Genomic DNA, 49,578 nt, shown 5'->3' with positions numbered 1-49,578 from the left:
CATACAAGTCCTTTAAATAACAATGCAATTTCAACAAATGGTATTAGCAATTCTATTAATTATAATGATCCGAATAGCGAACGATTATCCAACTATTTTAGAGCTGATTTTTCATCAACATACAAATTTAAATTAAATGAAAAAATAAATGGAATGGCTGGTATATCAGTACTAAACTTTCTTAACAGTGAGAACATTTTAAATACCTATTATAAGATAAATTCTCAAAATAATATTGATGCTACAAATAATATTTCTATTGGAATAACCCCAAACTTCACTTTTAGAGTTTACTTTTAATTTTATTTACAAATATTACAAAGCGTATTTATTATATATTGCTTTTCTTATTGGACAAGTACATATATCTGAATAACCAAAAGTCATTTTATAACCACAATAATCTTTTGATGTATAATTTACAAAGTGAACTTTATCATTTACACAGTTCAGTACTTTACAGCAATTAGTTCCTTCGTTTTTTAAACAACTAAAATCTTTTTTGCACCTTGTCGTTTCTCGTTGAATTTCATTTTCAATTTCCATAGTAAATATAATTTGTTGATGGACAGCAATTTTTCCAACTCAAATATAATGAATTTTAACTAAGGTAGTGTAAAATTTTAAAATTTAACAGTAGTGACTCCACCAGGATTCGAACCTGAATCTAAAGTTTAGGAAACTTTTATTCTATCCCTTGAACTATGGAGCCTTCATTAAAAAAGAGAGTCTTTTTGAGACTCCCTTTTTTACTACTAACTAAAAAAATCAAAAACTCATTACTTATAGATAAGCAATGAATAAGTACGCAAATTTAGGTTGAATTTTCATTAAATTTAATGACAAATATCATTAAAATGGAAAATAAACAGGATCTTTTAGTAAGAATCTATATCAAATAATATTAAAAATACACAAACTCTATTATGTAATAATTATTACTCAAACTGCTTATGTTCGGAGTTCTAATAAAATTAAAATATTTGAATCTGGTTGAAATGATTATATTTCTAAACTAATTTTTAAAAATAATCTACTTGGAATAATTAAAATAGAAGAGGTTGTCAAATAGCATTTATGTTTAGATCAAAAACTTTATCTTCGTTCTTTAAAAAGCAAAAAAAATGTCAATACTAAGTTTTGGAGAATACATTGAAGATAGAAATTACAAAGTTTTAGATGAAAGACAGTTAAGAGCTAGTGCAGGTATTATGTTATTGCTTGGTATTTTAGCTTCTATTAATGGATTCATTTTAAATAAATACACTATAATCCCTTACATTTCAGGATTTCTTTTATTAAACTTTATTATTGGAATATTTATCAATCCAAAATATGCCCCAACAATGCTCTTAGCTAAATTAATTGTTTATAAACAATCTCCATTGCCAATTGGAGCAATTCAAAAGAAGTTTGCTTGGAGTTTGGGCTTAGTTTTATCAACTGTTATCTTTTCACTTTCTCTTTTCTTAATTAACGATGCTACTTTTTTTGATCCAGTGTGTTTATTATGCATAATTTGTTTGGTACTATTGTATTTAGAGTCTGCTTTTGGTATTTGCGTTGGTTGCAAATTATACGATTTAGCCATAAATTTAAATTTACTAAAGAAACCTACAGAAAAACCAAATTGTATGGGAGATGCTTGTGAGGTTTAAACTATTTTTTAATTAAAAAAGTGATAATTGTTTCTCCTTTTCTTTAACCTATATCAATAGCTGTATCTTTTATATGAAAGTTACAAACGTTACAAAGTAATTGCTAAAAAACTCAATTAGAATGAGAAATATCAGTTATTACTTGTATAGTAATGTCTAAATTTACAAGTATTTAAAAATAACAACAACAACTCTTATTTATATTAATTATAATAGTTTTAGCGTAAAATATGTTCAGAATTATAGACAAAGAATTTCTTTCAGAAAATGTGGCAAGATTAGTTATTGAAGCCCCATATATTGCCAAAAGTCGTAAAGCAGGTAATTTCATCATATTAAGAATTGATGAAAATGGGGAGAGAATCCCACTAACAATCTCAGATGCTGATATTGAAAAAGGCACAATCACCTTAATTGTTCAACGAGTTGGTGTTTCATCTCATAAACTTTGTACAATGAATGCTGGTGATTCTATTTTAGATGTTGTAGGCCCACTTGGTGAAGCTACACATATTTCTAATATAGGAACGGTTTTATGTGCTGGAGGAGGCGTTGGTGTAGCTCCTCTTTTTCCTATTGTACAAGCAATGAAATTAGCAGGTAACAGAGTTATAACTGTTATTGCAGCTAGAAACAAAGACCTTATTATTCTTGAAGATAAAATGAGAGAATACTCTGACGAACTTATTATTATGACGGATGATGGCTCAAAAGGAACAAAAGGTTTAGTAACTCAAGGAATGGAAGAAGTAATTCTAAGAGAAAAAGTTAACGAAGCAATTGTTATTGGCCCAGCTATCATGATGAAATATGCTGCTTTAACTACAAAAAAATACAATATCCCAACACTTGCAAGTTTAAATACAATTATGGTTGATGGAACTGGAATGTGTGGTGCTTGTAGAGTTTCAGTAGGTGGAAAAACAGAATTTGTTTGTGTAAACGGGCCTGAATTTGATGCTCATAAAGTTGATTTTGATGAAATGTTAAATAGGTTAAATTCTTATAAAAAGAAAGAATCTGAGGGCTATAGTGACTATTTAAAATCATTAGAAATAGTAACAAATTAATTTCAGTATAAACATTTAGTATATTTAACCTATTCAAAAAATGGAGTCAGAATTAGATAAAGAATTTTATAAAAATGAACGTAAAGCTGATTGGCGAGATAAATTACGTAAAGAAATTAAAAGTAAGGATCGTACAGATATTACAAGAGTTGTAATGCCAGAAGCAGATCCAAATGTAAGAAACAAAAGCAATATTGAAGTAAACGCAGGTATAAGTTTAGAAATGGCTATAAAAGAAGCTAGTCGCTGCTTAGATTGTGTTGCTCCAACCTGCATTATTGGCTGCCCAGTTGGAACCAACATTCCTAAATTTGTGAAATATCTTGAATTAGGTGACGTACTTGGTGCCGCAAAAGTTCTAAAAGAAAACAACTCATTACCTGCCATTTGTGGTAGAGTTTGTCCACAAGAAATTCAATGCGAGGCTCAATGTGTATATGTAAAAAAATTAACTAAAGAAGGTTCTGCAATAGGTTATCTTGAACGTTTTGCAGCGGATTATGAACGTGAACATGGAGATGGAAGCATTCCTACTTTAGCAGAACCAAATGGAATAAAAATGGCTGTTATAGGCTCTGGACCTGCAGGATTAACTGTTGCAGGTGAATTAGCGAAATTTGGATATGATGTCACTGTTTTTGAAGCATTACATGACCTTGGAGGAGTTTTAAAATATGGAATTCCTGAATTCCGCCTCCCAAAATCTATTGTTGATTTTGAAATAAACAACATCAAAAAAATGGGGGTAAAATTCGTTACCAACTTCATTGTTGGAAAAACAGCAACCATTGACGATTTAAAAAATGAAGGTTATGAAGCTTTTTTCATAGCAAGTGGTGCTGGATTACCTAATTTTATGAATATTCCTGGTGAAAATTTTAGTGGAGTTCAAAGCGCAAACGAATTTCTTACTCGAGTAAATTTAATGGGTGGGGCTAATGATAAATTTGACACTCCAGTTCATACTGGTAAAAATGTAGTAATTGTAGGTGGTGGAAATACAGCTATGGACTCTGTAAGAACTGCAAAGCGAATGGGTGCCGAAAGAGCTATTATTGTTTATAGACGTTCAAAAGAAGAAATGCCAGCCAGAGCTGAAGAAATAAAACATGCCATTGAAGAAGGAATCGAATTTATCAACCTTACCTCTCCAATTGAATATTTTGCCGATGAAAATGGAATGGTAAATAAAATGAGAGTTCAAAAAATGGAATTAGGTGAACCTGATGCATCAGGCAGAAGACGACCTATAGTAATTGAAGGCTCTGAATATGACATTGATGTTGATAGTGTAGTAATTGCAGTTGGTGTTTCTCCTAATCCAATAATTCAACGTAGTATGCCAGAACTTGAAGTAACCAAATGGAATACAATTAAAGTTGATGAGAACATGATGACTTCAATTCCAGGACTTTTTGCTGGAGGAGATATTGTAAGAGGTGGGGCAACAGTTATTCTAGCAATGGGAGATGGAAGAAAAGCGGGTCAAGGAATGCATCGTTACATTCAAGCAAATGCTTTAGCGAAAGTATAAAATAAATATAGCATATATTAAAAAACAAACCCTGCTAATTTTTTAAATTAGCAGGGTTTGTTTTTTCTTAAAATTAAGAATATAAAATGAAAATTTATTTAATTATGAGTTTCCAAATAGCTTAATAATTTCATCTTTAGTAAAAAATGTACTTGTGCTAAGTTTTTTACTTAATAAACTACGCTGCCTAATCATCAACATCTTTTCCCCATTTACCTTTTTAAAATCAAATTTTACTATAGTGTCTTTGCTTGTTTGAACAATAACTTGATGATCATTATGATAATCAAAACCATCCATAACAATTTGGTACATCGTATCTATATTAGGAAAATCAAATGAATTTACATCATTACTGTTTTTTGAATTTAAATCAGAATAAGTAAAAGAAAATAATTTATCTATTTTTAAAAGTTTTATTGAATAATTTCCATTTTTTACAATTCCAATTTCTTGGCCAAAAGATGAAGCAGAAATTAAAAAGAAAAAAACAAGGGTTTTAAATTGCATATAAGCGTATTGTTTAACTAAATAAAGGGTTGATCTTATCTATTTACAAAACAACAGTTTAAAATTCAAATACCCTACTAAAAACGAGGAAATTTTTAAATTAGTTATTATAAGTTTTGAATTAGGTCCATAACAAAAAAATCCTCGGTAAAACCGAGGATTTTTTATATAAATAATTTTGAAAATTAGTCTGCAAGTATAATTACTTTGTTTTCCTTCATTTCAATAGTTCCACTTTTAATTGGTAACGTAAACTCACCTTTAATATTCGTAAACTTTTCTTCAAATTGTTCTTCAATAACAATATTAACCCCTTTAAACTTAACAGTTCCATTTACTAATAATGATACTATTGGTGCGTGGTTATTTAACATTTGAAATTCACCATTAACTCCTGGTACAGAAACTAAATCTACTTCTGAGTGTAATAAAGTTGCTTCTGGCGTTACTATTTCTAAAATCATCATTAATTAATTTTTAGTGATTCGTTTTTGTTGTTAACATTTATTGAAATCAACTTTAAACTTAAAACTTTTTTATGCCTCCGATAACATTTTCTCTCCAGCATCAATTGCATCTTGAATTGATCCTCTTAAGTTAAATGCAGCTTCTGGATATTTATCTAACTCACCATCTAAAATCATATTAAATCCTTTGATTGTATCTTTAATATCAACCAATACACCTGGTATTCCTGTAAATTGTTCAGCTACATGAAATGGTTGAGATAAGAAACGTTGAACTCTACGGGCTCTATGAACCGCAATTTTATCTTCTTCAGATAATTCTTCCATTCCTAAAATAGCGATAATATCTTGTAATTCTTTATATCGTTGCAATAACTCTTTTACACGTTGTGCACAATCATAATGCTCTTTCCCTAAAATAGCAGCCGTTAAAATTCTTGAAGTAGAATCTAAAGGGTCTACTGCTGGGTAAATACCCAACTCTGAAATTTTACGAGATAATACTGTTGTTGCATCTAAATGCGCAAATGTAGTTGCCGGTGCTGGATCTGTTAAATCATCTGCAGGCACATAAACTGCTTGTACTGATGTAATTGAACCATTTTTAGTTGAAGTAATACGCTCTTGCATTGCTCCCATTTCTGTTGCTAAAGTTGGCTGATAACCAACGGCTGATGGCATACGCCCTAATAACGCTGACACCTCCGAACCTGCTTGTGTAAAACGGAAAATATTATCAACAAAGAATAATACATCTTTCCCTTGTCCTTCACCTGCACCATCACGGAAATATTCAGCAATTGTTAAACCTGATAAAGCAACACGAGCACGTGCTCCCGGTGGCTCATTCATTTGTCCGAAAACAAACGTAGCTTTAGATTCTCTCATTCCTGCTTTATCAACTTTAGATAAATCCCATCCTCCTTCTTCCATAGAATGCATAAAGTCATCACCATATTTAATAATCCCTGATTCTAACATTTCTCTTAAAAGGTCATTTCCTTCACGGGTTCTTTCTCCTACACCAGCAAATACTGATAAACCTCCGTGACCTTTTGCTATATTATTAATCAATTCCATCAACAATACTGTTTTACCTACTCCAGCACCACCAAATAACCCAATTTTACCACCTTTTGCGTATGGCTCGATTAAGTCAATTACTTTAATACCTGTAAATAAAACTTCTGTTGAAGTTGATAAATCTTCAAATTTTGGTGCTTGTCTATGAATTGGTAAACCATCTTTCCCTTCTTTAGGTAAATTTCCCAATCCATCAATGGCATCTCCAATTACATTAAATAAACGTCCATAAATATCCTTTCCAATTGGCATTTGAATAGCACTACCTGTAGCAACAACTTCGGTCCCTCTACTTAAACCATCAGTTGAATCCATAGAGATTGTTCTAACAGTATCTTCACCAATATGAGATTGAACTTCTAATACTAACAATGAACCATCCTTCTTTGTGATTTCTAATGAATCATATAATTTTGGAAGTTCAGCGCCAGATTCAAACTCAACGTCAATAACTGGACCAATAATTTGTGCAACTTTACCTGTAACTTTTGCCATTACTTTAACTATTTATTTTTTAGATATTTAACCTTTTAGGGCTCTCCTCAATTTTAAAGGTGCAAAGATAGTTTTTTGATTTTATTTTTAAAAAATATTATGCCTTTTTTTAAAAAAAGAAACGCCCTAAACTTTTAGGGCGTTTTACTTTATAAACTATTATTGCTTATTATGGATTAATTGTCCAAGATACAAAGTATTGTGAACCTATTTTACCTACACCAGGTGCACTGTAATATTCTTTTCCACCTAGATTAGCTGCTCCAATTTTAAATGTTGATTTAAAAGATGGTACAGAGTAATTAATTTGAGCATCTATTACTGTACGAGCATCAACAACGGCATCAACAAATGTTGATTCCCAGAAATATTCATCACTCCATCTTACATTTACATTAAAACCTAAGTTTTCAACAAGTGCTGTATTTCCAAATGAAAATTTAACTTTATGCTCAGGAGTATTAAACCCAGCTTCATAATCTGGATCTGTAGTTTGGTCAAAGTCAAACTTAGCCAAAGTATAGTTCAATCCAAAATCATAATTCCCAAACATTTTAGTAGTTAACCCAATAGTACCTCCATAAGAAGTAATATCTGCGGTTGAATTAGTATAAAGTTGAAAAGGTTGGTAATCTCCACTAGCAAGTGCAATTAAAATTGCTGGTGTTGGTCCCCCTAATTGTGCAGGTAAAGGAATTACATCAGAAAAATCAAATTCTCCATATAATGGAGTAACTACTGTTTTATTCCCAATAAAATCTTGATACTCATTATAATAAAAACTCATATCTAAGGCTAATTTACCAAATCCCGCTCTATAACCTATTTCATAGGCTGTTACTTTTTCAGGCTTCACATAATCAAAATTTGCTCTTTCAAGTAAAAGTGGATTTGGAGCGCCAAGAGCTACACTTTCCCCAAATTTTTCTAAAGAAGATAATGTATATGAATTTTCATAGGCATCTCTTCCTGTCACTTGCATTGAACTTGGATAACCTAAATATTGAGCAGTTCCACTAGTTGAAACAGAAGCAGTATATCTATCTAAGTTATCAGGTGCAGAACCAACCAAAATAGCTCTACCTGCATCTAAACCAATATATTGATCTTGGGTAGTTGGATTTCTAAATCCTGTTTGGAATGATGCTCTTAAGTTACGTGTTTTCCCTTCTCCTAAAGAGTAAGAAACTGTAACTCTTGGCGAGTAATTTCCATCAAAATTTTTGGCTTTATCATAACGTAAAGATCCTGTAAACTTTAATCTATCATTTACAAATTTCTTTTGCAATTGCATATAAGCACCATACTCATTATAATCTATTGGGCCATCATAATCTGTAAAAATAGTACCGTTAGAATTTAATGAATATTGTCTCCAAGAACCACCCAATTGAATATCAGCAATATCTGTAATATCTCTTAAATTATAGTTAGCATCTGCATGGTAAATTTTTGTTTCATCTTGAAATTTAGCTCCAGTATTTAAATCTGGATCAGAAATTACTTTATTAAAGGCAGTAGTAAATTCTGCTGTACCAGGAACTAAAGCGCCTGTTTGAGCGTATGCTCTTGCCTGTTGTTGAATAACATTAGGGTCTGGTGTACCACCAGCCATTACAGTCCCAACATATGTTTGAACATAAGCTCCTGCATATTCTGTAAACCATTGTTCATCTGATTTCCAACTTCTATTTAAGTTAATTGCAGCAAAACGACTATCATAAGAATCTCCTGCATCTTCATCTGTAATATAACCTCTTACAAAGAAATTATCTCCTGAAACTTCTAATTTATGTTGTTGCATAAAGAAGTTTTTAATAGCATATCTGTTTGCTCCTTGATAAATTGTATTTCCTTGTCCAAATTTAGCGTTATAACTAACTTCAATATCGTTTGCAAATGGTTTGTAGTTTAAAGAAACATCTACTTTTGCACTTTTGGCAACATAATCCATTAAGTCAATTTCATTATAACCCGTTCTTGAAACAGTTGAAGACCCCATAGTTGATGCTATAAATTCAGGAACTCCATTATCAAGAGCTATTTGTTCTAAATCTAATGTCGTTGAAACTTCGTCACCATAAACGTTTAATCCATCATAATCACTATCTGCTCTTGTAGCTCCTGGATTGGCATAATCTTCATAATCTGTAGCATACCATTCAGTTCCTTTTAAATAAGAAAAAGAAGCTTTTGCAGCAAATTTATCATTAAATTTATGTGCCATTCTAATTCCAACATCTGTAAAACTATTGTCTCCTGCAGCTATTTGTGATGTAAGACCTGTTTTTAAATACACACTAACTCCTTCAGAAGTAAACGGATTTTTACTTGTCATAAATAAAATACCGTTAAAAGCATTTGCACCATATAGTGCAGAAGAAGCTCCTGGAAGTAACTCAACAGTATTCACATCAAGTTCAGACATTCCTAATAAGTTACCTAAATTAAAGTTAAGTGCTGGTGAAGAATTATCCATACCATCAACCAATTGCATAAATCTTGAATTTGCAAACGTTGCAAAACCTCTAGTGTTAATAGATTTAAATGTTAAACTATTAGAATTAACATCAACTCCTTTTAAGTTTTCTAATCCATCATAAAAACTTGGAGAAGAAGTACTTTTAATTGCTCTAATATCCATTCTCTCAATAGTAACAGGAGATTCCAAAACACGTTCTGGCGTTCTTGAAGCTGACACAACAACTTCATCTAATAATGTTTCTGCCTCCGCTAGCTCAACATTTACAATTTGATTGTTTTGAGTAATTTCAACTGTTGTAGAAGAAAATCCAATAAGAGAAACCTCTATTTTAAATGGAAGTTCGTGTTTTACTGCAAAAGAAAAATTTCCGTCAAAATCACTTGTCGTACCCAAAGATTTACCTACAACTTGTATGTTCGCACCAGGAATTGGTTGCTCCGTCTTTGCTTCTGTAACTGTCCCAGAAATGGTGGTTTGTGCCATCATAACTGTACCTACAAAAAGCGTAAAAACTACATTTAATAATTTTTTCATAATGTCCTTATATAGTATTGATTAATTAAAGCGCAAAATACAAATTATTTCTAATTATCTTAAAAATTGAGGAGAAAAAGAAGGTTATAGCTCATTAATCACTCTTTTATTTTCAAAATATGATAAAAATCAGCCGTTTATACTGTTTAAAATCCTATTAAAAATAATTTTCCTTTGTAATTTTCTTCTACTACTCATCAAATATTTTCTTGTTTCTAATGCAGAAAGATTAAATCATAGCAGCTATCTATAAATTTTAAACTTTTTTTTTCAAAATAAAACCAATTTTATTTTATTACATTTGCTACCTACTTAAAACTAACTATTATGATAAAAATGATTCATTCTTATTGGGCATACATTGTATTATTAATTCTAATTATTTCGGTTGTAAATGCAATCACTGGCTTAAGCTCTAAAAAAGAATTTAAAGCCAAAGATTTACGAATCTCATTATTTGCTTTAATAGCTTCCCATATCCAACTAATAATTGGATTAATTGCTTTTTATACTTCTAATTTTTATAGTACTATGCGTAGTATTGGAATGGGTGAAGTCATGAGAAACAATGAATTAAGAAAAGTTTTGATTGAACACCCACTTATGATTATTATTGCTATTGCTTTAATTACAATAGGGTTTTCTAAACATAAAAAGAAAACAACAGATAGTGCGAAATTTAAAACCATCACCATTTTCTATGGAATTTCATTACTTATAATTCTTGGAATGATTCCTTGGAGTTTATGGTTTAATAATTAAAAAATAACACAATCCTAAGCTTTATAGCTTGGGATTTTCTTTTCATAAATATGAAAACAGTTTTATCATATATATTATCTTCTATATTCTACCTTCTTTACGGTATCCTTTTACTAATTTTTCATGGCTTACAATGGTTAGGCTTTAACATTGGAAACTATAAAGGACATAAAATAGCTGTAGATTTTATGAATTGTACGCTTACATACCTTCTTTATATATTAGGTACACGAATTAAATTTATAAGCAAACATCCTATTCCAAAAAATGTACCTTTGATTATTGTAGCTAACCACCAAAGTATGCATGATATTTGTCCTCTTTCATGTTTTTTAAAGAAGCATCACCCTAAATTTGTTTCTAAAATTGAATTAGGAAAAGGAATCCCCGCTGTATCTTATAATTTAACTCACGGTGGATCCGTTTTAATTGATAGAAAAGATCCTAGACAATCTTTAACTGCCATTAAAGAGTTTGGGAAATATATTGAAAAAAATAACTATGCAGCAGTTATTTTCCCCGAAGGAACCAGAAGTAAAGATGGAGTTCCTAAACGTTTTTCAGAAAATGGATTAAAAATGCTTACCAAATTTGTGCCGTCTGCATATGTTATACCTGTAACTATTAATAATTGTTGGAAACTAAATAAAAAAGGAATGTTTCCATTTGAACTAGGCGTAAACATAACTTTTGAACTCCATGAAGCTATAAAAGCTGATTCCATGGAATTTGTTAAACTTTTTGAAAAAGTAGAAACTTCTATTAAAAATTCCATAGTTTAGCCACCTACTAAACTAAATCAAAAACATGTCAATAAATAATATCCGGTTAGAGGTGATGCTAACCTTAGAAAAAAGTATAGATACTTTTGTAGACAAATTTTTAATAGCACCTGAAAAAATTTGGCAACCAACCGATTTTCTTCCTAATTCTCAAAGCGAAAATTTTATAGAAGAAGTGAAAGAAATAAGAGAATTATCTAAAGATTTAGACAATGACTTTTGGACTGTTTTAGTTGGTGATACTATTACAGAAGAAGCGCTTCCAACCTATGAATCTTGGCTATTAGATATTGATGGGATTTCAAAACCCAGAAACGAAGAAAAAGATAATGGTTGGGCAAAATGGATACGTGCATGGACAGGTGAAGAAAATAGACATGGAGATGTATTAAACAAATATTTATACCTGTCGGGCAGAGTAAATATGCGTGAAGTTGAAATTACTACACAACATTTAATTGCTGACGGAATGGATATTGGAACTGCTCGCGATCCTTATAAAAACTTCGTTTATACTAGTTTTCAAGAATTAGCAACATACATCTCACATAATAATGTTGCAAAAATTGCACGAAAAAACGGGCATAAATTATTAGCTAAAATGTCTAAAATTATTGCTGGAGATGAAATGCGCCATCATTTAGCATATACTGAATTTGTGAAACAAATTTTTAAATATGATCCAAGTGAAATGATGTTGGCTTTTCAATATATGATGAAACATAAAATTGTGATGCCTGCTATGCACTTAAGACATTCTGGAGAAGAAAAAGGGAGTTTATTTGATCAATTTTCAATAGTGGCCCAACGAGCAGGTGTATATACAGGCTTTGATTATGTTGATATTATTAAAAAACTAAATGCTATTTGGGAAATTGATAAAATTACAGGCTTAACTTCAGAAGCTGAAAAAGCAAGAGATTATTTAATGAAATTACCAGACAGAATGTATCGTATTACTGAACGCATTGTTGTTCCTAATACAAAATATGAATTTAAATGGTTGAATCCAATCATCTTATAATTTAAAAACAAATGTCATGTTGAGCTTCATTCTTCTCTATTTGAGATGTTGAATCAAGTTTAGCATGACGTCTTTTTTATTTAATTTCAAACGTATCTTTATCGCTCAAAAAATTGAACTTATTTCTAACTTCAGCTATGTGCTTTTTGTTTAAAGTGACAATTGCTCTGTCTTCAATATTTGTTTTAATGTGTGTTAATTTTTTACCTAAACCATCATAAGCTACCGAATGACCACTGTATTCATGATTGTTTTCGTCAACACCTACTCTATTTACTCCTACTGTATAACTCAAATTTTCAATAGCACGTGCTTTTAACAAAGCATCCCAAGCTGCAATTCTTGGTTTTGGCCAGTTTGCAACATATAACAATACATCATAATCTTCAACATTTCTTGCCCAAACTGGAAAACGTAAATCATAACAAACAAGTGGGCAAATTTTCCATCCTTTATAATTCACTATTATTTTTTCTTTTCCAGAAGTGTACACTTTATCTTCACCTGCCAAGGTAAATAAATGCCGTTTATCGTATGTGTTTATCTCACCTGAAGGATGCACAAATAAGAAGCGGTTATAATAATTTCCTTCTTCTAAAATAATAATACTTCCCGCAATTGCAATGTTATCTTCTGAAGCAATTTTCTGCATCCACTCGACAGTTTCACCTTTCATAGTTTCAGCAATTGTTTTAGGAAGCAAACTGAAACCCGTTGTAAACATTTCGGGTAAGACAATTAAATCAACATTTTCCTTAATTGCATTTATTTTTTTCGCAAATTGAATTCTGTTTTGTTCAGCGTTATGCCAAACTAAATTGGCCTGAACCAATACTATTTTAAGTTGTGATTGCATGTGATAAAATTACACTATTTCAGTGAATGATTTAAAATTTAATTTGTAATTTAATTTTTCAAAAATCAAACTAACATAAGAAATAAAATTTATGAAAATAGATTTATCTTTTGAAAAATGTACCCTTAAAAACTTAGTAAAACTTGTTGAAATATCAAAATCAACTTTTATTAATGCTTTTGAAAAAGATAACAATCCTGAGGATTTTAACAATTATATAAATTCCGCTTTAAGCAAAGGAGCTATTAAAGTTGAACTAATAAACCCAAATTCAACATTTTACTTTGCTTATTTTAAAAATGAACTTATTGGTTATTTTAAATTGAATGAAAAAGAAGCTCAAACAGAACAATACAGTCAAGAAACAATTGAACTTGAACGCATTTATGTATTAAACCAATTTCAAGGTCAGCAATTAGGAAAACATATTTTATTAGAAATAATTAACATTGCAAAAGCGAAACAAGTTTCATTTTTATGGCTTGGAGTTTGGGAAAAAAATACAGCTGCAATACGATTTTATAAACGTTATGGTTTTAAAAAATTTGATACTCATTTTTACTATATTGGAACCGACAAACAAACAGACTGGTTAATGAAACTAGATTTTGTTTAAGATTTCTGCAGCTCTTTCTAATGTTTCTTCAGTTTTAGCAAAACAAAAACGCAACACTTTTGTATCATAGTTTTCGTTATTAAACACTGAAATTGGGATGCCTGCTATTTTTTGTTCTTTTGTTAATCTTATAGCAAAAGCGTAATCACTTTCCTTAGTAATATTTTTAAAATTAAGCAATTGAAAATAGGTTCCTTTAGATGGTAAAAACTCAAAACGTGAATCTTTTATTAAATTTAAAAACAAATCTCTTTTTTGTTGGTAAAAACTACCCAATACTAAATAGTTTGAAGGCGTTTTTAAATATTCAGCCAGTGCCACTTGCGTTGGATGATTTACACTAAACACATTAAACTGGTGCACTTTTCTAAATTCGGCCATTAATTCTTTTGGTGCAATACAATATCCCATTTTCCAACCTGTATTGTGGAATGTTTTGCCAAAGGAAGCTATTATAAAAGTCCTTTCAGCCAATGCGGGAAATAATGCAGCAGATTGGTGTTTTTCCCCATCAAAAATAATATGTTCATATACTTCATCACTTAACAACATAATATTGGTATTTCTCAGTAAATCTTCTAACTTCAACATATCTTTTTTAGACAATATTCTTCCTGATGGATTATGAGGTGTATTAATGATAATCATCTTTGTTTTATCAGTAATTAAACATTTTATTGCTTCCCAATCAATTTTAAAATCTTCTGGATTTAACTGAACTGAAATTGTTTTACCTCCAAAAAGTTCAATAGTGGGTTCATAACAATCATATGCTGGCTTAAAAATTATAACCTCATCATCTTTTGAAACCGTTGCTGCAATCACCGTGAAAATTGCCTGAGTTGCTCCAGCAGTAACGGTAATTTCCGAATCAGGATTATAGCAAACATCATATAAAAGCTCCATTTTTTCAGCAATAGCTTTTCGTAAATCAAAAATCCCAGGCATTGGTGCATATTGATTATTTCCCGATAACATTGCTTTGTTTACCAATTCAATCAATTTTTTATCACTTTCAAAATTTGGAAAACCTTGAGATAAATTAAGGGCATTATGCTCTGTTGCCAATCCGCTCATAATAGCAAATATTGAAGTTGGTACGTTGGGTAATTTAGACTGAAAATGAGAATTATATGTTGACATTTAATTTGAATTTTAGATTTTAAATTTACTAAATCTTCTTTTCAAATAAACAAAAAAACCTGTTTCATTTCTGAAACAGGTTTTAATATATTGAATTTAAAACTAATAGTTATTAAATAATACTCGCTTTTAAATATTCACGGTTCATACGTGCGATATTCTCTAATGAAATTCCTTTAGGGCATTCCACTTCACATGCACCTGTATTTGTACAGTTTCCAAAACCTTCTAAATCCATTTGAGCAACCATGTTTTTTACACGGTCTTTAGCTTCTATTTTACCTTGTGGCAACAAAGCAAATTGCGAAACTTTTGCTGCAACAAATAACATGGCGCTAGAGTTTTTACAACTAGCAACGCAGGCTCCACAACCAATACAAGCAGCAGCATCCATAGATAAATCTGCATTTAATTTAGAAATAGGAATTGCATTTGCGTCTTGCGTATTTCCAGAAGTATTTACTGAAATATAACCTCCTGCTTGTTGAATACGTTCAAAAGCCATACGGTCTACTACTAAATCTTTAATTACTGGAAAAGCTTTTGCTCTCCATGGTTCAATATAAATAGTATCACCATCTTTAAAAGTACGCATGTGCAATTGACACGTTGTAATTCCACGATCTGGACCGTGAGGTTCTCCATTTATATGCAATGAACACATTCCACAAATACCTTCTCTACAATCGTGATCAAATGCAATAGGCACTTCATCTTTAGCTACCAAACTTTCATTTAAAACATCCATCATTTCTAAAAATGACATATGCTCTGAAATATCGGTAACTTTATATTCGACCATTTGACCTTTGTCTTGTGGTCCTTTTTGTCTCCAAATTTTTAACGTTAAATTCATAATGTCTTTCTTATTTGTATGAACGAGTTTTTAATTCGATATCTTTAAATTCTAATTCTTCTTTATGTAAAATTGCTTCACTTGGTTTTCCTGTGTATTCCCAAGCTGCAACGTAAGCAAAATTTTTGTCATCACGTTTTGCTTCACCATCTTCTGTGACGTGTTCTTCACGGAAATGACCTCCACAAGATTCTTCACGCTCTAAAGCATCTTTTGCAAACAATTCTCCTAATTCTAAGAAATCAGCTACTCTACCTGCTTTTTCTAATTCAGGGTTCATTTCATTTAAACCTCCAGGAACTTTAACGTTTTTCCAGAAATCTTCACGAATATCTTGAATTTCTTTAATTGCTTCTTTTAGATGTTTTTCATTACGAGCCATTCCTACTTTATTCCACATAACTAAACCTAGTTTTTTATGAAAATAATCTACAGAATGTGTTCCTTCATTCTTAATAAAGAACTCTAATTTATCTTTAATTTCTTTTTCAGCTGCATCAAATTCTGGTGAATCCGTTGGAATTTTACCTGTTCTAATATCATTCGCTAAATAATCACCAATAGTATAAGGTAATACAAAATAACCATCTGCTAACCCTTGCATAAGAGCAGAAGCTCCTAATCTGTTTGCACCGTGGTCAGAGAAGTTTGCTTCACCAATACAGTACAAACCAGGAACGGTTGTCATTAAGTTATAATCTACCCAAACGCCACCCATTGTATAGTGAGTTGCAGGATAAATCATCATTGGTGTTTTGTATGGATTTTCAGCTATAATTTTCTCATACATTTGAAATAAGTTACCGTATTTTTCTTCAATAACAGCTTCACCTAACTTTATAATTTCTTCTTCAGAAATATTAGTTAAACCTTTTACTTTAGCTTGAATACTTCCATAACGATGTATTGCAGATGCAAAATCTAAATACACAGCTTCACCTGTAGCATTTACACCGTAACCAGCATCACAACGTTCTTTTGCTGCTCTAGATGCAACATCACGTGGTACTAAGTTACCATAAGCAGGGTAACGTCTTTCTAAATAGTAATCTCTATTTTCTTCAGCAATTGCAGTAGGCTTTAACTTTCCTTCTTGAATTGCTTTTGCATCTTCTATTTTTGCAGGAACCCAAATTCTACCGTCATTACGTAATGATTCAGACATTAACGTTAATTTAGATTGGTAATCTCCTGAACGCGGAATACACGTTGGATGAATTTGTGTCATACAAGGATTTGCAAAGAAAGCTCCTTTTTTATGAACTTTCCAAGCAGCAGTTGCATTAGATCCCATTGCGTTAGTTGATAAGAAATATACATTTCCATAACCTCCTGTTGCAATAACTACGGCGTGAGCTGAATGACGCTCAATTTTACCAGTAATTAAATCACGTGCAATAATACCTCTTGCTTTTCCATCAATTTTTACAACATCTAACATTTCGTGACGATTGAACATTTCAATCTTTCCACGAGCAATTTGACGGTTCATTGCTGAATAACATCCTAATAATAATTGTTGTCCTGTTTGTCCTTTAGCGTAAAAAGTTCTTGAAACTAATACCCCACCAAATGAACGATTATCAAGTAATCCACCGTAATCACGTGCAAAAGGTACTCCTTGTGCAACACATTGATCAATAATAGCTCCTGATACTTCTGCTAAACGATAAACATTTGCTTCACGAGAACGGTAATCTCCTCCTTTTACAGTATCATAAAATAAACGATAGTTAGAATCACCATCATTTTGATAATTTTTTGATGCATTGATACCTCCCTGTGCTGCAATTGAATGAGCTCTACGTGGAGAATCTTGATAAGCAAAAGCTTTTACGTTATATCCTAATTCTGCTAACGAAGCCGCTGCAGAGCCACCTGCTAAACCAGTTCCTATAACAATAATATCTATATTACGTTTATTTGCTGGGTTAACAAGTTCTACATTTTCTTTATAAGTTGTCCATTTATCTTTTATTGGACCTACTGGTACTTTTGAATTTAAAGTCGTCATATGTTTAAGATTAATGGTTAAAATGGTGATACAATGCGATAATGATAAATCCTAAAGGAATTACTATTGAATAGAAAGTTCCAAAATTTTTCACACATTTTGTGTATTTATTGTTAAAGCCCATTGATTGAAATGCTGATTGGAAACCATGTGCCAAATGCAAGCCTAACAAAACAAAAGCAACAACGTAAGCTCCTACTCTAATAGGGTTTGAAAACTTGTGTTGTAGTTCTTCAAAATAACGAAATCCCTCTTCTCCTGGTAACACACCTGACATATCTCCTAAGATATATTTTGTGTTAATTTCTGGAATCCAAAAATCGATAAAGTGTAAAACAATAAATGCTAATATAACAGCTCCACTTACCACCATGTTTCTTGACATCCAAGAAGCACTGGCAGCACCATTAAATTTAGCATATTTAACATTTCTTGCTCTTTTATTCCTTAGTTCTAAAACAAATCCCATTACAAAATGAAATACAACACCAAATATTAATACAGGTTGCATAGCAAACTGAATTAAAGGATTTGTACCCATAAAGTGAGACATTTCGTTAAAAACGTCTTCACTAAATAATGAAGTTAAGTTAACCGCTAAATGAATAATTAAGAAAATGATAAGGAAAAGTGCTGACAAAGCCATAGCTACTTTCCTTGCAATTGATGAAGATAAAACGCTCATTTTTTATTATTTTTTTAAAGGAACAAATATAACTATTTCATTTTTTGAAATAAAGATAAATTTCTATTTAAACTCTATTTAGAATGATTATAAAAAGATATTACTTTTTATTTGATAAATTAGCTACAACTTTTTAAAAAAAATCATATTACTAATGAAAAAAACGTTCTTATTGATACTCCTTATTCCTTTTTTAGGATTTTCTCAACAATTGGATTTAGAAAAATTAAAAAACCTCAAACCTAGATCCATTGGACCAGCAGGTATGAGTGGCAGAGTTACAGCAATTGATGTTGTTACAAACCAACCTGAAATTATATATGTAGGAACTGCTTCTGGAGGTTTATGGAAATCGGAAAGTGGTGGTATTGACTGGAAACCCATTTTTGATAAATACGGGCCAATGTCTATTGGAGCAGTTGCTATTCAACAAAGCAATCCTGATGTTATTTGGGCTGGAACTGGAGAAGGAAATCCTAGAAATAGTTTGACGAGTGGTTATGGCTTGTATAAAAGTTTAGATGCAGGTAACACATGGAAACTTGTTGGTTTAGAAAAAACACGAAATATTCACAAAATTATTATAGATAAAGACAATCCTAATACTGTATATGTTGGCGCTATTGGTTCTCCTTGGGGAGCACATCCTGAACGTGGCGTTTTTAAAACCACCGATGACGGAAAAACTTGGACAAAATCTTTATTTGTAAATAATAATACTGGATGTGCTGACTTAGTGGTGGACCCTACAAATCCAAACAAGCTAATTGCAGCCATGTGGGAACATGAAAGAAAACCATGGATATTTAAATCTGGAGGTGAAGGTTCTGGATTATACATTACTTATGATAGTGGTGAAAATTGGAAAAAGTTAACTGATAAAGATGGTTTACCAGAAGGAAATTTAGGAAGAATTGGTTTAGCAATTGCTCCTAGCAATCCGAAATTTATTTACGCCTTGGTTGAAGCAAAAAAGAATGCGCTTTATAAATCAGAAGATGGTGGTTTTAAATGGGAAATGGTAAATGATAAATCGAGTGGTAGAGGTCCAGATGGTATTGGAAACAGACCTTTTTATTATTCTGATATTGCTGTTGATCCCATAAATGAAAATAGAATTTATTCTGTATTTACCTATGTGAATGTTAGTGAAGATGGTGGAAAATCGTTCAAGCAGTTAATGCCTGCATATGGAACTTCCGTTGGCGTGCATCCAGATCATCATGCTTGGTGGATACATCCTACCAATCCAAATTTTATGATTGATGGAAATGATGGAGGTTTAAATATTACGCGTGATCGTGGTAAAACTTGGCGTTTTGTAGAAAATTTACCGATTGCACAATTTTATCATATTAATGTTGATATGGATTTTCCATACAATATTTATGGAGGATTGCAAGATAACGGCTCATGGGCTGGCCCTGCTTACGTACTAAAAGACCAAGGAATTAGAAATTCTTATTGGCAAGAATTAATGTTTGGAGATGGTTTTGATGTGGTTCCTGATCCAAAAGATTCGCGTTTTGGCTATGCCATGTCTCAACAGGGAAATGTAGGAAGATATGATCGTAAAACAGGAAATGCTAAAGGAATTAGACCAACCCATCCAAATCCCGATGTTAAACTTCGTTTCAATTGGAATTCAGCCATTGCAATAAATCCTACTGATAATGAAACTATTTATTTTGGAAGTCAATTTGTTCACAAATCAACAAATAAAGGTTTTACATGGGAACTAATTTCTCCTGATTTAACCACAAACAACAAAGAGAAGCAAAAACAACATGAAAGTGGTGGTATTACTATGGATGCAACTGGCGCAGAAAACCATTGCTCAATTTTAGCAATAGAACCAAGTATTTTTGATGAAAATATACTTTGGGTAGGTACTGATGATGGAAACATTCAATTAACCCTTGATGGTGGAAAAAGTTGGGAAAATGTAAGCCCAAACATTAAAGGATTGCCTAAAGAAGCTTGGATTACTCAAATACGGGCTTCAAAATTTAATAAAAGTGAAGCTTATGTTGTGGTGAATAATTACCGTCAATTTGATTTTAAACCTTACTTGTTTAGAACTCGTGATTTTGGGAAAACTTGGGAGAGTTTATTAGATGAAAAAGATGAAACTTTTGGTTATACACTTTCTTTAATTCAAGATTTGGAAGAACCTAAATTATTATTTCTTGGAACTGAACATGGTTTGAATATTAGTATTGATGAAGGTATCACTTGGACAAAATGGACGAATAACTTTCCAACGGTTTCAACCATGGATTTAGCGATTCATCCGCGAGAACATGATTTAATTATTGGAACTTTCGGTAGAGCTATTTATGTTTTAGATGATATTAGACCTTTAAGAGCTATGGCAAAAGAAGGTAAACAAATAGTGGATAAATCATTGTATTTATTTACACCTCCTTCTGCATATATTACTCAAACCCAACAACCTTCAGGAACCAGATTTGGTGCAAATGCCATTTTTAATGGTGAAAACAAAAACTCAGGAGCTATGATTACTTATAGTATAAATAAACCTGAAATTAAAAAATCAGAAAACCCTTCAGAAAAAAATAAGAGAAAAACTGAAAAAGACTCAATAACAGCAGTGAAATCTGAAAAACCAATAGTGAAATTTGATTCAATCTTCTTTGAAGTTTATAATACTAAAAATGAATTGATTAGAAGCCTTAAAAATGAAGCACCAAAAGAAAATGGAGTTCATAGAATGTATTGGAGGATGGATGAAAAAGGGCAAAGAGGTCCCTCAAGAAAAATTGTGAAGGAGGATGCTAATGAACCAAGTGGTGTTACAGTTTTACCTGGAATTTACAATTTTAAAATTCATTTTGGGAATGAAACGGTTAGTGAAACCATTAAAGTTGAATACGATCCTAGAGTAGAAATGCCATTTGAAGTTTTAAAAAGCAACTATGATTTATTAAAACAACTTGAAAATAAATTAGGAATTGCAGGTGAGGCCACACAACGTTTATTAAAATCAATAGAGATTGTTAAAGATTATAAAAATCGTATTAAAGATAAAACGGGCATTAAAAACCAAAAAGATTTACTTAAAAATCAAGATGCAACTTTAAAAAGTATTCATAGTTTATTAGATGAAATGCTGGGGAAAGAAGATAAACGACAAGGTATTACCGCAACAGAATTTCCAAGTACCGTTTCATATTTGTTTTTAGCAAGAAGACATGTAAGTTCTTTACTTCAAAATCCTGGTGAAACTGAAATTACGTTAGTTAAAAATGCAGATGAAAAAGTAAGTGCAGTAATTTCTAAAATTAATTTGTTTTATGAAACTGATTGGGTTAATTACCAAAAATTAGTTGAGCCATTAGATTTATCACCTTTTAAGAAAATAGAAAAACTTAAATACGAATAATATACTAGTAAGTATTGAAATTCGTCATTCAAAAATTAATCAGAATAGCGAATTTCAATACTTTAAAAATTACTTAATACTAAATGTCTGTTCTGAACTATCTTTAGCTCCAGAAATTTTTATAGTATAGTTTCCTTTTGGTAAATAGTATTTGTTATTTTTTGCTTCTTTTATTGAAATCTCCTTTTTAGAAAAATAGGTGTTTACCATTTTTTCATTTACAGAAACATCATAATCGAAATAATTGTACCCTTTAATAGCGTTTACAATAAAACTCTTCAATTTAGTTTTATCTTCCGCTAAAACTTCAACGGTATATTCTCCTTCATTTAGAACGTAATAAGAAATTTTTACACTTGGTATAGTTGGTTTTAACCATTTACTCCAAGAACTTCCCCATCGTGAAGAAAAATGAATAGAAGGAATTTTAAAAACAGTAATTTCCTCATTTTTTATTTTATTATACTGTTGTAGTGCCGCAATATTAGTTTTATATATGGATCTTCCGTGGGTTCCAATTACCAAATCTTTAGCTTCTTTTTGAATTACTAAATCGTGTACGGCAACTTTTGGTATTCCGTTTGAAAACACTTCCCAAGTTTCTCCTCTATTAAAAGTTACATACACTTCATTATCAGTTCCAATAAATAAAATATTTTCATCTGTAGGATCTTCTATTACCACATTAATTGCAAAATTTGGTAAATTATTATTGATGTTTTTCCAAGTTTTCCCCATATTCTCACTTACAAAAATATAAGGTTTGAAATCGTCTGTTCTATATCCATTCAGGGTAACATAAACTCTTTCTTTTTCGTGTTGTGAAGCAATTACTCTAGATACCCAAAGTTCTTGTGGTAAATTATCTGAAATACGATTCCAACTTCCTCCTGCATTTGAAGTTACATTTACATAACCGTCATCACTTCCAACATATATAAGACCAAATTGTAATGAACTTTCAGAAATGCTAGTTAAGGTTCCAAAAGGAACATTTCCTTTTTTGCCACCAGTTGTTAAATCATCTGAAATCACTTCAAAAGTTTCACCTTTATCCATAGAGCGTAACAATTTATTAGCGCCCATATATAAAATATCTTGATTGTGTGATGATAACAAAATAGGCGTTTGCCAATTATAGCGATAAGGCGAATCTCCTAATTCATGGGTTGGATGAATATCAATACGTTCATCCGTTTTTAAATTTATACGGTAATAATATCCAAACTGAGAACCAGAATATACAATATTATGATCTCTACTATCTATTTGAACTTGCATTCCATCTCCACCGCCAATCATTTTATATGGGTAATCTCCATTACTTTCCCATTTTTTTGAAGCTTTATAATTACTTGGCCCATACCAAACACCATTATCTTGTAAACCACCATAAATATTATATGGTTTTTGGTTATCTACATTTACAGAATAGAACTGACCTACCGAAGCGCTATTGTTTTTAATCCAATTTTCACCATCATCATAAGAAATATTAAGTCCACCATCATTACCATTTATGATATGACCTTCTAATTTTGAATCCACCCAAATAGCTTGATGGTCTGAATGCACATTTTCTTTATTAATTGAAGTAAATGTTTTACCACTATCATCAGATTTTAATAAAGGAACACCTCCAATATAAATTTTGTTTTCGTTTGATTCATTTACAGCTATAATTCCAAAATAATAACCATATGAACTATAAACACCATCTAAATAATCTTGATGTGTTTTCTTCCAAGTTTTACCACCATCTTCAGATTTATACACTTCTGCTCCAATAACTTCAGAATTTAACAATACAAAATTTGCATCTTCTAAATATGTTACTAAATCACTTGGTATAATTTTACCTTTATGAACAGAAGATTTTACACTCTCGGCAGTATATTTTTCGTCAAAATTATTCTCTTTTAAAAATAAATTCAAATTTTCATCCTCTAACTTCAAAAAGTCAGCTTGACTCATATTTCTGAAATCATCTTTTGTGAGTCCTATTTCTTTTTTCTTTTCCTTTTCTGGACGCATAAACTGGTTGTCCAATAAAGCATACACAATATCCTCATTATAAGTTGCCAACCCTATTCTTCCAATTCCGCTACCTGTTGGAAATCCGTTTTCTTCTGAAGTAATTTTAGTCCAACTTTCGCCTGCATCAACACTTTTATAAATTGCTGAATTTTCACCATCTCCATCAAAATTCCATGCTTTTCTATCGCGTTCCCACGAGGCTGCGTATAATACATTTGAATTTGTTGGTGACGCACTGATATCAATTACGCCAGTATTTTCATTAATAAACAATACATTGTTCCATGTTTTACCACCATCTTTAGTTTTAAAAATTCCACGCTCCATATTTGGCGTGTATAAATGTCCTATCACACCAACTACAACCTCCCCTGGATTGTTTTTATTGATGACAATTCTTCCAATATGGTGGGAATCTTCCAAGCCAACATTTTGCCATGTTTGACCTTTGTCTATACTTTTTAGAATTCCGATTCCTGCATAAGAAGATCTAGAAGAATTACTTTCACCTGTTCCAATCCAAATAGTTTCATTATTCCAATCAACTGCAATGTCGCCTATATTTTGAGTTGGAGCATTTTCAGTAACTGAAATAAATGACGTTCCATTATTATTTGTATACCACAATCCTCCAGACGCATAAGCGGCATAAAATTCAATTGGATTCTTTGGGTTTACGTCAACATCTACAACTCTTCCACTCATAATTGAAGGGCCGACATTTGTAAAAGGCACATTTTTAACAATTGAATTTTGCGCATTTATTCCTATAGCAAGAAATAAAAAACTAAAAAAGAAGAACTGGTTTTTCATTATAAAAGTTTGAGTTTAGTTGAATTAAATGAGGCTGTTTAAAAAGTAAAAAAAATTAGAATTGTAAAACTGAGCCTGTCGAAGTTAACTTTAATTCTCAATTAGTTAAAATATTTCGACAAGCTCAATATGACATAAAATTCAATTTATTAAACAACCTCATTTAATTATCTCAAATTTATTATAATAAAATAAGCTTAGCTATAAATAACTATATAAATTTTTCTTAATTTAGTTAGATTCTAAAAAAGTTTGAAGTTTATTCTTAATAATTAAACTGGTGGAGCACCAAGAAGGGTGTTTTAAAATAATATTTAATATTTTTAATTTTAGGCCTAAATAATATTTGCTCAAACAAATTTAAATTTTTAGCTGACATTACTATTAAATCAATATTACTTTTTTTAATAAAATTCTCAATTGATAATTCAAAATTTTCATTAATTTCATTATGAAAACTATGAGGTAGATCAAGAAAATAGTCATGTATAGCTTCCTTATTCCACTGTTGTTCTTTATCTAACTCAGCACTATTTTTTGCCATATAAACAAAACGTGTTGAACATTGATAGTAACTTATTACGTAAGTAAGGTTTTGTAATAATTTTCCCTCGCTGAAGTTTGTATAATCAGTTGGAAAAGCAATTTCTTTCATACCATTAAAACGAGCTTCAAATGGCACCACTAAAATAGACGATTTTAATTTTGTGATGATGTCTTCAGCTATTGGACTTATATTATTTTGTTTCCCATTAGACAACATTCCGTTAGTTCCTATAACAACTAAATTTATTTTTTTTTCAATAATTTGAGCCCTAGCAGCATCTATAATATTAGTTTCCGCTATAATTGGAAAAAATTTATGATTTCCTTTTAACGGGAAGTTATTAATTTTGTCTTTTAATTTAGCAAATTCTTTTTTCGAGTCTTTTTCGTTTTTATTTTTTACGAGTAGTAATTGATTACTTGATTGATCTTCAAATTCATTTTCATAGGAATTTACTCCATTCAATAAGTAAAAATTGCAGTTTCTATTTTCAGAAAGTGCAAGTACATACGTTATTGAATTCCAAGAGTTCTCTGAAAAATCAGTTAAGATTAATATATTTTTCATTACAATCATTATTCATACAAAATTAAACAAAGGCGTTTTAAGAATAAATGATATAAGTCAGTGATTTTTCGTGAAATTAGATCTTGTTTTATTATGAATTTCGCAATATTTTAATTTATGGCTTCTAATTTTTCAAGGTCAAGAATTCGTATGTTTCTCCCTTCAATTTCAAGAATTCCATGCTTTTTAAAATCGGTTAACGTTCTAATCAAACTTTCGGTTGCGATACCTGCAACACCCGCCAAATCACGACGTGATATATTAATATTGTCAGTTGGTTTATGACTCATCATTTTAGCAAATTTTAAGATAGTTTGAGCTGTTTTTCTACGCATGGATCCGTAAGCCATCTGTAATAACTGTTCTTTAACTTCTGTTAAATTTTCATTTATAAGCTGAAATATTTCTAAAGATAGTTTGTGGTTGTTTTCTAATATTTGTTGTAAAATATTTTTAGGAACTTGTAAAATTTCAGAAGTTTCCATTGCTGAAATAGACTCATAATAATGTGAATTATCAATAATGGCAGATAGGCCAATAAAATCATCTCCTTTATGAATATTAAGAATCAATTCCTTTCCAAACTCATCAATTTTATAACTTTTAACACTTCCTTTGTAAACTAAATATATATGATTAGAATATTCTCCTTCTTTATAAATAATTTCACCCTTTTTGTAGTTTTTTGACAAACCAAAATCACAAAAATAATTTTTAAGATCTTCAATATTCTCTATATCTTTATATGAATCTTCTTGTTCTGTTTCTGCCTTTTTTATAATTCCATCTTCCTTTAGTAACTCAAATTTTGCAAGTCTACTTTCTATAGCGCTTAATAACAATTCTTCGCTAACAGGTTTTGTAAGATAATCATCAGCACCTAAATCCATTCCTTTTCTAACGTCTTTTATTTCTGTTTTGGCTGACATAAAAATGAATGGAATTCGTTTCGTTTGTTCATCTTTAGAAAGGATTTTTAGTAAATCATAACCATCCATTTCCGGCATCATAATATCACATATTATAAGATCTGGAGCTAATATTTTTGCTTGTTCAGCACCTCTTTTACCGTTAGATGCAGTAATTACTTTATAATTTTCAAGTTCCAAAATTTCAGCAGTTGTTTCTCTTAAAACTATATCGTCTTCAATAATTAATATTGTTTTCATATTTCTTTAATTAATGGTAATTTCACAATGAAAGTGGTTCCTTCATTTCTAACACTTTTAAATTCTATAGTACCTCCTAGACTTTCTAAATGACCCTTTACAATGTTTAATCCAATACCTGTTCCTTCATTTGTTAAGGCGTTTTCAGCCCTAAAATATCGTTCGAAAATATGTTTTTGATCTTCATATGGAATCCCAATTCCTTCATCTTTTATTTCAAAAATAAAACCTTTTGAATCTAATTTTATTTTAAAATCAATAGTGGTATTTTCTGGTGAGTACTTAATGGCATTATGCAATAGATTTGACAATACCAATTCTACTATTTTTTCATCTTGATAAATATTAAAATTATCGATATTTAAAGGGTAAATGATTCTTTGTCCACTTTTTAGCATCATGTTCGCATTATAAACAACCTCATTTACCACTTTACTTAACTTAAAGCTGGTAAGTTTATACTTTACTTTACCAGATTCTAGTCTTTCAATAGATAAAAAATCATTTAAAATTCCATTTAAATAATACACTTTATTTTTAATGGTAAGCAAATGTTTCTCTCTTTTATCTTGCATTTCAGATTTCGTGTACTTACCAATTAAAATAGCAGCATTTAAAACGCCACTCAATGGTGTTTTAAATTCGTGAGATACTAGTGATAAAAACTTAGTTTTTAGCTCGTTAAGTTCTTTTTCCTTTTTCAACGCTTTTACTAATTTAAACTCAGCTTTTAATCGCTTTTCTATTTCTTGTTTTAAATCCGAAACCGTATTATTAAGTTCTATAGTTCTAACAGAAATTTTTTCCTCCAATAAAGCATTTAATTCAAAAATTTTAGCTTCTGCCTTTTTTCGATTTGTAGTATCAATAATTATAGACATTACATATTTCTTATTGCTAATTTCAAATGGATTTAACCCTACTTCAACGGGAAATTTATCACCATTTTTTCGAGCTCCAAACAAATCTTTATTCTGACCCATTTGCCTTGCAGAAGATTGTTTGTAAAAAGTATCATAATGCCCACCATGTGAAGAATGTGCAGTATGATGCTTAGATGGTATGAGTATATTTAAATGCTGGGTAATTAATTCATCTTTAGTATATCCAAACATTTGTTCCGCAGCAACATTGGTTGCAACAATTGTTTGATTTTCATCAACAACTACTACACCTTCTGAAACTGCTTCAAATAGAACATTAAAAACGAATTCGTTTTCATGAAATAAGTTAGGCAATGGTCTTTTTTTTAGTTATTAGTAATTTCGAAATTACTAAAAATTATACAAACTATAACAGTATTTAAAACAAAAAATAGATAATTAAAGCTTAATACGTTTTTGTCATTGTTGGAGGAACTACAATAATAAAATTGGCTTTAAACTTATTTTCTTTATCCAACTTTTTTAAATTTTCTTGCTCTACAATGCTAACTGTCACAATATTTAAGTTAGGTTCCCTCTGTTTTAAATACCAGTTAATCCCTTCAAAATCATCAGAATGGTATGAGCCATTATAATGAATAAACAACTTGTTATCCTCCATATTTTTAAGAATAAAATAGGCCATTGTTGCATCTTTAACAGCTTGTACTTTTGGTAAATTATCACCTCCGCGACCCCCCATCATTTCTTTCATTTTAACATAACCTGGCAAAGTAGCATCATATTTAATTGGCAATGGTGCAATCCATGATTTTTCTTCAATAGAAAGCGTATCTATAGCTTCAAAACCACCTTTAAAAACAACACTTGCAAATTTCCTTGGAATATTTGCAGCAATAAATTTCAACTTATTTTCTTTTGCAAAATCTACCAATGGTTTATAATCTGTTGAATGATTATTCCATAATCTTGCAACAGTATCAAACGCTTTTTGATCAATTTCACCAGCTAAATATTCATTTAATTGAGTCTGATTATCTGATTCAAACATTTCAGCACCCAAAATCAATTTTCTAACTTTATTTAAATCTACTGTAGCTTCATATTGTAACCAATGTACAATTGGATTGTCATGATGTTCTCCAAATAAAACTACCTCTGCTTTCTTCATCTTTTTAATCATACTTTTATAGGAAACTTTAGCTCCGTTTGCATTGTATAATTTATAAGCTGGTCTGTTTTGTGAGAACATTAACGTTGAAAATGCTACAAAGAGTAGAAATACTATTAATTTTCGCATAAATAATATTGAGTTTTTATGGTTTCGTTTTCAACAAATTTATAACTTTGTTATTAAAAATTATACTAAATTTAATATTAATGAATTTAGCACACTAGAATTGAATTTTTTCATCATAAAATTCTAAAACATAAAAAACATAAACAAATGAAATACCTTCCAATTAATAGTCAGCTTTTTATTAAAAACAGAGCCAAGTTTACGGCTCAAATGAAATCAAAATCAATTGCAATATTTAACTCAAATGATGTTTTTACAACTGGAGCTGATAGCACACTTCCCTTTGAACAACAACGAGATCTATTTTACTTAAGTGGTGCTGATCAGGAAGAAAGTATTTTATTGCTTTTTCCTGATGCTATAGACCCTAAACATAGAGAAATTTTGTTTTTAACTGAAACCAATAAGCATATTGCAATTTGGTATGGTGCTAAATATTCTAAAGAAGAAGCTATTGAAGTTTCTGGAATTAAAACTATTTATTGGCTTTCTGAATTTAAAAAAGTTTTTTATGACTTAATGACTGAAGCTGAAACTATTTACTTTAATACAAATGAACATTACAGACAAGCGGAAGAATTAGAATCTCGCGAGGATAGATTCATTAAAAAATGTAAAGCAGATTTTCCAGCACACAAATGGGAAAAAAGCAATCAAATATTACAAGGATTACGTGGTGTAAAAGAATCTGAAGAAATTCCTATTATTCAAACAGCTTGTGATATCACCAATAAAGGTTTTAGAAGAATTTTACCTTTTGTAAAACCTGGCATTATGGAATTTGAGATTGAGGCTGAATTTATGCACGAATTTTTAAGAAGTCGATCTGATGGTTTTGCCTATACTCCAATTATTGCTTCAGGATATAGCGCCTGCGTTTTACATTATATTGAAAACAATAAAGAATGTAAAGATGGTGATATGCTTTTACTTGATGTTGGTGCAAAATACGCAAACTATTCAAGTGACATGACTCGTACAATTCCTGTAAACGGACGATTTTCTGACAGACAAAAAGCGGTTTACAACGCTGTTTTAAGAGTAAAGAATGAAGCTACAAAAATGTTATCTCCAGGAGTTTTATGGGTGGAATACCAAAAAGAAGTTGGAAAATTGATGTCTTCTGAATTATTAGGATTAGGACTTATTGATAAAGCTGATGTTCAAAATGAAGATCCTAATTGGCCTGCGTATAAAAAATACTTTATGCACGGAACCTCGCATCATATGGGATTGGATACACATGATTATGGACAACTTAAATTACCCATGAAAGCAAATATGGTTTTTACTGTTGAACCTGGAATTTATATCCCAGAAGAAAATATGGGAATTAGAATTGAAGATGATGTAGTTGTTCAAAAAACTGGAGAGCCTATAAACTTAATGAGAAATATACCTATTGAAGTTGAAGAAATTGAAGATTTAATGAATTCTTAATTTTTAAAATATTATTTCTATAAAAAAACTCGAAGCGAATGCTTCGAGTTTTTTTAGCAATTTTCCTCACAAATAATTTAAATTTTTTAGTATTATTAACCCTTTTAAAACACTAATAATATTATTTAAGATTCTTGAGGCAAATGTATACTGCTTATCTTAATTAAGAAAACTAAGCCGCTCTATATTCATAAATTTAGACTAATTTTATATTAAAAAGTAGCATTGCTCTTTTAATAATTGAAAAAGAACTTAAAAAATTAATGAAAAATAAAATAAATCCCAACAACCCTTCATTGACTACTTTGCCCATTTTACTAAAAATAACAACAATTTTATTTTTATTTTCAGTAAGTATTCAGTGGGTGAAATCTCAAAATACACAATCATTTCAAATTTCTGATTCTTTAAAAAATAAAACCTACAAAGAGTTATATAAAGGATTAAACTCAAATTATAATGATCCCATAAAAGAAAAAATTTACGCAACTGCTTATTTAAATAAAGCTAAGAATGAAAATGACACAATACGAATAGCAAATGCCTATTCACAATTTGTCTCTATAAATAATTCCAAAATAGCAATTAAATATTGCGATAGCATCATAGATCTTACAAAAACCCTTGACCATTTTGAATATCCTGGTTATGGATATATGATAAAAGGAATCTTAAGTTTCAATTTAGGGGAAAATGAAAAAGCACTAGATAATTATTTAATAGCTCAAAAACTCTCCCAGAAACATAATAATATTGAACAGCTTCTTTATATAAAAAATGCAATTGGTGATTTGAAAAATTTATGGGGCAACTATCAGGAAGCCTTAGATAGCTTCAAATCAATACTTCGCATTTTAGAGCTTCAAAATGAAAATAAATTCCAAAATCACAATAGACTTTATTTAAGAACACTTTATAGCATTTCCAATTCCTATATTATTGGGAGAAAATATGATTCCGCTTTTATGTATTCAAAAAAAGGAATCACGGAAAGTCTCTTAAAAAACGATTCTGCTAGCTATTATAATTTTGTTTCTCAAACGGGTGGTATCGCATACTATCAAAATAATTTTAAAATGACATTGGACAGTCTTGATAAAGCACTACCCTATGAAAAAACTTCTAATGGGTTTTTAAATGATCATTATTACCGAGGTCAAATTTTTAGGAAACAACATAAGGATGCCAAAGCGTTGTACCATTTTAAAAAAGCAGATTCCATATACAATGCTTCAAATGATGTTGTTCCTGAAGTTAGAGATATTCAAGAATATTTTGTTGACTATTATAAAAAAAATAGCGACATAGAAAACCAATTAATTTATATAGATAGACTTATTTATGTTGACAGCATTATTGCCCATAACTATAAAAATATAAATGAAACGCTTATTAAAAAATACGATACCCCGAAACTTCTTTCTGAAAAAGAAAAAATTATTACCAATTTAAAAGCTCGTGAAAAGAAATCATCCTTTACCATTTTTAGTTTAATTACTTTGGTTATTATAATTCTCATGCTTTTTGTCTGGTTATTTAAGAAACAACGTGTTTTAAAAGAACGTTTTAATAACATCCTTTTAAAGGAAAAACAAGAAACTGTCAGTAAAAAAATATCTGAAAAGCCTTCAAAAGAATTAAGTGATATTTCTAAAAAAATTGTAAAATCTGTATTATTATCTTTAAAAGAATTTGAAGTTAGCAACGCGTTTTTAGATAATAATTTAACATTAAATAGCTTGTCTAAATCCTTCAATACAAATTCCAACTATTTATCTAAAATTATTAATTTTTATAAGAAACAAAATTTTAGTTCCTATATATCAGATTTAAGAATAGATTACTGTATTGAACATTTAAAAACAAATGAAACCTTTAGAAAATATTCAATAAAAGCTATCGCTTTTGAACTAGGTTTTAATAATGCAGAATCGTTTTCAAAAGCCTTTTATAAAAGAACTGGTCTTTATCCTTCCAATTTTATTAAAGAAATTGAAAATAACATAAATTAAAATATAAAAGCTCACTTTAAAGTGAGCTTTTATATTGATCAACCAACTTGCTATTAAATGTTTAAACGGTTTCAAAATCAAAAACGTATTCATTTAAACGTTTAAGGGCTGTAATTTTATCGTTTGTATTCACTAAAAGTGAAATATTATTATTGCTTCCACCATAAGAAATCATACGTACTGAAATATCTTGTAGTACTTGAAACAGCCTATGTGTTTCTTGATGTCTTACTACTAAATGACCAACCAAACAAATAATACTTTGCTGATTGTCAACCTCAACTGTCGAAAATTTCTCTAATTCTTCAATAATTTCCGCTAAGTTTTTATCATTATCAATAGTAAGTGAAACTGCTACTTCAGAAGTAGTAATCATATCAATAGAGGTTTCATGTTTCTCAAAAATTTCAAATACTTTTTTCAAAAAACCATGTGCCAACAGCATCCTAGCCGATTTAATTTTAATAGCAGTAATACCATCTTTTGCGGCTATCGCTTTAATTCCTTCACCTTTAAAATCTTTTGAAATTAAAGTCCCATACGAAGTTGGGTCCATGGTGTTTTTTAAACGAACAGGAATATTAGCTTCACGTGCTGGCATTACTGTTTGCGGATGTAAAATCTTCGCTCCAAAATAAGCAAGTTCTGCAGCTTCATCAAATGATAAATTTGAAATGGCATGTGTATTTTCTACAAACCTTGGGTCGTTGTTATGCATTCCGTCAATATCTGTCCAAATTTGAACTTCTTCAGCTTTTAGTACTGCTCCAATTATTGTAGCCGTATAATCACTTCCACCACGCTGTAAATTCGCAACTTTTCCAAAAGCATTTAAACATATAAAACCTTGTGTTATATAAATTTCTGCTGGAACTGCTTCATTAATTATACGCTGTAAATTTTGCTGAATGTAAAAATCATCAGGCTCATTCATTTTATCAATTCTCATAAAATCTAACGCTGGCAATAACCGTGCATTTACGCCTTCTTGATGCAAATATTTCGTAAAAAAATAAGTTGATAACAACTCCCCTTGAGAAACTATTTGATTGTACAATAATTCAGAATATTTTTTTGAAGTACATTCTTTTAAAAAATCAAAAACCGAATTTATATACGCTAAAACATCTTTTTTTAAACTAGGTTCTGTAATTAATTCATCTAAGACCAAGTGATATTTTTTAAGCAGAACTTCTATATTTGTGAATGCTTCATTGCTTTCATTATTTTTTATAAAATCAGAAATTTCAACCAATGCATTGGTTGTGCCTGACATTGCTGAAAGCACTACAATTTTTTTATTGCCATCTACAATTATATCTTTAACACTTTTCATGTTTTCAATTGAACCAACTGACGTTCCTCCAAATTTTAAAACTTTCATTTTATTCATATTTTAGGATGCAAAAATAGAATGATTTTAATTATTTGGTTCTTATTTGAAAATTATACACTAATTTTGCACAAACTGTTAAATATTTAACAATCTGACGCATAGAAAATAATAAAAAACAGACAGATGAAAACAATTGCAACCTGTGTTGAAGAGATCTTAGTTTCTCAACCATTTTTAGAAGATGCTTTAACTCGTAATATTTTAAATTACAGCGCTTTATCAGAAGAACTAAGAGATCCTATTTCAAAAATGTTACGCAAACCTGTAAAAGCTGGAGCTATTATGATGGCGCTTCGCAGGTATAGTCCTCCAAAAGAAATGGCGAACAAAATTAAATTAAATAAGGTTTTGGAAAATTTAGGAGATATTACAGTTCGTTCTAATCTTTCAGATTATACTTTTAAAAATTCTGGCAGTTTAATTCACAGTCATTTAAAAATGTTGGAAGTTTTAAAGGAAGATCCACATATTTTCTATACGTTCACTCGTGGCGTTCATGAAAGTAATGTTTTAATTACCACTTCTTTAAAACAACAAATTGAAGAAAGTTATAAAAATGAAACTTGTATTACTTCTCAAGACCATTTGTCGGCAATAACTATTGGTTTACCAAAAGAAAATACAAAAATTGCAGGGTTATATTATCAATTTTTTAAACGTTTGGCTTGGGAAGGAATTTCATTGTATGAAGTAGTTTCTACAACAAATGAATTTACTATTTTGGTGGAAGAAGAAAATGTTGACAAAGCTTTTTCAGCAATTAAAGGATTAAAAAATTAGCCAATAATTACAACTCAATTAATTTTAAATATGAATTTTATTTACAAAAATACTTCTATTCATTTTACAATTTCGGGTAAAGGAAGCGCCCTTGTTTTATTGCATGGTTTTTTAGAAAACAATACTATGTGGAATGAAATTGCGGCTGTACTTTCAAAAAGAAACAAAGTTATTTGTATAGATTTATTAGGGCATGGTAAAACTGAAAATCACGGTTATATTCACACCATGGAAGAACAGGCTGAAATGGTGAAGGCCGTTTTAAATCACCTTCACTTAAGAAAATATATAATAATTGGGCATAGCATGGGTGGTTATATTGCACTCGTTTTTGCAAAATTATTCCCTCAAAACATAAAAGGATTGTGTTTAATGAATTCTACTGCTTTACCAGATTCAGAAGAAAAAAAAATAAATAGAGACCGAGCTATTATAGCGGTAAAACAAAATCATAAAACATTCGTGCGAATTGCAATTCCAATGCTTTTTTCAGAAGAAAACAGAACTGTTTTCACTTCAGAAATTAAACAAATTACTAATGAAGCTTTACAAATTTCACCACAAGGAATTATTGCTTCGTTAGAAGGAATGAAAATTAGAAAAGACCAGACTTCAATTTATAAAAATTCAAATTTTCCTATTCAAATGATTGTTGGAAAACAAGATCCAGCTTTAGATTATTTAAGTTTAATTAACCAAACAAAAAACACGAAAGTAAAAGTTGTTGAATTTCCTGACGGACACATGAGTCATATTGAAAATAAAGATGATTTAATGAACGCCTTAACTACATTTGTAAAAATATGTTAAGTTAAAATGTATATTCTGCACCAAGAATAAAACCCGCATTTTTTTCACTTCCTAATTGATACTCATGATATCCAGTAAAAAGAGCTGTGTTTTTTATATGGTATTTTATTTGAGTTTTAAAAACATCAATACTTGTATTATTTATAAAACTTTGTTTCCAAGAAACGTGTAGGCTAATTGGTTTAAAAGGGTAAATTTCAGTACCAATGTTATATGCAAAACCCAGTTTTTTAACATCATTACCAACATATGAAGTCCCTAATCCCCACCAAAGTGAAATATTTTTTTCTCGTATTCTATAATAATTGGCCATAAGTGAAGCTACCTCTAAATAATCGCTTCCAATAATAGTTCTTTCTGAAAAATGAATATAGGATGCTTCAAGTCCAAAAATTGGTAAAATTCTATAATTCGCGTTTATTTCTAATCCATTAATCCTTTTATTAAAATGACGAATTGCACTTATTTTAAAAATACTATTTTTTGAATTTGTAGAATCCCCTTTTAAATATTCACCAAAGGTATTTTTATAATATGGGTGTGGCGTTAAACTTCTATATTCTGATTGGCCTATAACTGTACCATAAAGGGCATAGTACCCAAGTTCAATAAAAAAGTCATAGAAAAATCCATTATTGTCTGAAGAATTTTGATGATTGTTTCTAGAAGTTCTTGTGCTTCTATCATTTCTTGTTTCACTACTTTCTGATAAGCTTTCTTTTGCTTTTTCAAGTTTCCCTTGTGAAAATAACAACGCAGGAATTAATAAAATAATTAGCAGAGTACGTTTCATAACCATGAGTGTTTTTTTTAATTCAACAATTACTATGCCGAAGAAAGCTCTTTTTACAAACTATAAAAATGCCTAAATTTTTGAAATTTAAGCATTTTTGTAGTTGTATTTATACAACTTTTATTCCTTTTGTAAAGCATTCCAGCCTTGAGCCGTTAATTTTATAAGTTGATTTGCTCTAGTTACTAAATTTACACCTTCGCTTTCTTCAGTAATATGACCAATAATAGATAAATGTGGATTGGCTTGTATTTTTGGAAAATCTTCTTGTGAAATAGTAAATAACAATTCATAATCTTCACCGCCACTTAACGCAATAGTTGTACTATTCAAATTGAATTCTTCACAAGTAGAAATTACCTGAGGATCTAATGGTATTTTATCTTCATACAAATTACATCCAACTTTAGATTGAGTACAAATATGTAAAATTTCAGAAGAAAGTCCATCTGAAATATCAATCATAGCCGTTGGTTTAACTTCTAAATCTTTCAATAACTTTACAATATCTTTTCTTGCTTCGGGTTTTAATTGTCGTTCAATTAAATAGCTATAATTTGTTAAATCAGGTTGAGAATCTGGATTTACCTGAAAAACTTGTTTTTCTCGTTCTAAAACCTGCAACCCTAAATAAGCAGCACCTAAATCTCCTGAAACAACTAATAAATCTGTAGGTTTTGCTGTGTTTCTATAAACAACTTCTTCTTTATTAACTTCACCAATAGCAGTAATACTAATTAACAAACCTGTAGTTGATGAAGTTGTATCGCCTCCAATTAAATCAATATTATAACCTCTACATGCTAAATGTATTCCTTCGTATAATTCTTCCACAGCCTCCAACGGAAAACGATTTGAAACAGCAATTGAAACCGTTATTTGAGTTGCATTACCATTCATTGCATATACATCCGATAAATTGACCATTACAGCTTTATAACCCAAATGTTTTAAAGGCATATAACTTAAATCAAAGTGCACGCCTTCAATTAACAAATCAGTAGTCACTAAAATATGCTTATCTGTTATTGTCAACACAGCAGCATCATCTCCTACTCCTTTAATGGTAGATTTATGTTGAATTTTAAAATTTTGTGTTAAATGTTTTATCAACCCAAATTCTCCTAACTCTGTTAAACTTGTACGTGTTTGATTTTTATCTTCTATCATTTTGCAAAGATAAAAGTTTATAGGTAACAACTATAACACTATTAATTATATTCATACAAAAAAGATTTTAAAAACCATAATTTGTGCCTATATTTGCACTTATTTAGAATTAATCTACTTAAGGAATATGATAAAAGTTTCAGAAATAGCAAAGAAAAAAGTATTAGAGCTTATGGGTGATGACGGCTTTAATCCAACTGAAGATTTTGTTAGAGTTGGTGTAAAAAGCGGTGGTTGTTCAGGGCTATCTTACGAATTAACTTTCGACAAAGAAAAAAAAGAAGATGATAAAGTTTTTGAAGACAACAATGTGAAAATTATTGTTGATAAAAAAAGTTTTTTATATCTTGTTGGAACAACACTAGAATACTCAGGAGGATTAAACGGAACTGGTTTTGTTTTTAACAATCCGAATGCACAACGCACTTGTGGTTGTGGGGAATCATTTTCACTTTAAAATTTTAAAATGAGTAAATTTACCGAAGACGATTTAAAAAAAGAACTCGAAACTAAAGAGTACGAATACGGTTTTTATACAGATATTAAAGCTGATAAATTTCCTGTGGGTTTAAATGAAGACGTTGTAATTGCAATTTCTAAAAAGAAAAATGAACCTGAATGGATGACGCAGTGGCGTTTGGAAGCTTTTAAAGTATGGAAAGAAATGAAAGAGCCAGAATGGGCAAACGTTCGTTATAAAAAACCTTCTTTCCAAGATATTAGCTATTATTCAGCACCAATACAAAAGCCAAAATTGGATAGTTTAGATCAGGTTGATCCTGAATTACTAAAAACATTTGAAAAATTAGGTATTTCAATTGGTGAACAAAAACGGTTATCTAATGTTGCTGTTGATATTGTTATTGATTCAGTTTCTGTAGCAACCACTTTTAAAAAGACATTAAACGAAAAAGGTATTATTTTTATGCCAATTTCTGAAGCCATTCAAGAACATCCTGAATTGGTAAAAAAATATTTAGGAACTATTGTTCCAACATCCGATAATTTTTATGCTGCATTAAATTCAGCCGTTTTTTCTGATGGTTCATTTTGTTACATTCCAAAAGGAGTAACTTGCCCTATGGAGTTATCTACCTATTTTAGAATCAATGAAGGTGGAACTGGTCAATTTGAACGTACTTTAGTTATTGCTGATCAAGGTAGTTATGTAAGTTATTTAGAAGGTTGTACTGCTCCAGCTCGTGATGAAAATCAATTACACGCTGCAGTTGTGGAATTAATTGCTTTGGATGATGCTGAAATCAAATACTCCACTGTACAAAACTGGTTCCCAGGAGATAAAGAAGGAAAAGGTGGTGTTTACAATTTTGTAACTAAACGAGGTTTATGTGAGAAAAATGCTAAAATTTCTTGGACTCAAGTTGAGACTGGTAGTGCCGTTACATGGAAATATCCAAGTTGTATTTTAAAAGGAGACAATTCAGTTGGGGAATTTTATTCTATCGCTGTTACCAATAATTATCAACAAGCTGATACCGGTACAAAAATGATTCACTTAGGTAATAATACCAAAAGTACTATTATTTCAAAAGGAATTTCGGCTGGAAAATCTCAAAATTCATATAGAGGTTTAGTGCAAATTAGTCCAAGAGCCAAAAATGCACGAAACTTTTCACAATGTGATTCCTTATTAATGGGAGATCAATGTGGAGCGCATACATTTCCATATATTGAATGTAAAAATAAAACAGCTCAAATAGAACACGAAGCTACAACAAGTAAAATTGGTGAAGACCAACTATTTTATTGCAATCAACGTGGTATAAATACCGAAAAAGCCATTGCTTTAATTGTGAATGGTTTTGGAAAAGAGGTATTGAACAAATTACCAATGGAATTTGCTGTTGAAGCTCAAAAATTATTAGAAATTAGTTTAGAAGGAAGTGTAGGATAATAATGGAAAGTAAAAAAGTAATTATTCTCGGTTCTTCCAGAAGTCAAGGAAATACAGCAAAATCAATTGTGGCTATTTCAGAAAAATATAATATTGAGGTAATTGATTTAAATAATTATAATTTTTCATATTACGATTATGAAAGTAAAAATTTAAATGACGATTTTTTACCACTCATAACTTCAATTATTGAAAAATATGACACGCTTATTTTTGCAACTCCTGTATATTGGTATAATATGAGCGGAATTATGAAAGTGTTTTTTGATCGTTTTTCTGATTTAATTAGAGTTAAAAAAGAAACAGGAAGAAAATTAAAAGGTAAAAACATGTTTGTGATTTCAAATTCACATAGCGATAGTATTGAAAAAAGTTTTTACATCCCATTTCAAAAATCAGCAGATTATTTAGGAATGAATTATACTGGAGAAATCCATTTGAATGCCGATAAATTAAAAATAGAAGATAAAATAATATTAGATTTTATATAAAACAATAACGATGTTACAAGTAAAAAATTTACACGCAAGTATCAACGATAAAGAGATTTTAAAAGGAATAAATCTCGAAATAAAAGCTGGAGAAGTTCATGCTATTATGGGACCTAATGGTTCTGGTAAGAGTACACTTTCAGCAGTTATTGCAGGAAAGGACGAGTATGAAGTTACTGAAGGTTCTGTGATTTTAAATGGTGAAGATTTAGCCGATTTTGCTCCTGAAGAAAGAGCTCACAAAGGTGTATTCTTGTCTTTTCAATATCCAGTTGAAATACCAGGAGTTACGGTTACAAACTTTATTAAAACTGCTATAAACGAAACTAGAAAAGGACAAGGGTTAGAAGAGTTACCAGCAAAAGATATGTTGAAACTAATTCGTGAAAAAGCTGATTTGTTAGAAATAGATCGGAAGTTTTTATCACGGTCTTTAAATGAAGGATTTTCAGGAGGTGAAAAAAAACGTAATGAAATCTTCCAAATGGCCATGTTAGAACCTAAACTAGCTATACTTGATGAAACAGATTCAGGTTTAGACATTGATGCCTTAAAAGTGGTAGCAAATGGAGTTAACAAACTAAAAAATAAAGATAATGCGGTTTTAGTAATTACACATTACCAACGCTTGTTAGATTATATTGTACCTGATTTTGTTCATGTTTTATACAATGGAAAAATAGTAAAATCTGGTGGAAAAGAATTAGCCTTAGAATTAGAGGAAAAAGGATACGACTGGTTGAAATAAAAATAATTATGGATTTAAAAGAAAAATTAGTCTCTTCATTTTTAGCTTTTGAAAACAAAGGTGGTTTAGATTTAGATTCTAACGTACATACACTTCGTTTAAAAGCAATTCAAAATTTTGAGAATGAAGGATTCCCTTCAAAAAAAGATGAAGAATGGAAATATACCAGTTTAAAACCGTTACTTAAACACGATTTTAGTCTTTTCCCTTCAGGAGAGAAATCTGTTGGTTTTAAAAACATTGAAAATTATTTAATTAATGAAATTGAATCCTATAAATTAATTTTTATTGATGGTGTTTTTAGTTCTTTTTTATCCACAACTACACATGATGAATGTGATGTTTGTGTATTATCTTCGGCTCTAACAAGACCAAAATATAAAATGGTAGTTGATAATTATTTCAACACCATTGCCAAAGAAAACAATAGTTTGGCTGAATTAAATACTGCTTTTGCAGTGGAAGGTGCTTTTATCAATATTCCAAAAAATACAATTGTACCTAAACCAATTCAAATCATTAATTTTTCAACTGGTAACGAAAAAGAAGTGATGCTTCAACCAAGAAATTTAGTGGTTGTTGGGGAAAATTCACATGTTCAAGTTATTGAACGTCATCAAAATCTATCAAAAAACACAACGCTTACCAATTCAGTTACTGAAATTTTTGTTCATAAAAGAGCCATTATAGATTACTATAAAATTCAAAATGATACTGATGACTCTTCATTAATTGACAGTACTTTTGTTTCTCAAAAACAACAAAGTGTAGCTTCAGTTAGTACTTTTTCTTTTGGTGGGAACATAACTAGAAACAACTTGGAATTTTATCAAGAAGGAGAACATATTACTTCTAACTTAAATGGAATTTCTATTTTAAGTGATAAACAACACGTAGATAATCATACGTTAGTAAATCATAAATTCCCAAATTGTGAAAGCCATGAATTGTATAAAGGTATTTATGCCGATAAGTCTGTTGGTGTATTTAACGGAAAAGTTATTGTACAACAAGCTGCTCAGAAAACAAATGCTTTTCAACAAAATAATACTATTTTAATTGATGATGGCGCAACAATAAATGCAAAACCACAATTAGAAATTTTTGCTGATGATGTAAAATGCTCACATGGATGTACCATTGGTCAATTAGATGAAAGTGCCTTATTTTATATGCAATCTAGAGGAATCCCAAAGGAAAGTGCAAAAGCATTACTATTATATGCATTTGCAAATGATGTAGTTGAAAAAATTAAAATTCCACAATTAAAAACCAGAATTACTAAGTTAATTGCTAAAAATTTAGGAGTTGATTTAGGGTTTGAATTGTAATATCATATTTTCTAAATCATAAAAAAGCCACTAAATAGTGGTTTTTTTATGATTTCTATTTTGTAATTACTTAATCACTTCAGGATTTATAACAACAAATTCAGTTCTTCTATTTAATTGATGTTGCTCTTCAGTACATTTTACACCATTGGAACATTCATTTACCAATTTAGTTTCCCCAAAACCTTTTCCAATAATTCTTTTTGAATCAATTCCATTTTTAACAATCCATTGTACAGAAGATTTAGCTCTTCTATTAGATAATTTCATATTATATTTATCATCTGCCTTAGCGTCGGTATGAGAACGTAATTCAATAATTAATTCAGGATATTTATTTAATATATCTACTACTTTTTTTAATTCAAAAACAGCATCACTTCTAATATTTGAATTGTCATTATCAAAATAAATAGGCTCAGTTATCACCATATATAATTCCTTTTCATTTTTAAATTCACTTGATTGATTTGTAGCAACAGAATCTTTTTGGGTATAAATGTTACTCGTAAATGAATTGCATTTTACGTAAATAGGTTTTGAAATAGGATAATCATCATTCATATCAAAATCTTTCAAATATCCATTGTTGGCATAATTATCCAATTCAACGACAGAAACATCCTTAAATTCAAACATTACCCTACTAGTTGGACCGTCATTTTCTTCAACAACACCAATTGCAAGAATATTTGGAGGCATATTAATTACATTTAAATTAGTTGGGTTTGCCGTCCCTAAAAAACGTAAATTCGCATCACAATTAGTTGCTAGGGCTTCATTATTTGGTCCATCTATATCGTTAATTATAAACCTAAGATTACTTGGTGGAATTGGAGTTATTCTATCAGATTGTAAAAACGTAAATCTAATTTTACTATGATTTCCAGGAATTCCAGATACCGTTGATTTTGCTGTATATCTAATATTATCTCCTTTTAAGCTGAAAGAACCATCTTGAGGCCCTTCAATTCTTTGAGCTCTAATGTACCTTAATGATCGTATTGTACTAGAATTTGCCTTATAAAGCGCATTATTTGTTTCACTACCAGAAATAATCCCTGTTACGGTTACCATCTGGTAATTTTGGGCAATCAAATTATTGCAAAATAGCACAAATACAATATAAAAAAATGGAAGTAATGATTTCAAATTAATCAGTTTTGCGGGAATAAACATTAAATTTAATAATTTATTTTTTTACAAAAACTTTTATACAACTAAAAACTTCGTTTTTTAGAAATTATAAATATTTCTCAGTTAAAACTTCGTTTAAAATTATCAATAAAAAAAGCCGCTTAAAGCGGCTTTTTTTATTGATTGTTATTTCAAAAATTATTGTTTTATAATACCTGGATTTATAATAATAAACTCAGTTCTTCTATTTAATTGATGTTGTTCATCTGTACATTTAACACCATTTGAACATTCATTTACCAATTGTGTTTCACCATAACCTCCTCCAAATATTCGGTTCCTATCAATTCCATTTGTAATAATCCACTCTGTAGTAGCTATTGCTCTTTTGTTTGATAATATCCAGTTATAATTATCTGGAGCTCTACTATCGGTGTGTGATCCTATTTGAACAACCAATCCTGGGTATTTTGTCATTATCACTACTACACGCTCTAATTCAATAGCGGCATCATCTCTAATCTCTGCTTTATCTAGATCAAAATAAATTGGATTAATGTTTAGCATTAAATGCCCACGAACCGTAATAAATTCATCTTGTTCTAAATACAATACAGAATCTGTTTTTAAATCATCTTTGTCTGAAGTTGTTAATTCTTTTGAATCTTCTTTATAACTTTGTTTTTCTCCTACTACTTTATAAGATGCTTCACAGTCTACTCTAAAGTTAAATACGGCATCAGTTCCTACTAATATACTCTCTACTTTTTCTTCACCTTTATATAAAGTTACTAAAGTTCCTGGTAATAATGCACCGCTATTCTTATCTCTTGCAACTCCTGCTATTTCTTGTGAACAAGCAAAACTTAATGGATTTAACTCTATAAATGAGTAAATATCATCATCTCCTTTTCCTCCCATTCTATTAGATGAAAAGTAACCTGATTTTGTTCCATTTTGTTTCACAAAACTATAGTCATCTTTATTACTATTGATAGGGAAACCTAAATTTAATGGTTCATGGTATTCATTATTCTTTCCTAATTTGGTAGCATAAACATCTAAACCTCCTTTAGAATCTGGAAAACCATTTGAAGAATAATACAACACATTGTGTTGGTCTATAAATGGAAACATTTCTTTTCTAGATGTATTTACACCTGAACCTAAATTTTTCGGTTCTCCATAAGTACCATCAGCATGAATGTCTACAACGTAAATATCTGTCAAACCATAAGATCCTGGCATATCAGAAATAAAATATAATTTATCTTCTGCTTCATTTAAAGTTGGGTGACCTGTTTGGTAATTATCACTATTAAATGGCATCGATTGAATGTTTGTCCATTCTCCTTCTAAACCAACTTGCGCTTTGTACATTTGGTTTAAAATCATTCCTGTTGTATCTTTCTTTATCTTTTTATCTATATAGTTATTTCTTGTAAAATAAACCGTGTTAAGATCTTTCGTAAAGGCTACATTTGATTCGTGGAATTTGGTGTTTAATGCTTTTGAAAAGCGTTTAACATCAGTTATGTCTCCATTTTCAATAATAGTTCCTTTGTATAATTCTAAAAAAGGCTGGTTATTAATAAGCCAAACTCTTTTTCTAATAGATTTATCTTTACGTGCAGAAGCAAATACTGCTGTGTTTTTTCCAAAATAACTTACTCCAAAATCTTGATATTTTGTATTTGAAGAAACATTTTTGATACTATATTCCTGTTCTTGTGCATTTACAAATGATGCACAAAACAATAGTAGTATAAGGGTAATTTTTTTCATCTTACTTACTTTTTTTAAAATTAAAAGAATCTTGGACTCTTTATGTTTCTTCTATTAAAATCAAATAATAACATTATTTCGTGTGAACCTGAATTGAACTCTCCATAACTTGATATAGTATGATCATAAGCATAACCAATTCTAAAATCTTCATTTACCTGAAAACCAACCATACCACTTATTGAATCATCAAAACGATATGACAATCCAAATTCAAATCTATCTTCTACCAATAAGTTGGTAGATAAATCAACTGATAAAGGAGCTCCAGATGTAGCCTTAATCATTGTTGATGGTTTTAATTTTAAATTTTCATTAATGTCAAACACATAACCTGATGTAAAGAAATAATGCATTTGCTCTGCTGCCGAACTTGATTGTCCTCCATCTTTTTCTAAATGTCGTGTCTCTAAAAAGTTAGGTGCTGACAAACCAACATAAAACTTGTTGGTATAAAAATAAATACCAGCTCCAAAATTAGGTGAAGTTTGGTGGATTGGAACATTTAAAGGGTCTAAATCATCAACCATTATTGTCTCACGTACATCTAAAAATGTAACCCCTCCTTTTAATCCAAAAGCCAAACGGCCTTCTTCTGAAGTGAGTATGGTATATGAAAAATCTACATATATATTGTCTTCTTTAACTGGACCTATCTCATCATGGACTACTGAAAGTCCTAAACCTACCTGATTTCCAATTGGTGAATGTATAGATAATGTAAGTGTTTGCGGTGCTCCATCTACCCCAACCCATTGGGATCTACCTAACAATCCAATACTTGTAATCCCTTTAGATCCTGCATACGCCGGATTTAAAACATTCATGTTGTACATGTACTGGGTGTACTGAGTGTCTTGCTGACCGAAAACGAATACCGTGGACAGTAAAGCGAAAATTCCTAAAAGTAATTTTATTTTTTTCATAAATCCTTGATTATAAAATTTAATAGAAGGGAGTCATTAGTTTAAACTCCCTTCTTGTATTATTTTTTTTTATCTTCTTAAATAGATCCAACCTGTTTGTGGTTTTCTTTCATCATTGTTAAAGTAAATAGTATAGAAATAAGTTCCTGTTGGCAATTCTAAGCTATCTAAATTCCATCTTCCATTTGAGAAACCATCCCACCATAATGGTGTTGTATTAGGATTTCCATTATGTTGATACTCATACACTTTGTTCCCATATCTATTCACTATTTGCATACTGAAGTTTGGATATAACACTTCTAAGAATTCAATCTCAAATACATCATTGATACCATCTCCATCAGGAGAAAATCCTTCAGGCATCGTTAATAATATTATTGGTGCAGTTGTTACTTGCGCCTGATCGTCTTCATAAATATCATTATTCCCCGGCGTAGAATCTAAGTCTAATTCATTGGCTGCTGTTACTTCTGCAACATTTGTCCAATCACCAATTGGTAATACGTATGCTGTAACAGTAAGTGTTACTGATTCTCCATTAATTACACTACCAATATTCCATAAACCTGAACCTGCGTCGTACGTTCCAGCTGTTGCTGAATAACTTACAAACGTATATCCTGATGGTAATAAATCTGTTACTACAACTCCAGTTGCTTCACTTGGACCATTGTTAGTTACAACAATTGTAAAGTCTACGTTAGTTTCTGCGTATGGTAATAAATTATCAACATCTTTTGTTAATTCTAAATCAGCTACAGGTATTGGAGTAGTTGAAGCACAGTCACTATCATTTGATGGATTAGGATCAATTTGACGTAAATTAGTAATTGAAGTACAGTTTTCATATTCTCCTGTTGCATTAACAATCACATCAATTAATAATACCTCTGTTTCTCCATTTAAAATAGTTCCAATAGTCCATAAACCACTTACCTCACTATAGGTTCCAATTGTAGAACTATAATTCACAAACGTGTAACCATCAGGTAACATATCTGTTACTATAACTTCTGTAGCATCTAAAGGTCCATTATTCGTAATTCTAATTTCAAAAGTAACTTCTGTATCTACTAAAGGTGTTACATTGTTTGCAACTACCGTTTTTGTAATACTTAAATCTGCTTCATTTACTGGAACTGTTAAGGCACAAGCATAATCGTCTTCTCCGTCATTACCACTATTTGGTGTTGAATCAACATCGTCTTCATTCGCTGCTGTTATTTCTGCACAGTTCGTGTAATCTCCACTTTCTAATACAATAACATCAACTAACAATACTGCCATATTACCTATTTCAACATTTCCAATGTGCCATACTCCTGAAATTGGATCATATCCTCCAATTGTTGAGCTATAATTCACAAATTCGTATCCAGAAGGAATCAAATCAGTAACCTGAACTCCTGAAGCATCTGTTGGTCCTTCATTATTAACTCTGATTTCAAAAGTAATTTGATCACCTACTAATGGCGCGGTAATATTATTTACAATTGTTTTTGTCAAACTTAAATCTATAAATGCTACTGGTACTATTGATACACTTCCAATATTATTTGAAATATTTGGATCTGATTGATCTGCAATTACAGCACTTGTAGTGTTTGTAATTGTTACACCAACAGTTCCTGCATCAACTGAAGCATCAATTGTTAAAGTTGCTGTGTCTCCGTAGGCTAAACTTCCAATACTCCATACTCCTGAACCGTTATTGAAAACGCCATCTGAAGTTGAATGACTCACATATGTTACACCCACTGGTAGGTTATCAACTAAACTTACACTAGTAGCGTCACTTAATCCATTGTTAGTAACCGTAATTGTATACGTAATAATATTCCCTTCATTTGGTGAAGCATCACTTACTGTTTTAAGAGTCTCTAAATCTGAACTTGTTACTGTTACACTTTCACTTGCATCATCTGGAGTTGTATTATCATCCGTTTGATCTTGTGTATTGCTAACTGTGTTTGTTAACGTTGTTCCTCCGGTTCCAACTCCAACAACTGCTTCTATAGTAATTGTTTCTGTTGCACCTGGTGCTAATGAACCTATTGTCCAGTTTGGTGAACTCCAAGTTCCTGTACTTGGTGTTACCAAGCCAAAAGTTAAACCTGCACCTAATGCATCTGCTATAACTAAATTAGTTACTGCAGCTGGACCGTTATTGGTTACCGTTACTGTATACGTAATTGTATCTCCTTCATTTGGTGAATTATTATCCACTACTTTGGTTAATACGATATCAGCATTATTTGCTACTGTAATTAATTCTGATAAATCATCACCATCTGTTGTTGGATCTGACTGATCTCCCATTGCTGCAGTGGTAAAGTTGGTGATATCATCACCACTTGTTCCTGCATTTACAGTTGCTGTAATATTCAAGGTTGCCGTAGCTCCATCTGCAATAGCTCCAATGGTCCAGATTCCTGACCCACTATTGTAAGCTCCTAACGAATCATCACTTATATATGTAACTCCTGCTGGTAAATTATCTGTTAAACTAACGCCTGTTGCATCACTTCCTGCATTGCTTACTTCAATAGTATAAACTATCGTCTCTCCTTCATTTGGTGTTGCATTGTCAACTACTTTCGTTGTTACTAAATTTGATGCCGTAACAACAATATCAGCTGTTGAATCATCCAATGTTACATTGGTATCTATTTGATCCTGTGTATTAGTAACTATATTTGTTAACGTTATTGAAGGAATTGTTCCTGCAGCAACTACCAACGCTTCAATTGTAATACTCTCTGATGCTCCTCTTGCTAAATTTCCTATTGTCCAGTTTGGTGCTGTCCAAGTTCCTGAACTTGGCGTTGCTGAACCAAAAGTTAATCCCATTGGCAACGCATCTGTAACAACTAAATTTGTAACTGCTGCTGCACCGTTGTTGGTTACTGTTACCGTATAGGTCACTGTATCTCCGGTATTTGGTGTTGCATTGTCTACAACTTTGGTTAATACAATATCTGAAAAAATATTTACTAAAATATCAGCCGATAAAGTATCTGTTGTTGCATCTGGATCTGTTTGATCTCCTGTGGCTGCTGTAGTAACATTCGTGATCGTTTGTCCTGATGTTCCTGCATTTACAGTTGCTGTAATATTTAATGTTACCGTTGCACCATCTGCAATAGCTCCAATAGTCCAGATTCCTGATCCACTGTTGTAAGCTCCTGCTGAATCATCACTTACATACGTTACGCCTGCTGGTAAATTATCTGTTAAGCTAACGCCTGTTGCATCACTTCCTATATTGCTTACCGTAATTGTATAAACAATTCCATCGCCTTCATCTGGTGTCAAAATGTTAACCACTTTGATTGTTACTAAATCTGAACTTGTTACCGTTACACTTTCACTTGCATCATCTGGAGTTGTATTATCATCTGTTTGATCTTGTGTATTGCTAACTGTGTTTACTAATGTTGTTCCTCCTGTTCCAACTCCGACAACTGCTTCTATAGTAATTGTTTCGGTTGCTCCTGAAGCTAATGAACCAATTGTCCAGTTTGGTGCTGTCCAAACTCCTGTG

39 protein-coding genes, 1 tRNA gene and 1 pseudogene are annotated in these 49,578 nt (G+C 30.7%); 18 read left to right on the top strand and 23 right to left on the bottom strand.

Annotated elements, in window-relative coordinates; genetic code table 11:
• Positions 1-300: pseudogene (locus ABY863_RS02700) on the top strand (TonB-dependent receptor); the annotation flags it as partial.
• A gap of 15 nt (positions 301-315) precedes the next feature.
• Here the strand turns inward: ABY863_RS02700 and ABY863_RS02695 are convergent.
• Both ABY863_RS02695 and ABY863_RS02690 read right to left on the bottom strand, forming a co-directional pair.
• Positions 316-546, bottom strand: coding sequence for a hypothetical protein (locus ABY863_RS02695; RefSeq protein ID WP_372792721.1), 231 nt, complete (start codon positions 544-546; stop codon positions 316-318).
• 94 nt (positions 547-640) lie between these two features.
• Positions 641-712: transfer RNA gene (locus tag ABY863_RS02690), tRNA-Arg, on the bottom strand.
• 412 nt (positions 713-1,124) lie between these two features.
• Here ABY863_RS02690 and ABY863_RS02685 point away from each other — a divergent pair.
• From ABY863_RS02685 to gltA, 3 genes are all read left to right on the top strand, one after another.
• Positions 1,125-1,658 carry a DUF4395 domain-containing protein gene (locus ABY863_RS02685; RefSeq protein WP_372792720.1) on the top strand — a complete coding sequence of 178 codons (534 nt, stop codon included), beginning with the start codon at positions 1,125-1,127 and terminating at the stop codon, positions 1,656-1,658.
• Positions 1,659-1,888: 230 nt separating this feature from the next.
• Positions 1,889-2,728: a sulfide/dihydroorotate dehydrogenase-like FAD/NAD-binding protein gene (locus ABY863_RS02680; RefSeq protein WP_372792719.1), complete on the top strand. Its 840-nt coding sequence runs from the start codon at positions 1,889-1,891 to the stop codon at positions 2,726-2,728.
• A gap of 40 nt (positions 2,729-2,768) precedes the next feature.
• Positions 2,769-4,262, top strand: a complete 1,494-nt coding sequence (gltA, locus tag ABY863_RS02675; RefSeq protein WP_372792718.1) for an NADPH-dependent glutamate synthase — start codon at positions 2,769-2,771, stop codon at positions 4,260-4,262.
• A 102-nt stretch (positions 4,263-4,364) separates the two neighbouring features.
• Here gltA and ABY863_RS02670 read toward each other — a convergent pair whose 3' ends face one another.
• From ABY863_RS02670 to ABY863_RS02655, 4 genes are all read right to left on the bottom strand, one after another.
• Positions 4,365-4,772, bottom strand: coding sequence for a hypothetical protein (locus ABY863_RS02670; protein WP_372792717.1), 408 nt, complete (start codon positions 4,770-4,772; stop codon positions 4,365-4,367).
• Between the two features lie 185 nt (positions 4,773-4,957).
• Positions 4,958-5,236 carry a F0F1 ATP synthase subunit epsilon gene (locus ABY863_RS02665; protein ID WP_372792722.1) on the bottom strand — a complete coding sequence of 93 codons (279 nt, stop codon included), beginning with the start codon at positions 5,234-5,236 and terminating at the stop codon, positions 4,958-4,960.
• Positions 5,237-5,308: 72 nt separating this feature from the next.
• Positions 5,309-6,817, bottom strand: a complete 1,509-nt coding sequence (gene atpD, locus ABY863_RS02660; protein ID WP_372792716.1) for a F0F1 ATP synthase subunit beta — start codon at positions 6,815-6,817, stop codon at positions 5,309-5,311.
• Positions 6,818-6,986: 169 nt separating this feature from the next.
• Positions 6,987-9,836 carry a TonB-dependent receptor gene (locus ABY863_RS02655; protein ID WP_372792715.1) on the bottom strand — a complete coding sequence of 950 codons (2,850 nt, stop codon included), beginning with the start codon at positions 9,834-9,836 and terminating at the stop codon, positions 6,987-6,989.
• A 327-nt stretch (positions 9,837-10,163) separates the two neighbouring features.
• Between ABY863_RS02655 and ABY863_RS02650 the strand changes: the two genes are divergently transcribed.
• Genes ABY863_RS02650 through ABY863_RS02640 form a run of 3 tightly spaced genes read left to right on the top strand, consistent with a single transcriptional unit; the run spans position 10,164 to position 12,404 of the window.
• Positions 10,164-10,598, top strand: a complete 435-nt coding sequence (locus tag ABY863_RS02650; protein ID WP_372792714.1) for a hypothetical protein — start codon at positions 10,164-10,166, stop codon at positions 10,596-10,598.
• Between the two features lie 50 nt (positions 10,599-10,648).
• The gene (locus tag ABY863_RS02645) at positions 10,649-11,380 is read left to right on the top strand and encodes a lysophospholipid acyltransferase family protein (RefSeq protein ID WP_372792713.1); all 732 of its coding nucleotides are present in this window, start codon (positions 10,649-10,651) and stop codon (positions 11,378-11,380) included.
• Between the two features lie 25 nt (positions 11,381-11,405).
• The gene (locus tag ABY863_RS02640; protein WP_372792712.1) at positions 11,406-12,404 is read left to right on the top strand and encodes an acyl-ACP desaturase; all 999 of its coding nucleotides are present in this window, start codon (positions 11,406-11,408) and stop codon (positions 12,402-12,404) included.
• Positions 12,405-12,480: 76 nt separating this feature from the next.
• Here ABY863_RS02640 and ABY863_RS02635 read toward each other — a convergent pair whose 3' ends face one another.
• Complete coding sequence (locus ABY863_RS02635) at positions 12,481-13,260, bottom strand: amidohydrolase (RefSeq protein ID WP_372792711.1); 780 nt, start codon at positions 13,258-13,260, stop codon at positions 12,481-12,483.
• Positions 13,261-13,351: 91 nt separating this feature from the next.
• On the opposite strand from ABY863_RS02635, the gene ABY863_RS02630 reads away from it, so the two are divergent.
• A complete protein-coding gene (locus ABY863_RS02630) occupies positions 13,352-13,876 on the top strand; it encodes a GNAT family N-acetyltransferase (protein ID WP_372792710.1) in 525 nt (174 codons plus the stop codon).
• Here ABY863_RS02630 and ABY863_RS02625 read toward each other — a convergent pair.
• The 4 genes from ABY863_RS02625 to ABY863_RS02610 form a co-directional block, all read right to left on the bottom strand.
• Positions 13,862-15,019, bottom strand: coding sequence for a methionine aminotransferase (locus tag ABY863_RS02625; protein ID WP_372792709.1), 1,158 nt, complete (start codon positions 15,017-15,019; stop codon positions 13,862-13,864). The genes ABY863_RS02630 and ABY863_RS02625 overlap by 15 nt on opposite strands.
• Positions 15,020-15,131: 112 nt before the next feature.
• Positions 15,132-15,875: a succinate dehydrogenase/fumarate reductase iron-sulfur subunit gene (locus ABY863_RS02620; RefSeq protein WP_372792708.1), complete on the bottom strand. Its 744-nt coding sequence runs from the start codon at positions 15,873-15,875 to the stop codon at positions 15,132-15,134.
• 10 nt (positions 15,876-15,885) lie between these two features.
• Positions 15,886-17,889 (bottom strand): fumarate reductase/succinate dehydrogenase flavoprotein subunit, encoded by a 2,004-nt coding sequence (locus ABY863_RS02615; protein WP_372792707.1) that lies wholly within the window; start codon positions 17,887-17,889, stop codon positions 15,886-15,888.
• Between the two features lie 10 nt (positions 17,890-17,899).
• Entirely contained in the window at positions 17,900-18,574 is a 675-nt protein-coding gene (locus ABY863_RS02610) for a succinate dehydrogenase cytochrome b subunit (RefSeq protein WP_372792706.1), read from the bottom strand.
• Between the two features lie 154 nt (positions 18,575-18,728).
• Between ABY863_RS02610 and ABY863_RS02605 the strand changes: the two genes are divergently transcribed.
• Entirely contained in the window at positions 18,729-21,980 is a 3,252-nt protein-coding gene (locus ABY863_RS02605; RefSeq protein ID WP_372792705.1) for a WD40/YVTN/BNR-like repeat-containing protein, read from the top strand.
• 69 nt (positions 21,981-22,049) lie between these two features.
• Here the strand turns inward: ABY863_RS02605 and ABY863_RS02600 are convergent, their stop codons facing one another.
• The 5 genes from ABY863_RS02600 to ABY863_RS02580 all read right to left on the bottom strand — a co-directional run bounded on the left by ABY863_RS02600 (position 22,050) and on the right by ABY863_RS02580 (position 29,297).
• Complete coding sequence (locus ABY863_RS02600; protein ID WP_372792704.1) at positions 22,050-24,830, bottom strand: glycosyl hydrolase; 2,781 nt, start codon at positions 24,828-24,830, stop codon at positions 22,050-22,052.
• Between the two features lie 265 nt (positions 24,831-25,095).
• On the bottom strand, positions 25,096-25,944 hold the full coding sequence (locus ABY863_RS02595) for a universal stress protein (RefSeq protein WP_372792703.1): 849 nt from the start codon (positions 25,942-25,944) through the stop codon (positions 25,096-25,098).
• A 110-nt stretch (positions 25,945-26,054) separates the two neighbouring features.
• Positions 26,055-27,113 carry a response regulator gene (locus tag ABY863_RS02590; protein WP_372792702.1) on the bottom strand — a complete coding sequence of 353 codons (1,059 nt, stop codon included), beginning with the start codon at positions 27,111-27,113 and terminating at the stop codon, positions 26,055-26,057.
• Positions 27,110-28,351 (bottom strand): ATP-binding protein, encoded by a 1,242-nt coding sequence (locus ABY863_RS02585; protein WP_372792701.1) that lies wholly within the window; start codon positions 28,349-28,351, stop codon positions 27,110-27,112. The genes ABY863_RS02590 and ABY863_RS02585 overlap by 4 nt, the downstream gene beginning before the upstream one ends.
• Before the next feature lie 91 nt (positions 28,352-28,442).
• A complete protein-coding gene (locus tag ABY863_RS02580; protein ID WP_372792700.1) occupies positions 28,443-29,297 on the bottom strand; it encodes a ChaN family lipoprotein in 855 nt (284 codons plus the stop codon).
• A gap of 147 nt (positions 29,298-29,444) precedes the next feature.
• Here ABY863_RS02580 and ABY863_RS02575 point away from each other — a divergent pair, with 147 nt between their 5' ends.
• The gene (locus ABY863_RS02575; protein ID WP_372792699.1) at positions 29,445-30,737 is read left to right on the top strand and encodes an aminopeptidase P family protein; all 1,293 of its coding nucleotides are present in this window, start codon (positions 29,445-29,447) and stop codon (positions 30,735-30,737) included.
• 263 nt (positions 30,738-31,000) lie between these two features.
• Positions 31,001-32,749, top strand: a complete 1,749-nt coding sequence (locus tag ABY863_RS02570) for a helix-turn-helix domain-containing protein (protein ID WP_372792698.1) — start codon at positions 31,001-31,003, stop codon at positions 32,747-32,749.
• A gap of 61 nt (positions 32,750-32,810) precedes the next feature.
• Here the strand turns inward: ABY863_RS02570 and ABY863_RS02565 are convergent, their stop codons facing one another.
• Positions 32,811-34,133 carry an aspartate kinase gene (locus ABY863_RS02565; RefSeq protein ID WP_372792697.1) on the bottom strand — a complete coding sequence of 441 codons (1,323 nt, stop codon included), beginning with the start codon at positions 34,131-34,133 and terminating at the stop codon, positions 32,811-32,813.
• A gap of 135 nt (positions 34,134-34,268) precedes the next feature.
• Between ABY863_RS02565 and ABY863_RS02560 the strand changes: the two genes are divergently transcribed.
• Positions 34,269-34,925, top strand: a complete 657-nt coding sequence (locus tag ABY863_RS02560) for a hypothetical protein (RefSeq protein WP_372792696.1) — start codon at positions 34,269-34,271, stop codon at positions 34,923-34,925.
• 30 nt (positions 34,926-34,955) lie between these two features.
• Entirely contained in the window at positions 34,956-35,735 is a 780-nt protein-coding gene (locus ABY863_RS02555) for an alpha/beta fold hydrolase (RefSeq protein ID WP_372792695.1), read from the top strand.
• A 1-nt stretch (position 35,736) separates the two neighbouring features.
• On the opposite strand, the gene ABY863_RS02550 is transcribed toward ABY863_RS02555, so the two are convergent.
• On the bottom strand, positions 35,737-36,528 hold the full coding sequence (locus tag ABY863_RS02550) for a hypothetical protein (protein ID WP_372792694.1): 792 nt from the start codon (positions 36,526-36,528) through the stop codon (positions 35,737-35,739).
• Between the two features lie 120 nt (positions 36,529-36,648).
• Complete coding sequence (gene thiL / locus ABY863_RS02545) at positions 36,649-37,698, bottom strand: thiamine-phosphate kinase (protein WP_372792693.1); 1,050 nt, start codon at positions 37,696-37,698, stop codon at positions 36,649-36,651.
• Between the two features lie 127 nt (positions 37,699-37,825).
• On the opposite strand from thiL, the gene ABY863_RS02540 reads away from it, so the two are divergent.
• The 5 genes from ABY863_RS02540 to sufD are packed head-to-tail and all read left to right on the top strand — an operon-like array spanning position 37,826 to position 42,183.
• A complete protein-coding gene (locus ABY863_RS02540) occupies positions 37,826-38,155 on the top strand; it encodes a HesB/IscA family protein (RefSeq protein WP_372792692.1) in 330 nt (109 codons plus the stop codon).
• A 9-nt stretch (positions 38,156-38,164) separates the two neighbouring features.
• Positions 38,165-39,613, top strand: a complete 1,449-nt coding sequence (sufB, locus tag ABY863_RS02535) for a Fe-S cluster assembly protein SufB (RefSeq protein ID WP_372792691.1) — start codon at positions 38,165-38,167, stop codon at positions 39,611-39,613.
• A gap of 2 nt (positions 39,614-39,615) precedes the next feature.
• Complete coding sequence (locus ABY863_RS02530) at positions 39,616-40,104, top strand: flavodoxin family protein (protein WP_372792690.1); 489 nt, start codon at positions 39,616-39,618, stop codon at positions 40,102-40,104.
• A 10-nt stretch (positions 40,105-40,114) separates the two neighbouring features.
• The gene (gene sufC / locus ABY863_RS02525; protein WP_372792689.1) at positions 40,115-40,852 is read left to right on the top strand and encodes a Fe-S cluster assembly ATPase SufC; all 738 of its coding nucleotides are present in this window, start codon (positions 40,115-40,117) and stop codon (positions 40,850-40,852) included.
• Between the two features lie 8 nt (positions 40,853-40,860).
• A complete protein-coding gene (gene sufD, locus ABY863_RS02520; RefSeq protein WP_372792688.1) occupies positions 40,861-42,183 on the top strand; it encodes a Fe-S cluster assembly protein SufD in 1,323 nt (440 codons plus the stop codon).
• A gap of 66 nt (positions 42,184-42,249) precedes the next feature.
• Here the strand turns inward: sufD and ABY863_RS02515 are convergent, their stop codons facing one another.
• From ABY863_RS02515 to ABY863_RS02500, 4 genes are all read right to left on the bottom strand, one after another.
• Positions 42,250-43,260 carry an OmpA family protein gene (locus ABY863_RS02515; protein ID WP_372792687.1) on the bottom strand — a complete coding sequence of 337 codons (1,011 nt, stop codon included), beginning with the start codon at positions 43,258-43,260 and terminating at the stop codon, positions 42,250-42,252.
• A gap of 258 nt (positions 43,261-43,518) precedes the next feature.
• Positions 43,519-45,105: an OmpA family protein gene (locus ABY863_RS02510; RefSeq protein WP_372792686.1), complete on the bottom strand. Its 1,587-nt coding sequence runs from the start codon at positions 45,103-45,105 to the stop codon at positions 43,519-43,521.
• A 20-nt stretch (positions 45,106-45,125) separates the two neighbouring features.
• Positions 45,126-46,031 carry a type IX secretion system membrane protein PorP/SprF gene (locus ABY863_RS02505; RefSeq protein ID WP_372792685.1) on the bottom strand — a complete coding sequence of 302 codons (906 nt, stop codon included), beginning with the start codon at positions 46,029-46,031 and terminating at the stop codon, positions 45,126-45,128.
• A 69-nt stretch (positions 46,032-46,100) separates the two neighbouring features.
• The coding region (locus ABY863_RS02500) for a gliding motility-associated C-terminal domain-containing protein (RefSeq protein ID WP_372792684.1) at positions 46,101-49,578 on the bottom strand (3,478 nt) is incomplete at its 5' end.

This window comes from Lutibacter sp., from assembly GCF_041562875.1.
In the GTDB taxonomy this organism is placed as follows: Bacteria; Bacteroidota; Bacteroidia; order Flavobacteriales; family Flavobacteriaceae; genus Lutibacter.
This window is presented reverse-complemented; position numbering and strand designations above follow the sequence as displayed.

Excerpts from the sequence above, each read along its gene's own strand:
- ABY863_RS02515 (WP_372792687.1), bottom strand. The coding sequence starts at position 43,260 with ATGGTAACCGTAACAGGGATTATTTCTGGTAGTGAAACAAATAATGCG.
- ABY863_RS02665 (WP_372792722.1), bottom strand. The coding sequence starts at position 5,236 with ATGATTTTAGAAATAGTAACGCCAGAAGCAACTTTATTACACTCAGAA.
- ABY863_RS02505 (WP_372792685.1), bottom strand. The coding sequence starts at position 46,031 with ATGAAAAAAATAAAATTACTTTTAGGAATTTTCGCTTTACTGTCCACG.
- ABY863_RS02550 (WP_372792694.1), bottom strand. The coding sequence starts at position 36,528 with ATGAAACGTACTCTGCTAATTATTTTATTAATTCCTGCGTTGTTATTT.
- ABY863_RS02650 (WP_372792714.1), top strand. The coding sequence starts at position 10,164 with ATGATAAAAATGATTCATTCTTATTGGGCATACATTGTATTATTAATT.
- ABY863_RS02600 (WP_372792704.1), bottom strand. The coding sequence starts at position 24,830 with ATGAAAAACCAGTTCTTCTTTTTTAGTTTTTTATTTCTTGCTATAGGA.
- thiL (WP_372792693.1), bottom strand. The coding sequence starts at position 37,698 with ATGATAGAAGATAAAAATCAAACACGTACAAGTTTAACAGAGTTAGGA.
- ABY863_RS02510 (WP_372792686.1), bottom strand. The coding sequence starts at position 45,105 with ATGAAAAAAATTACCCTTATACTACTATTGTTTTGTGCATCATTTGTA.
- ABY863_RS02605 (WP_372792705.1), top strand. The coding sequence starts at position 18,729 with ATGAAAAAAACGTTCTTATTGATACTCCTTATTCCTTTTTTAGGATTT.
- ABY863_RS02630 (WP_372792710.1), top strand. The coding sequence starts at position 13,352 with ATGAAAATAGATTTATCTTTTGAAAAATGTACCCTTAAAAACTTAGTA.
- ABY863_RS02640 (WP_372792712.1), top strand. The coding sequence starts at position 11,406 with ATGTCAATAAATAATATCCGGTTAGAGGTGATGCTAACCTTAGAAAAA.
- sufC (WP_372792689.1), top strand. The coding sequence starts at position 40,115 with ATGTTACAAGTAAAAAATTTACACGCAAGTATCAACGATAAAGAGATT.
- sufD (WP_372792688.1), top strand. The coding sequence starts at position 40,861 with ATGGATTTAAAAGAAAAATTAGTCTCTTCATTTTTAGCTTTTGAAAAC.
- ABY863_RS02655 (WP_372792715.1), bottom strand. The coding sequence starts at position 9,836 with ATGAAAAAATTATTAAATGTAGTTTTTACGCTTTTTGTAGGTACAGTT.
- ABY863_RS02625 (WP_372792709.1), bottom strand. The coding sequence starts at position 15,019 with ATGTCAACATATAATTCTCATTTTCAGTCTAAATTACCCAACGTACCA.
- ABY863_RS02635 (WP_372792711.1), bottom strand. The coding sequence starts at position 13,260 with ATGCAATCACAACTTAAAATAGTATTGGTTCAGGCCAATTTAGTTTGG.
- ABY863_RS02615 (WP_372792707.1), bottom strand. The coding sequence starts at position 17,889 with ATGACGACTTTAAATTCAAAAGTACCAGTAGGTCCAATAAAAGATAAA.
- ABY863_RS02695 (WP_372792721.1), bottom strand. The coding sequence starts at position 546 with ATGGAAATTGAAAATGAAATTCAACGAGAAACGACAAGGTGCAAAAAA.
- ABY863_RS02685 (WP_372792720.1), top strand. The coding sequence starts at position 1,125 with ATGTCAATACTAAGTTTTGGAGAATACATTGAAGATAGAAATTACAAA.
- ABY863_RS02540 (WP_372792692.1), top strand. The coding sequence starts at position 37,826 with ATGATAAAAGTTTCAGAAATAGCAAAGAAAAAAGTATTAGAGCTTATG.
- ABY863_RS02680 (WP_372792719.1), top strand. The coding sequence starts at position 1,889 with ATGTTCAGAATTATAGACAAAGAATTTCTTTCAGAAAATGTGGCAAGA.
- ABY863_RS02565 (WP_372792697.1), bottom strand. The coding sequence starts at position 34,133 with ATGAAAGTTTTAAAATTTGGAGGAACGTCAGTTGGTTCAATTGAAAAC.
- ABY863_RS02560 (WP_372792696.1), top strand. The coding sequence starts at position 34,269 with ATGAAAACAATTGCAACCTGTGTTGAAGAGATCTTAGTTTCTCAACCA.
- atpD (WP_372792716.1), bottom strand. The coding sequence starts at position 6,817 with ATGGCAAAAGTTACAGGTAAAGTTGCACAAATTATTGGTCCAGTTATT.
- sufB (WP_372792691.1), top strand. The coding sequence starts at position 38,165 with ATGAGTAAATTTACCGAAGACGATTTAAAAAAAGAACTCGAAACTAAA.
- ABY863_RS02575 (WP_372792699.1), top strand. The coding sequence starts at position 29,445 with ATGAAATACCTTCCAATTAATAGTCAGCTTTTTATTAAAAACAGAGCC.
- ABY863_RS02590 (WP_372792702.1), bottom strand. The coding sequence starts at position 27,113 with ATGAAAACAATATTAATTATTGAAGACGATATAGTTTTAAGAGAAACA.
- ABY863_RS02570 (WP_372792698.1), top strand. The coding sequence starts at position 31,001 with ATGAAAAATAAAATAAATCCCAACAACCCTTCATTGACTACTTTGCCC.
- ABY863_RS02610 (WP_372792706.1), bottom strand. The coding sequence starts at position 18,574 with ATGAGCGTTTTATCTTCATCAATTGCAAGGAAAGTAGCTATGGCTTTG.
- ABY863_RS02530 (WP_372792690.1), top strand. The coding sequence starts at position 39,616 with ATGGAAAGTAAAAAAGTAATTATTCTCGGTTCTTCCAGAAGTCAAGGA.
- ABY863_RS02555 (WP_372792695.1), top strand. The coding sequence starts at position 34,956 with ATGAATTTTATTTACAAAAATACTTCTATTCATTTTACAATTTCGGGT.
- ABY863_RS02580 (WP_372792700.1), bottom strand. The coding sequence starts at position 29,297 with ATGCGAAAATTAATAGTATTTCTACTCTTTGTAGCATTTTCAACGTTA.
- ABY863_RS02670 (WP_372792717.1), bottom strand. The coding sequence starts at position 4,772 with ATGCAATTTAAAACCCTTGTTTTTTTCTTTTTAATTTCTGCTTCATCT.
- ABY863_RS02645 (WP_372792713.1), top strand. The coding sequence starts at position 10,649 with ATGAAAACAGTTTTATCATATATATTATCTTCTATATTCTACCTTCTT.
- gltA (WP_372792718.1), top strand. The coding sequence starts at position 2,769 with ATGGAGTCAGAATTAGATAAAGAATTTTATAAAAATGAACGTAAAGCT.
- ABY863_RS02595 (WP_372792703.1), bottom strand. The coding sequence starts at position 25,944 with ATGAAAAATATATTAATCTTAACTGATTTTTCAGAGAACTCTTGGAAT.
- ABY863_RS02620 (WP_372792708.1), bottom strand. The coding sequence starts at position 15,875 with ATGAATTTAACGTTAAAAATTTGGAGACAAAAAGGACCACAAGACAAA.